The sequence below is a fragment of the Micromonospora sp. NPDC047756 genome (assembly GCF_055587245.1).
In genome coordinates, this window is the sequence record NZ_JBVJGQ010000009.1 from 1 (window position 1) to 56199 (window position 56199).

55 protein-coding genes and 2 tRNA genes (1 of these 57 only partly in view) are annotated in these 56199 nt (G+C 70.9%); 20 read left to right on the forward strand and 37 right to left on the reverse strand.

Features of this window, described 5'->3' with window-relative positions; all coding sequences use genetic code 11:
- Window positions 1–627 precede the first annotated feature (627 nt).
- Entirely contained in the window at window positions 628–852 is a 225-nt protein-coding gene (locus ACZ6NZ_RS27620) for a hypothetical protein (protein WP_366612776.1), read from the forward strand.
- A 123-nt stretch (window positions 853–975) separates the two neighbouring features.
- Here ACZ6NZ_RS27620 and ACZ6NZ_RS27625 read toward each other — a convergent pair whose 3' ends face one another.
- The 6 genes from ACZ6NZ_RS27625 to ACZ6NZ_RS27650 form a co-directional block, all read right to left on the reverse strand.
- Entirely contained in the window at window positions 976–1773 is a 798-nt protein-coding gene (locus ACZ6NZ_RS27625) for a carbon-nitrogen hydrolase family protein (RefSeq protein WP_465860917.1), read from the reverse strand.
- Window positions 1774–1915: 142 nt separating this feature from the next.
- On the reverse strand, window positions 1916–3211 hold the full coding sequence (gene clpX, locus ACZ6NZ_RS27630; protein WP_355010117.1) for an ATP-dependent Clp protease ATP-binding subunit ClpX: 1296 nt from the start codon (window positions 3209–3211) through the stop codon (window positions 1916–1918).
- A gap of 210 nt (window positions 3212–3421) precedes the next feature.
- Window positions 3422–4084 carry an ATP-dependent Clp protease proteolytic subunit gene (locus ACZ6NZ_RS27635; RefSeq protein WP_465860918.1) on the reverse strand — a complete coding sequence of 221 codons (663 nt, stop codon included), beginning with the start codon at window positions 4082–4084 and terminating at the stop codon, window positions 3422–3424.
- A 10-nt stretch (window positions 4085–4094) separates the two neighbouring features.
- Window positions 4095–4736 carry an ATP-dependent Clp protease proteolytic subunit gene (locus tag ACZ6NZ_RS27640; RefSeq protein ID WP_007464111.1) on the reverse strand — a complete coding sequence of 214 codons (642 nt, stop codon included), beginning with the start codon at window positions 4734–4736 and terminating at the stop codon, window positions 4095–4097.
- A 244-nt stretch (window positions 4737–4980) separates the two neighbouring features.
- Window positions 4981–6327 (reverse strand): trigger factor, encoded by a 1347-nt coding sequence (tig, locus tag ACZ6NZ_RS27645; RefSeq protein ID WP_366612774.1) that lies wholly within the window; start codon window positions 6325–6327, stop codon window positions 4981–4983.
- 138 nt (window positions 6328–6465) lie between these two features.
- A tRNA-Pro gene (locus ACZ6NZ_RS27650) sits at window positions 6466–6539 on the reverse strand.
- 301 nt (window positions 6540–6840) lie between these two features.
- Here ACZ6NZ_RS27650 and ACZ6NZ_RS27655 point away from each other — a divergent pair.
- Window positions 6841–6914, forward strand: a tRNA-Gly gene (locus ACZ6NZ_RS27655).
- 70 nt (window positions 6915–6984) lie between these two features.
- Here ACZ6NZ_RS27655 and ACZ6NZ_RS27660 read toward each other — a convergent pair.
- Together ACZ6NZ_RS27660 and ACZ6NZ_RS27665 are read right to left on the reverse strand one after the other, a co-directional pair.
- A complete protein-coding gene (locus ACZ6NZ_RS27660) occupies window positions 6985–7815 on the reverse strand; it encodes a hypothetical protein (RefSeq protein WP_366612773.1) in 831 nt (276 codons plus the stop codon).
- The gene (locus ACZ6NZ_RS27665; RefSeq protein ID WP_366612772.1) at window positions 7812–8321 is read right to left on the reverse strand and encodes a SigE family RNA polymerase sigma factor; all 510 of its coding nucleotides are present in this window, start codon (window positions 8319–8321) and stop codon (window positions 7812–7814) included. Before ACZ6NZ_RS27665 ends, ACZ6NZ_RS27660 begins: the two co-directional genes overlap by 4 nt.
- A 206-nt stretch (window positions 8322–8527) precedes the next feature.
- Here ACZ6NZ_RS27665 and ACZ6NZ_RS27670 point away from each other — a divergent pair, with 206 nt between their 5' ends.
- The 3 genes from ACZ6NZ_RS27670 (at window position 8528) to ACZ6NZ_RS27680 (ending at window position 12206) form a co-directional block, all read left to right on the forward strand.
- Window positions 8528–10678, forward strand: a complete 2151-nt coding sequence (locus ACZ6NZ_RS27670) for a M14 family zinc carboxypeptidase (protein ID WP_465860919.1) — start codon at window positions 8528–8530, stop codon at window positions 10676–10678.
- A 146-nt stretch (window positions 10679–10824) separates the two neighbouring features.
- Window positions 10825–11019 (forward strand): hypothetical protein, encoded by a 195-nt coding sequence (locus ACZ6NZ_RS27675; protein WP_366612770.1) that lies wholly within the window; start codon window positions 10825–10827, stop codon window positions 11017–11019.
- Between the two features lie 86 nt (window positions 11020–11105).
- A complete protein-coding gene (locus ACZ6NZ_RS27680; protein ID WP_465860920.1) occupies window positions 11106–12206 on the forward strand; it encodes an aKG-HExxH-type peptide beta-hydroxylase in 1101 nt (366 codons plus the stop codon).
- A 22-nt stretch (window positions 12207–12228) separates the two neighbouring features.
- Here ACZ6NZ_RS27680 and fxsT read toward each other — a convergent pair whose 3' ends face one another.
- From fxsT to ACZ6NZ_RS27695, 3 genes are read right to left on the reverse strand one after another with little or no spacing between them, the layout of a single operon-like run.
- Window positions 12229–15429, reverse strand: coding sequence for an FxSxx-COOH system tetratricopeptide repeat protein (fxsT, locus tag ACZ6NZ_RS27685; RefSeq protein WP_465860921.1), 3201 nt, complete (start codon window positions 15427–15429; stop codon window positions 12229–12231).
- On the reverse strand, window positions 15426–16400 hold the full coding sequence (locus ACZ6NZ_RS27690; RefSeq protein WP_465860922.1) for a trypsin-like peptidase domain-containing protein: 975 nt from the start codon (window positions 16398–16400) through the stop codon (window positions 15426–15428). The genes fxsT and ACZ6NZ_RS27690 overlap by 4 nt, the downstream gene beginning before the upstream one ends.
- A gap of 57 nt (window positions 16401–16457) precedes the next feature.
- A complete protein-coding gene (locus tag ACZ6NZ_RS27695; RefSeq protein WP_465860923.1) occupies window positions 16458–16889 on the reverse strand; it encodes a CU044_2847 family protein in 432 nt (143 codons plus the stop codon).
- Window positions 16890–16959: 70 nt separating this feature from the next.
- Here ACZ6NZ_RS27695 and ACZ6NZ_RS27700 point away from each other — a divergent pair, with 70 nt between their 5' ends.
- A complete protein-coding gene (locus ACZ6NZ_RS27700) occupies window positions 16960–17724 on the forward strand; it encodes a class I SAM-dependent methyltransferase (RefSeq protein ID WP_366612765.1) in 765 nt (254 codons plus the stop codon).
- A 153-nt stretch (window positions 17725–17877) separates the two neighbouring features.
- On the opposite strand, the gene ACZ6NZ_RS27705 is transcribed toward ACZ6NZ_RS27700, so the two are convergent.
- Window positions 17878–18423 carry a hypothetical protein gene (locus tag ACZ6NZ_RS27705; protein WP_366612764.1) on the reverse strand — a complete coding sequence of 182 codons (546 nt, stop codon included), beginning with the start codon at window positions 18421–18423 and terminating at the stop codon, window positions 17878–17880.
- A gap of 138 nt (window positions 18424–18561) precedes the next feature.
- On the opposite strand from ACZ6NZ_RS27705, the gene ACZ6NZ_RS27710 reads away from it, so the two are divergent.
- The gene (locus ACZ6NZ_RS27710) at window positions 18562–18903 is read left to right on the forward strand and encodes a hypothetical protein (protein ID WP_465860924.1); all 342 of its coding nucleotides are present in this window, start codon (window positions 18562–18564) and stop codon (window positions 18901–18903) included.
- Between the two features lie 11 nt (window positions 18904–18914).
- Here ACZ6NZ_RS27710 and ACZ6NZ_RS27715 read toward each other — a convergent pair whose 3' ends face one another.
- The 4 genes from ACZ6NZ_RS27715 to ACZ6NZ_RS27730 form a co-directional block, all read right to left on the reverse strand.
- Window positions 18915–19382, reverse strand: a complete 468-nt coding sequence (locus ACZ6NZ_RS27715) for a ribose-5-phosphate isomerase (protein WP_366612762.1) — start codon at window positions 19380–19382, stop codon at window positions 18915–18917.
- Between the two features lie 87 nt (window positions 19383–19469).
- Window positions 19470–20669, reverse strand: a complete 1200-nt coding sequence (locus ACZ6NZ_RS27720) for a DUF1015 family protein (protein WP_366612761.1) — start codon at window positions 20667–20669, stop codon at window positions 19470–19472.
- An 89-nt stretch (window positions 20670–20758) separates the two neighbouring features.
- Window positions 20759–21274, reverse strand: a complete 516-nt coding sequence (locus ACZ6NZ_RS27725; protein ID WP_465860925.1) for a hypothetical protein — start codon at window positions 21272–21274, stop codon at window positions 20759–20761.
- 182 nt (window positions 21275–21456) lie between these two features.
- Window positions 21457–22083: a mycothiol-dependent nitroreductase Rv2466c family protein gene (locus tag ACZ6NZ_RS27730; protein ID WP_465860926.1), complete on the reverse strand. Its 627-nt coding sequence runs from the start codon at window positions 22081–22083 to the stop codon at window positions 21457–21459.
- Window positions 22084–22304: 221 nt separating this feature from the next.
- On the opposite strand from ACZ6NZ_RS27730, the gene pepN reads away from it, so the two are divergent.
- Together pepN and ACZ6NZ_RS27740 are read left to right on the forward strand one after the other, a co-directional pair.
- Window positions 22305–24854, forward strand: a complete 2550-nt coding sequence (gene pepN / locus ACZ6NZ_RS27735; protein WP_465860927.1) for an aminopeptidase N — start codon at window positions 22305–22307, stop codon at window positions 24852–24854.
- A gap of 160 nt (window positions 24855–25014) precedes the next feature.
- Complete coding sequence (locus ACZ6NZ_RS27740; protein ID WP_465860928.1) at window positions 25015–25320, forward strand: Uma2 family endonuclease; 306 nt, start codon at window positions 25015–25017, stop codon at window positions 25318–25320.
- 68 nt (window positions 25321–25388) lie between these two features.
- Here the strand turns inward: ACZ6NZ_RS27740 and ACZ6NZ_RS27745 are convergent, their stop codons facing one another.
- The 14 genes from ACZ6NZ_RS27745 to ACZ6NZ_RS27810 all read right to left on the reverse strand — a co-directional run bounded on the left by ACZ6NZ_RS27745 (window position 25389) and on the right by ACZ6NZ_RS27810 (window position 38383).
- Window positions 25389–25796 carry a DUF5130 family protein gene (locus ACZ6NZ_RS27745; RefSeq protein WP_124856680.1) on the reverse strand — a complete coding sequence of 136 codons (408 nt, stop codon included), beginning with the start codon at window positions 25794–25796 and terminating at the stop codon, window positions 25389–25391.
- Window positions 25783–26103, reverse strand: a complete 321-nt coding sequence (gene ctaJ / locus ACZ6NZ_RS27750; RefSeq protein WP_443673278.1) for an aa3-type cytochrome oxidase subunit CtaJ — start codon at window positions 26101–26103, stop codon at window positions 25783–25785. The genes ACZ6NZ_RS27745 and ctaJ overlap by 14 nt, the downstream gene beginning before the upstream one ends.
- A 51-nt stretch (window positions 26104–26154) precedes the next feature.
- Window positions 26155–27618, reverse strand: coding sequence for an amidase (locus ACZ6NZ_RS27755; RefSeq protein WP_465860929.1), 1464 nt, complete (start codon window positions 27616–27618; stop codon window positions 26155–26157).
- A gap of 179 nt (window positions 27619–27797) precedes the next feature.
- A complete protein-coding gene (locus ACZ6NZ_RS27760) occupies window positions 27798–28799 on the reverse strand; it encodes an amidohydrolase family protein (protein ID WP_465860930.1) in 1002 nt (333 codons plus the stop codon).
- On the reverse strand, window positions 28799–29323 hold the full coding sequence (locus ACZ6NZ_RS27765) for a 3-hydroxyanthranilate 3,4-dioxygenase (RefSeq protein WP_357205430.1): 525 nt from the start codon (window positions 29321–29323) through the stop codon (window positions 28799–28801). Before ACZ6NZ_RS27765 ends, ACZ6NZ_RS27760 begins: the two co-directional genes overlap by 1 nt.
- Window positions 29320–29742 (reverse strand): RidA family protein, encoded by a 423-nt coding sequence (locus tag ACZ6NZ_RS27770; RefSeq protein ID WP_238658963.1) that lies wholly within the window; start codon window positions 29740–29742, stop codon window positions 29320–29322. The genes ACZ6NZ_RS27765 and ACZ6NZ_RS27770 overlap by 4 nt, the downstream gene beginning before the upstream one ends.
- The gene (locus ACZ6NZ_RS27775; RefSeq protein WP_366612752.1) at window positions 29739–30512 is read right to left on the reverse strand and encodes a 2-keto-4-pentenoate hydratase; all 774 of its coding nucleotides are present in this window, start codon (window positions 30510–30512) and stop codon (window positions 29739–29741) included. Before ACZ6NZ_RS27775 ends, ACZ6NZ_RS27770 begins: the two co-directional genes overlap by 4 nt.
- Complete coding sequence (dmpG, locus tag ACZ6NZ_RS27780) at window positions 30509–31573, reverse strand: 4-hydroxy-2-oxovalerate aldolase (RefSeq protein WP_366612751.1); 1065 nt, start codon at window positions 31571–31573, stop codon at window positions 30509–30511. The genes ACZ6NZ_RS27775 and dmpG overlap by 4 nt, the downstream gene beginning before the upstream one ends.
- Window positions 31570–32505, reverse strand: a complete 936-nt coding sequence (locus ACZ6NZ_RS27785) for an acetaldehyde dehydrogenase (acetylating) (protein WP_465860931.1) — start codon at window positions 32503–32505, stop codon at window positions 31570–31572. The genes dmpG and ACZ6NZ_RS27785 overlap by 4 nt, the downstream gene beginning before the upstream one ends.
- On the reverse strand, window positions 32502–33299 hold the full coding sequence (locus tag ACZ6NZ_RS27790) for a 2-keto-4-pentenoate hydratase (RefSeq protein WP_465860932.1): 798 nt from the start codon (window positions 33297–33299) through the stop codon (window positions 32502–32504). Before ACZ6NZ_RS27790 ends, ACZ6NZ_RS27785 begins: the two co-directional genes overlap by 4 nt.
- 20 nt (window positions 33300–33319) lie before the next feature.
- The gene (locus ACZ6NZ_RS27795; RefSeq protein WP_465861123.1) at window positions 33320–34801 is read right to left on the reverse strand and encodes a 2-hydroxymuconic semialdehyde dehydrogenase; all 1482 of its coding nucleotides are present in this window, start codon (window positions 34799–34801) and stop codon (window positions 33320–33322) included.
- Between the two features lie 23 nt (window positions 34802–34824).
- Entirely contained in the window at window positions 34825–36162 is a 1338-nt protein-coding gene (locus ACZ6NZ_RS27800; protein WP_465860933.1) for an FAD-dependent oxidoreductase, read from the reverse strand.
- On the reverse strand, window positions 36159–37466 hold the full coding sequence (gene kynU / locus ACZ6NZ_RS27805; RefSeq protein WP_465860934.1) for a kynureninase: 1308 nt from the start codon (window positions 37464–37466) through the stop codon (window positions 36159–36161). The genes ACZ6NZ_RS27800 and kynU overlap by 4 nt, the downstream gene beginning before the upstream one ends.
- A gap of 14 nt (window positions 37467–37480) precedes the next feature.
- Window positions 37481–38383, reverse strand: a complete 903-nt coding sequence (locus ACZ6NZ_RS27810; protein WP_465861124.1) for a tryptophan 2,3-dioxygenase — start codon at window positions 38381–38383, stop codon at window positions 37481–37483.
- Between the two features lie 148 nt (window positions 38384–38531).
- On the opposite strand from ACZ6NZ_RS27810, the gene ACZ6NZ_RS27815 reads away from it, so the two are divergent.
- The 3 genes from ACZ6NZ_RS27815 (at window position 38532) to ACZ6NZ_RS27825 (ending at window position 40600) form a co-directional block, all read left to right on the forward strand.
- A complete protein-coding gene (locus ACZ6NZ_RS27815) occupies window positions 38532–38981 on the forward strand; it encodes an Lrp/AsnC family transcriptional regulator (protein ID WP_465860935.1) in 450 nt (149 codons plus the stop codon).
- 242 nt (window positions 38982–39223) lie between these two features.
- A complete protein-coding gene (locus ACZ6NZ_RS27820; protein WP_366612745.1) occupies window positions 39224–39748 on the forward strand; it encodes a hypothetical protein in 525 nt (174 codons plus the stop codon).
- Window positions 39749–39760: 12 nt separating this feature from the next.
- Window positions 39761–40600: a class F sortase gene (locus tag ACZ6NZ_RS27825; protein WP_465860936.1), complete on the forward strand. Its 840-nt coding sequence runs from the start codon at window positions 39761–39763 to the stop codon at window positions 40598–40600.
- On the opposite strand, the gene ACZ6NZ_RS27830 is transcribed toward ACZ6NZ_RS27825, so the two are convergent.
- Window positions 40543–41316, reverse strand: coding sequence for a MerR family transcriptional regulator (locus ACZ6NZ_RS27830; RefSeq protein WP_465860937.1), 774 nt, complete (start codon window positions 41314–41316; stop codon window positions 40543–40545). The two genes, ACZ6NZ_RS27825 and ACZ6NZ_RS27830, sit on opposite strands and share 58 nt — an antisense overlap.
- A gap of 54 nt (window positions 41317–41370) precedes the next feature.
- Between ACZ6NZ_RS27830 and ACZ6NZ_RS27835 the strand changes: the two genes are divergently transcribed.
- Window positions 41371–42951 carry a DUF6194 family protein gene (locus ACZ6NZ_RS27835; protein WP_465860938.1) on the forward strand — a complete coding sequence of 527 codons (1581 nt, stop codon included), beginning with the start codon at window positions 41371–41373 and terminating at the stop codon, window positions 42949–42951.
- 15 nt (window positions 42952–42966) lie between these two features.
- On the opposite strand, the gene ACZ6NZ_RS27840 is transcribed toward ACZ6NZ_RS27835, so the two are convergent.
- Window positions 42967–43503: an HNH endonuclease gene (locus ACZ6NZ_RS27840; RefSeq protein WP_030333470.1), complete on the reverse strand. Its 537-nt coding sequence runs from the start codon at window positions 43501–43503 to the stop codon at window positions 42967–42969.
- Window positions 43504–43882: 379 nt separating this feature from the next.
- Entirely contained in the window at window positions 43883–44437 is a 555-nt protein-coding gene (locus ACZ6NZ_RS27845; RefSeq protein WP_465860939.1) for a hypothetical protein, read from the reverse strand.
- A gap of 75 nt (window positions 44438–44512) precedes the next feature.
- On the opposite strand from ACZ6NZ_RS27845, the gene ACZ6NZ_RS27850 reads away from it, so the two are divergent.
- The 3 genes from ACZ6NZ_RS27850 to ACZ6NZ_RS27860 all read left to right on the forward strand — a co-directional run bounded on the left by ACZ6NZ_RS27850 (window position 44513) and on the right by ACZ6NZ_RS27860 (window position 47743).
- Window positions 44513–45571: a mechanosensitive ion channel family protein gene (locus tag ACZ6NZ_RS27850; protein ID WP_465860940.1), complete on the forward strand. Its 1059-nt coding sequence runs from the start codon at window positions 44513–44515 to the stop codon at window positions 45569–45571.
- A 233-nt stretch (window positions 45572–45804) separates the two neighbouring features.
- Entirely contained in the window at window positions 45805–47190 is a 1386-nt protein-coding gene (locus tag ACZ6NZ_RS27855) for an MFS transporter (protein WP_465860941.1), read from the forward strand.
- Window positions 47191–47314: 124 nt separating this feature from the next.
- On the forward strand, window positions 47315–47743 hold the full coding sequence (locus tag ACZ6NZ_RS27860; RefSeq protein ID WP_366612736.1) for a globin: 429 nt from the start codon (window positions 47315–47317) through the stop codon (window positions 47741–47743).
- A gap of 21 nt (window positions 47744–47764) precedes the next feature.
- Here ACZ6NZ_RS27860 and ACZ6NZ_RS27865 read toward each other — a convergent pair whose 3' ends face one another.
- From ACZ6NZ_RS27865 to ettA, 4 genes are all read right to left on the reverse strand, one after another.
- On the reverse strand, window positions 47765–48349 hold the full coding sequence (locus ACZ6NZ_RS27865; RefSeq protein ID WP_357356583.1) for a type III secretion system chaperone family protein: 585 nt from the start codon (window positions 48347–48349) through the stop codon (window positions 47765–47767).
- 131 nt (window positions 48350–48480) lie between these two features.
- Complete coding sequence (locus ACZ6NZ_RS27870; protein ID WP_465860942.1) at window positions 48481–49218, reverse strand: DUF8185 domain-containing protein; 738 nt, start codon at window positions 49216–49218, stop codon at window positions 48481–48483.
- The gene (locus ACZ6NZ_RS27875) at window positions 49215–49661 is read right to left on the reverse strand and encodes an acyl-CoA thioesterase (RefSeq protein WP_112584127.1); all 447 of its coding nucleotides are present in this window, start codon (window positions 49659–49661) and stop codon (window positions 49215–49217) included. The genes ACZ6NZ_RS27870 and ACZ6NZ_RS27875 overlap by 4 nt, the downstream gene beginning before the upstream one ends.
- Before the next feature lie 12 nt (window positions 49662–49673).
- Entirely contained in the window at window positions 49674–51350 is a 1677-nt protein-coding gene (gene ettA, locus ACZ6NZ_RS27880) for an energy-dependent translational throttle protein EttA (RefSeq protein WP_465860943.1), read from the reverse strand.
- Window positions 51351–51560: 210 nt separating this feature from the next.
- Here ettA and ACZ6NZ_RS27885 point away from each other — a divergent pair, with 210 nt between their 5' ends.
- The 4 genes from ACZ6NZ_RS27885 to otsB form a co-directional block, all read left to right on the forward strand.
- Window positions 51561–51845: a hypothetical protein gene (locus ACZ6NZ_RS27885; protein ID WP_366612733.1), complete on the forward strand. Its 285-nt coding sequence runs from the start codon at window positions 51561–51563 to the stop codon at window positions 51843–51845.
- The gene (locus ACZ6NZ_RS27890) at window positions 51838–52227 is read left to right on the forward strand and encodes a PIN domain-containing protein (protein WP_366612732.1); all 390 of its coding nucleotides are present in this window, start codon (window positions 51838–51840) and stop codon (window positions 52225–52227) included. The genes ACZ6NZ_RS27885 and ACZ6NZ_RS27890 overlap by 8 nt, the downstream gene beginning before the upstream one ends.
- Before the next feature lie 143 nt (window positions 52228–52370).
- On the forward strand, window positions 52371–53771 hold the full coding sequence (locus tag ACZ6NZ_RS27895; protein WP_030333449.1) for an alpha,alpha-trehalose-phosphate synthase (UDP-forming): 1401 nt from the start codon (window positions 52371–52373) through the stop codon (window positions 53769–53771).
- 41 nt (window positions 53772–53812) lie between these two features.
- Window positions 53813–56199, forward strand: partial view of a trehalose-phosphatase gene (gene otsB, locus ACZ6NZ_RS27900; RefSeq protein ID WP_366612781.1) — the 5' portion only. The gene runs 178 nt beyond the window's last position; the window shows 2387 of its 2565 coding nt (coding positions 1–2387); it begins with the start codon at window positions 53813–53815; the stop codon falls past the right edge of the window.

Here is a 56199-nt window from a genome sequence, read left to right on the forward strand (position 1 = left end):
TGGCTTTACAAGCACCCTGTTGAGTTCTCAAAGAACAACCACACACCGATCAAAGCACCACACTCAATGGCACCCATCACGGGGCTTCCTTACCGCTCCGCACCCCGCGCTTTCAGCGCCAGGCACTTTTACTACGTTACCCGCTCGTTCCCACCCTGTCAAACCGATATTTCGCGGTTCGTCATGCTTCATCCGATAACGCGGATAGTCTTGCTTGCTCGAGTCCACGATGACGCACGTCGTTACCGACGTTCGTTTCTGTCGTGGGAAGCCGCAGACCGGCCGATCGCCGCTTCGCGGCTCTCCGCCCGGCTCCTGCCGGCTTCGAAACTCTACCCGGTCGGCTTCGCGTTCGCAACCCCGTTTCCGGAGTGTTCCGCACCGCCCGATCCTCAGTCTCGCTCGGCGTTGCCGCCACGAGCCTGGCGCCCGTTCTCGGCCGGTTTGTCCGGCCTCCCCCGTGCAGAGAGAAAGTTACGCGGACGGCCCGGAGAAGGCAAATCAGGGTTCATCACTGGTTCGGACGAGGAGCCGCCCGCCGGTTCCTGGCGCCGCAGAGCTGCCAGCAACCTCGACTCCCGGCACAGCCGAGGACGCGGGCCACCTCGACGTGCCAGAGTGTCAATCATGGATGAGTCCGGGCAGGGCACCAGGGTGTTCGCCGAGCAGGCGCTGCTCGGTCTCATCGGGCCGTTCTGGCAGGTGGTGATCGGCACGGTCGTGCTGGTCGTGCTGGTGCTCTCGGTGGGACGGCTGGCCCGACGGGGCAGGTCCCGGATGACCACGGCGCTGCTGGTCACCGCCGCGGCGATCGCCGGGTTCGCGGTGATCGGCGTCCTGCTGGAGGGTTGAGGTTCGACGCCGACGGTTGGCCCGCCGCACAGTTCGACGCTGACGGTTGGCCCGCCGCGCGGTTCGACGCCGACGGGTTGGCCCGTCGCGCAGCTCACCGCCGCGGTTGGCCGGGCTGGTGCCTCAGAGCCGACGGTTGGCCAGGCTGGGCAGCTCGGCGCGGATCGTGTCGAGCCGCTCCAGGTCCAGGTCGACGACGGAGACCCCCGGGCCGTCCGGCACCTGGCCGAGGACCGTCCCCCACGGGTCGACCACCATGCTGCGCCCGAAGCAGGTGCGACCTGGCTCGTGGTCGCCGGTCTGACCGGCCGCCGCCACGAAACACTGGTTCTCGATCGCCCTGGCCCGCAGCAGGACCTCCCAGTGATCCCGGCCGGTGTGCATCATGAACGCGGCCGGAACCACGAGCAGTTGAGCGCCACCATCGGACGCGAGCAGCCGGTAGAGCTCCGGGAAGCGCAGGTCGTAGCAGATCGACAGGCCGACCCGTAGCCCCTCGATGTCGACCACCACGGGTTGGGCCCCGGGCGCGACACTCGCCGACTCCCGGTAGGAGACCCGACCGGGGATCTCCACGTCGTACAGGTGGATCTTGCGATAGCTCGCGGCCAGAGTGCCGGAGCGGTCGAAGACCAGCGAGGTGTTCCAGGTGTGGTCCGGGTCCGGGCCCGCCTCGTGGAACGAACCGGCCACCAACCAGATCCCGAGCCGCCTGGCCACCCCGGCGAAGAAGCTGCCCACCTCCCCGTCGACCGGCTCCGGTTCGGGCAGCCCAGCGGCAGGGCCCAGGTAGTCGACGTACTCCGGAAGGACGGCAAGATCCGCGCCGCCGGCGGCGGCGCGCTCCAGCAGGGCCTCCGCCGCCGCCAGATTCGCCTTACGGTCGTCCCGGGCGTTCAGCTGGCAGACGGCGACACGCATGAGCACAGGGTACGGCTGGAGGCCGTTCACGGACAGCGCCACGGCCGGACCGGCATCGGGGCGCGGTCACCGACGACGAGTGGTGCCGAACACGATCCCGCCGGCCGCTCAGGATCGAACGGCCGGCGGGACGCGGAAAGGATCAGGCGGACTTGTCTTCGCGGTCGCGCCGAGCCCGACGCCCGGTGAACTCACGCGGCACGATGGTCGGGTTGACGTTCTCCAGGACAACCTCGCGCGTGATCAGCACGCGGGCGGCGTCGGGGTTGCTCGGCACCTCGTACATCGCGGAGAGCAGAACCTCCTCGATGATGGCCCGCAGACCACGGGCACCGGTGCCCCGGAGCATCGCCTGATCGGCGATGGCCTCGAGCGCCGGCTCGTCGAACTCGAGCTCGACACCGTCCAGCTCGAACAGACGCTGGTATTGCCGGACCAGGGCGTTGCGCGGCTCGGTGAGGATCCGAACGAGGGCGCTGCGGTCCAGGCTGCGAACGTTGGTGATGACCGGCAGCCGGCCGACGAACTCGGGGATCAACCCGAACTTGAGCATGTCTTCCGGCATGACCTGGCTGAAGATGTCGTCGGTCGACCGCTCCGAGACCGACCGGAGCCGGGCGCCGAAACCGGTGCCACCCTGCCCGGTGCGGGACTCGATGATCTGGTCGAGGCCGGCGAACGCCCCACCACAGATGAACAGCACGTTCGTGGTGTCGATCTGGATGAACTCCTGGTGTGGGTGCTTACGGCCACCCTGCGGCGGCACGTTGGCCACCGTGCCCTCGAGCATCTTGAGCAGGGCCTGCTGCACGCCCTCACCGGAGACGTCCCGGGTGATCGACGGATTTTCCGACTTGCGGGCGATCTTGTCGACCTCGTCGATGTAGATGATGCCGGTCTCGGCCCGCTTGATGTCGTAGTCGGCGGCCTGGATCAGCTTGAGGAGGATGTTTTCCACGTCCTCGCCCACGTAGCCCGCCTCGGTCAGCGCGGTGGCGTCGGCGATGGCGAACGGGACGTTCAACATCCGGGCGAGGGTCTGCGCCAGGTGGGTCTTACCGCACCCCGTCGGGCCGAGCAGCAGGATGTTGGACTTGGCAAGCTCGACGGCGTCACTGCCGGAGCCCGGCGCACCGGCCGCCTCGGCCTGGATCCGCTTGTAGTGGTTGTAGACCGCTACGGCGAGCGCCTTCTTGGCCTGATCCTGACCCACGACGTAGGTGTCGAGGAACTGGCAGATCTCCATCGGCTTGGGAAGCTCTTCCCACTTCACCTCGCCGGACTCGGCCAACTCCTCTTCGATGATCTCGTTGCAGAGATCGATGCACTCGTCGCAGATGTAGACCCCTGGGCCCGCGATGAGCTTCTTGACCTGCTTCTGCGACTTGCCGCAGAAGGAGCATTTCAGTAGGTCGCCGCCGTCACCGATCCGTGCCACCTACGTTCTCCCTGCACTCATCGGCCGGAGACCCGGCCCTGACCTGCGGACGTTGCGCGCCGCCCGGTTTGGTTCGCGCCGCCGGCCCAGCCGGCGAAGCGGTACGGACCCGACGTTACCCGCTGGCGGGGCATTCTCCGACCCCCAAAACGGGTGTGTCAGAGGTCGGCCGGGAACGAAAGCCCCGGCCAACCTCTGACCCGGTACGGCTCAGCGAGCGGCGTTGGCCGCCAGCAAACCCTTCTTGCGGCTGGTCAGAATCGTGTCGACCAGCCCGTACTCCTTGGACTCCGCGGCCGTCATGATCTTGTCACGGTCGATGTCCTTGCGAACCTGCTCGATCGGGCGGTTGCAGTGGCGGGACAGCATGTCCTCCAGCTGCGTCCGCATCCGCAGGATCTCCCGGGCCTGGATCTCGATGTCCGAGCCCTGCCCGTAGCCGCCCTCGGTGGCCGGCTGGTGGATGATGATCCGCGAGTTCGGCAGGGCCATCCGCTTACCCGGAGTGCCCGCCGAGAGCAGCACCGCCGCCGCGCTCGCCGCCTGCCCGAGGCAGACCGTCGAGATGTCCGGACGGACGTACTGCATGGTGTCGTAGATCGCCGTCATGGCGGTGAACGAACCACCCGGCGAGTTGATGTACATGATGATGTCGCGGTCCGGGTCGGTGCCCTCGAGCGTCAGCAGCTGGGCCATCACGTCGTTGGCCGACGCGTCGTCCACCTGGACGCCGAGGAAGATGATCCGGTCCTCGAAGAGCTTGTTGTACGGGTTCGACTCCTTGACCCCGTACGACGTGCGCTCGACGAACGACGGCAGCACGTAGCGGTTGTGCACGGCCGCGAACTGGGGCGGCAGGCTCAGATCGGTCATCGTCAGCTCCTCAGCTCAGGGTCCCGGCGCCATCCGGGACCTGTGCGGCCCCGATGATCACCTTGTCGATGAAGCCGTAGTCCATGGCCTCCTGGGCGGTGAACCAACGGTCCCGGTCCGAGTCGGCCTCGATCTGCGACTGGCTCTGGCCGGTGTGGTGCGCGACCCGCTCCTGGAACATCCGCTTCGTGTAGAGCATCTGCTCCGCCTGGATGGCGATGTCGGACGCCGTGCCGCCCAGACCACCGGACGGCTGGTGCATCATGATCCGTGCGTGGGGCAGGGCGTACCGCTTGCCCTTGGTGCCCGCGCAGAGCAGCAGCTGACCCATCGAGGCAGCCATGCCCATCGCCACGGTCGACACGTCGTTGTCGATGAACTGCATGGTGTCGTAGATCGCCATGCCGGAGTAGACCGAGCCACCCGGCGAGTTGATCCACAGGTTGATGTCGCGGTCCGGGTCCTCCGCGGCGAGCAGCAGCAGCTGCGCGCAGATGCGGTTGGCGACCTGGTCGGTCACCTCACTGCCCAGGAAGATGATGCGTTCCTTGAGCAACCGGTTGTAGACCGAGTCGTCGAGGTTGCCAATGGAGTCGCCACCGCGCGCGTCAATCGCCCGGAGCGACTTCTTGGGGATGTGCATGTCGGTCATGGCAGCCCTTCGCTCTCCGTACCGTCTTTCCCGACACTAACCGCTGTGCGGGGCGGCAGAGTCCCGGTCGGGGCAGTGTTCGCTCTCAGCGCAGCTGTGTCGGGCGCACCCGCGGCGCGGGCTTCCGGGCGTACCCGGCAGTGCTTGCTGCCCGGGACCGGGCAGTGCCTGCTGCCCGGGCGGACCCGGGAGGGAAACGGCCGCCGCCCGCCGCTGAGCGGTGGACGGCGGCCGCACCCGACGATCAGTGCTGGTGGTTGTGCTCGGCCTCGTTGGCGGCGCGCAGCGCGTCGAGGGTGATGCCGTTGCCGGCCGAGTCCTTGATCGTGATCTTCTCCATGACGGCCGCGAGCGCCTTGCCCCGCCGCACGTCGCCGAAGACCGCGGCGGCCGCGCCGGAGCGCACCAGCTGGTCGTAGTACTGCTGCGGGGCCATCCCGGCGCGCTGCGCCCGGTGCACGATCTCGTGCCCGAACTCGTCGTCGGAGACCTGCACGTCCTCGGCGTCGGCCAGCGTGTCCAGCAGGAGCTGGACCTTGACGCCCTCGGTCGCCGCCTCGGTCAGCTCGGCGTCGATCTGCTCCTCGGTCTTGTCCTCGGCCGCGAGGTACTCCTCCATCGAGGCGCCGATCCGCTCGAGCTGGTCGATCATCGCCTGCTTGCGGCTCTCGACCTCCTCGCGCACGACACCCTCCGGGGCGGGGATCTCGGCGGCCTCGACCAGCTCGGCCAGAGCCTTGTCCCGAGCGGCGTAGATCTGCTCGACCTGCTTGCCCTGGGTGACCCGGTTGCGCAGGTCTCCGCGCAGCTCCTCGATCGTGTCGAACTCGCTCGCCATCTGGGCGAACTCGTCGTTCAGCTCCGGCAGCTCCTTCTCCTTGACCGTGCGCACGGTCACCGCCACGTCCGCGTCACGACCGGCGAAGTCGCCGCCGACCAGCTGGGTGGTGAAGGTGGTGTCGTCACCGGCGGCGAGGCCGACCACGGCCTCGTCCAGGCCCGGCAGGAGCTGCTTGCTGCCCACCTCGTGGGAGATGTTGCTGGCCTGACCACCCGGCACGTCCTCGCCGTCGACGGTGGCGTTCAGGTCGATCTGGACGTAGTCGCCCTCGGCGGCGGCCCGCTCGACGGTCTTGAGGGTCGCGAAACGCTCCCGCAGGTTCTTCACCTGCTCGTCGATCTCGCTCTCGTCGATCTGCAGCTCGTCGACGGTCACCTCGATGGTGCTCGCGTCCGGGATGGTGATCTCCGGGCGGACGTCGACCTCGGCCGTGAAGTTCAGCGAGTCACCGTCGTTGAACTCGGTGATCTCGACCTCCGGGCGCCCCAGCGTCTTCAGGTCGTGCTCGCGGACGGCGGCGAGGATGTTCTCCGGGATGGCCTCCTGGACCGCCTCGTTGAGGACGGTGCCCCGGCCCACCCGCTGGTCGATCACCGCGGTCGGCACCTTGCCCCGGCGGAAGCCCGGAACCTGGACCTGCGAACCGATCTCCCGGTACGCCTTCTTGAGGCTCGGCTCGAGCTCGACGAACGGCACCTCGATGGCGAGCCGCACGCGCGTCGGGCTCAGAGTCTCGACGGTGCTCTTCACAGGCGTACTCCTTGACGGATCTCAGTTGAGTCTGGGCGTGATTCAGCCCATCGAGTGTAGGCGAGCCGGCCTGACGCTCCGGCATCGCCCGGGAGCCGCACTGGGCGGCACCCGGGGCGGCCCGGCCGCGGACGACAGTCGGGGTGGCGGGATTTGAACCCACGGCCCCTCGCTCCCAAAGCGAGTGCGCTACCAAGCTGCGCCACACCCCGTGGCGACGTGCAGTCTATGCCGTCGCCACGCCTCAGTCGGTGCCGGGGCATCCCCCACCCGGACACATCACCCGAAAATTACCATTAGCCCCCACTCCCGTACCACCAAGATCCGCACAACGTCACGGATGTGATGGTCTCCCCGCACGGCGAGGCCACTACATCCCGGACGTCGCGCGGATCTTGGGTCGCGGTGCCGCCGGGTCGCGGACGACGCGACGCCGCCAGGCGGTGACGCGGTTACGCGTCGGGCAACAGCATTGGGTACGCTAGGGGCGCGTCCGGTTTCGGCGGGATGCACGCGGGCGTAGCTCAATGGTAGAGCTTCAGTCTTCCAAACTGACTACGCGAGTTCGATTCTCGTCGCCCGCTCCAACGCACGAAGGCCCAGGTGGCCCGCACGGTGGCGGCACCTGGGCCCACTCGGCGAGGCCGAGTCGCCGTGTCACTTCAGGTGGAACCGCTCGTCTGCCGCGAGGGCCGCCAACTGCGGCACGGAGAACGGCAGCTTCGTCAACCCCGGCCGGCTCTCGTCCAGCCGCGCGCCCTGCGCCACGAAGACCACCACGCCGTCCGGGTGCCGGTACGCCGACCACTGGTCGAGCCGATCGTCGCGACTCGGTCGGACCACCACGCCGACCCGCACGGCGCCGACGGTCTCGACCTGACACTCGCCCCGCATGCTCCAGAACTTCTGGGCCAGGTCGCACGGCTCGGTCGGCAACGGGTTGCCGGCAGCGTGCACCTCGACGATCACGCGCCCGGTGCCCCCACCCTGGGCCACCGCCACCGAGGACGAATAGCTCCACACGTCGACGCCGTCCACCTTGTCCTCGAACTGCGCCTGGTGGGTCCGCAGCGTCCGCTCCTCGGCGGACCGGTTCGGCGGGTCCTCCGGCGTGCTGTAGCCGGACGGCACGACCGAGACGGCCTCGGTGAGCAGGTGAGCCCCCTGGTCGTACCTGGATCCGGCCCGCGCGGTCCGGTCCTCCTGCGGTTGCCCGTCCGGCCCGGTCGGCCACGGTTGCTTGGTGTCCGGAGAAGCCGGTGGCCCCTGCCCCGCCGGCTGGTAGACGTGGCCGTCCGGGGTGGCCACGGCCGCGAAGCCGGTGACGGCCAGCACGACAGCCGCCGAACCGAGGGACGCCCACAGCGCCCGTCGGCGGAAGTGCGTCCGCCGTGCCGCGCCGAGCGCGGCTGTCGTACTCAATGGTGGTGGTGGTGTTGTCTCCGCCATCTCGCTGCGCAGCATCTCGCGCAACTCCTGCTCGTTCATCGCTCCCCCATCTCGATCCCGCTGTAGGTGGGTGTCAGGAGGCCGCGCAAGGTCTCGAGCCCGCGTGCCGCCTGGCTCTTCACCGTCCCTGGAGAACACTCCAGCAACGCCGCGACGTCCTCGATCGACAGGTCCTCCCAGTACCGGAGAACCAGCACGGCCCGCTGACGCGGCGCCACCCGGGCCAGCGCCTGCAGCAGCACCAGCCGGCTCTCCGGCGAGTCGGACGGGGCCACCTGTTCGGTGTCCTCGCCACCCACCCGTTCCCGCCGCCACCAGCCGCGGCGGCGCTCGTCGAGGAAGGTCCGGATCAGGATCCGGCGCACGTAGCTGTCGAGCACCTCGTGCCGCGAGATCCGGTTCCAGACCCGGTAGAGCTTGACGAACGTGGTCTGGACCAGGTCCTCGGCACGGTGCCAGTCACCGCACAGCAGGTACGCGGTGCCGCGCATGGCACCGGACCGTGCCGCGAAGTACTCGGCGAACGCCTCGTCGCGATCGCTCATTCAGGCCTCCGATCCCCGTTTCGAGGTAGTCACGCGGGGTCTGGCTCAGCGGGTTGCTCCGGAACTCGCGCAGATGTCACCGGGATCAACGCCGAACGACGTCCGAGGGCTACCGGCGTGGCCAACGGCGTCGACCTTCTTGACAGGTGTCGATCTGTGCACTGGTGTAAGGACCAGACACATCGACGTCCGTCACAGGAGGGCACATGATCGTCCGACGACGGTGGACAGCTGCCGCCACCACAGTGATCCTGTTCAGCGCAGTGTTGTCCCATCCGGCTTCCGGCGGGGCGGCACCCGCCACCCCGGCCGCCCCGATCTCCCTGAGCGCCACCGAAACCGCTGTGGTCCGAGTTCAGCTCCGCGACCAGGCCCAGCTGGACCGGCTCGTCGCCACCGGCGCGGACCTGGCCAACCGGCCCCGGACGCGGGACGGCCGGATCCTCGCCGACCTGGTGCTCAACGGCACGCAGCTCGGCGAACTGACCGCGCAGGGCGCGACGGCCGTGCAGATCGTGCAACGTGCCGGGGACGGCGACCGGCACTACACCGACAGCGTCCGCGCGGCTCAGGCCCGCACCGCCGCCGGGCTGCGCGCTCCGGCCGCGGGTCAGCGGTCCACCGCCGGCGCCGCTGCCGTGGACACCCTCCAGGTGCAGCAGGCGTACTGGTGGACCACGACCGGACAGACCTTCCTGCAGGCCCAGGTGGCCACCACCGCCACCGACGACCCGGACGTGGAGATCACCGTCAGTTGGCGTACGGCGGACGGCGGCACCGGCTCGTTCCCGCTCTACCGGTTCGAGGACTCCGGCGAGTACCAGTACCACTACGCGCTCCCCCAGCCGGTGCCGAGCCGGCCGGTTCAGCTGAGCGCCACCTCCAGCCTCGGCGGGGTCAGCCGGGCGATCACCCCGACGCTCTGGCCGAACGCGTCCCCGCCGCCACTGCCGGCCGGCTACCAGAAGGACTTCATCGACGCGTACCTGACACCGGTGGACATCCAGGCGCGGATCAAGCGGCTGGCCCGCCAGTACCGGGACCTGGTGGACGTGATCGACCTGCCGAACAGGACCCAGGGATACCGACGCACCGCGGCCGGCTACCTGGGCGACCCGGCGGTGGCCGCCCTGGTCGTCGAGTCGGTCCGCTTCGGCGACCAGAACATGAACGGCGTACAGGTGCGGACCGTCGACCCGGGCCGGGCGAACCGCCCACTGACCGTCGGCTACCGCGACCGCGTCCTCACCGTGTCACTGGCCACCGACACCGCCGGCAGGACGGTGAGCACCACCGACGAGGTCGCGGCGGCGATCAACGCCTGGCAGCCGGACCGGTTCCGGGCCACCGTCGAGGACGGCTCGGCCGGGCTGCCGATGCCCGTCGCCGGCCCCACCCGACTCGACGACGGCCTCCAGGGCACCGAGGTGCCGGCACGGCCGTGGACGGTGCAGGCGCTGCGCCTCGGCGTACATCGGGACGGCTCCCGGGTCGGGGTGCTCGCGTACTCCCAGGAACACGCCCGGGAGTGGGCCACCCCGCTGGTGACGCTGGAGTTCGCCGAGCGGATGCTGGCCAACGCCCGGACCGACCCGGCCACCCGTGAGCTGCTGGAGCAGGTCGACATCTTCGTCATTCCGGTGGTCAACCCGGACGGCGCGAACTACTCGTTCAACGATTTCAACTTCCAGCGCAAGAACCTCGTCAACCACTGCACCGGTGCGGCCCGCGACCCGAAGAACCGCACCTCGTGGGGCGTCGACCTGAATCGCAACTACACCGTCGGGTCGTACTTCGACGGCTACGTGGGCGCCAGCGCCAACTGCCTGTCCGGCACCTACGCGGGCACCGCCGAGCTGTCCGAGGCGGAGAGCGCCAACGTGATCGCGCTCGCCCAGGACCACCCGAACATCAGGTTCGCGATGAACGTGCACTCCTACGGCGGGTACTTCATGTGGCCGCCGGGGGCGTACCGGGCCGACGGCAGGGTCACCCTGCCGCGGCCGTCGATCGACGAGTCGACGTTGTTCCTCGACAGCGCCCGGCGGATCGTCGGCGCCATCGCCCAGGAGCGCGGCACCGTCACCTGGCCGTCGCAGACCGGACCGGTCGCCGACGTGCTCTACTCCGCCGCCGGCAACTCGGCCGACCAGCTCTACTACGAGCTGGGCATCTTCGCCTGGGACTTCGAGGTCGGCAACGACCGGTGGAACCCGGCGACCAACCAGTGGGAGGGCGTCGGCTTCCAGCCGCCGTTCGACGAGGCGCACGGCGAATCCCAGGAGTACGCCGGCGGGCTGGTGGAGATGGTCCGGGTGGCCCGCGACTACGCCGCCGCCGAAGCCGCCGCCGGCTGACCCGCGGATCCCGTACCGCCGACGGCAGCAGCCGGCGGCGGTACGGCCCGGGGCGCGCGACTCGCGGTGACGGACGGTAAGCCGATGGTGATCACAGACGTTGACGTGTTTTCATGTCAGCACGCCTGCGCCGACCCGGGACATCGATGACTGAGCAACCCACACCTGATCACCTCGTTGTGGTCGACGTGTTGACGCAGGGTCTGAGCCACCTGCTACGCGACGAGGATCCGGAACTGGCCCGATGGATCGAGGAACTGGTCGCGACACTGAAGAGTCCCCGGCAGACGACGCTGACCGGCTGGAACAGCTTCCTCGACCCCGGCGCCGACTCCAGCTGACCCGCTCGGAGTTCACCCGCCTGGCCGACGGCGGGGCTGGCCCGGCTGCCGTCCGCGCTCTGCGGCGCGCGGAACGCAACCGAACGATGCTCGTCCTCAAGAGCCTCGCCAACACCGACGACGCCCTGGCGGCGTCGGCGCACCTGCTCGGCCACGCCCACCGCCTCGACCCCGCCGCCGCGAACGTGCTGCTCGACCATCCGTGGCTGGCCGTCTGGGCGATCGATCGGGTCCGGCACGGTGCCACCGACCGGCCCGACTACCTTCCGTTCGCGGCGCTCGCGGCGGCCGCCCTCAGCGGACGGTCGGACGCGGCGGTGCAGGTCACGCCGCGCGCGGGCCTGGTGCCGGTGCCGGGCCTCGGGGTGCTGCGTCGACGCGGTGGCAGCACGACGGTGACGCCGGCCGACCTGTCCGGGCGTCGGTGGACGCCCACCCGCTGGTGGCGCTTCACCGAGCAGTCGGTCACCCTCGACCTCCGCGTCGACGACCTGGACCCCTACCGCGACTGCTTCGGCCTGCCGGTCGCCGCCCGGCTCTCCGCCGCGCAGGCCGCGGAGCTGGAACGGTCCGTCGGGCACGCCTGGCACCTGCTCGTCGGGTACGCCCCGACGCACGCCGCCGAGGTGGCCGCCGGGATCAACACCTTCGTACCGTTGGCCGACGGCAGCGAGCGCGGGCACAGTGTCACGCACGCCGACGCCTTCGGGGCGTTGGCCGCCGACGCCAACCTCGGCCCGGTGGATCTGGCCGTGACGATGGTGCACGAGCTGCAACACAGCAAACTCAACGCTGTCCTCGGCCTGGTCCGGCTGCACGACCCCGCCGACCCGCAGCGGTACTTCGCGCCCTGGCGTCCTGACCCGCGTCCGATCGGCGGGCTGCTGCACGGCACCTACGCGTTCACCGCCGTCGCCGAGGTGTGGGCCGCGCTGCGCGCCCATCCGGAGCTGGCGGCCCAGGCCACCGCACGGTTCGCTGTGGTGCGCGCACAGGTGGAACGCGCCCTGGTCGAGCTCGCCCGGGCCGGAAGTCTCACCTCGGCCGGGCGGCTCTGGGCAGATCGCCTGGCCGAACGGATCGGCCGGCTGGCCGCCGTGCCGGTCCCGGCGTCCGCCGACGCCGCCGGGCGGTGGGAGGTGGCGGAGGCCGAGCGCGCCCGCCGACCGACGATCCCCACCGGATGAACGGCCGCCACCGGTCGGTGCGTCAGGTCAGCCCGACGGTCTCGATGTCGCACTCGATGCGCCGTTGACCGCGCGCGGCATCCACCTCCGGGTGGTCCGGCCCGAACAACGCCTCCAGCGCCGCGGCGGCCTCGTCGAGCAGCTCGCGGCCCCGAGCCTCCTCGCCGACCTCGATCAGGTCGACCGACGCGTTGACCGCACAGTAGAGCGTGTACGGATGCCCCGGCCCGCGCAGGCGACGCGAGTCCTCCAGGATCGCCTCGGAGAGCACCTGCGCCTGCTCCAGCCGGTGTGACCGGACCAGGTTGATCGCCTGCGCGGAGCGCGCGCTCAGCAGGTACGGGTGGGTGGGCGGCAACGATTCGCCCATCGCCTCCAGGGTGGCCGCACCCAACTCCCGCGCCTCCCGGTCGAAGTTGCGGGCCCGCAGGATCACCCCGAGATTGACCGCAGCGCAGAGCGTGACCGGATGCCGCTCCCCGAAGACGGCTCGGAAGGTGGCGTGCCCCTGGGAGGCCAGGGCGTACGCCTGCGTCGCGTCGCCCGCCGCGCGCATGGCGTTGGCGCAGGTCATGCCCGCCTCAGCGGCCAGCACGTGATCGGTCCCGAAGCGGCGGGTCACCAGCCGGTAGTTGGCCGCGCCCTCGGTCACGGCGTCGTCGAGCCGCCCGGTCTTGCGCAGGCAGGCGATGTGGATGCAGGTGGCGCGCAGCACGGTGAGGTGCTCCGCGCCCAGCAGCGACCGTTGCACCGGCAGGGAGCTGTCCAGCAGTGCCAGCGCGTCGGCGTACCGGCCCAGGAGGTAGAGGTCGCGCGCCTGGGCCTCCTGCGCCAGCACCAGTGAATAGGTGCCGTCCTCCGCGGCCGCGCCGGCGTGCCGCGCCACTTCGAGGTTGAGGTCGTACGCCCCTTCGAAGTCACCGCTGAGGCGAAGGTTGATCGCCATCGAGTTCATCACCCGCAGGGTGCTCGGATGCCCGTCGCCGAGCACCCGGCGGTGCACGTCGAGGTTGCGCCGGTCCAGCTCGGCCGCCGCCGCGAAGTCGCCGAGACGCCGCAGGTCCGCGCCGACGCTGTTCGCCGCGCCCAGTGTGTACTCGTGTTCCTCACCGAGGCTCGTCCGCATCCGTTCCAGCGCTTCGAGGCCGAACGTGGCCGCGCGCGGGTCGGCGAGCAGCCGCAGGGCGTCCGCGTACCGTCGCATGGCCAGCAGGGTCAGCGGATCGCCGCTGCGCTCACCGTCTGGACCGGGCTGGTCCCAGGCGGCCAGGATCTCCTCGGCGAAGTCCCGACAGCCTTCGAAGTCACCCAGGTTGTAGATGTAGCGCAGCTGGTCCATCGCCGTCCGCCGGGCGTCGATGTCACCGTGGATCAGACCGGCGACGCGGACGTGTGGCGCGATGTCGGCGTGGCGGGGCCAGGTGCTCCGGTCGTCCGGGAAGCCCGGGTTGGCGGCGGCCAGCAGCCGGCGGGCGTTCGTCAGCGGGCTCTCGTCGCCCTGCTCGGCGAGCCCCTCCCGGATGACCGCCTGCACCAGTCGGTGCACCTGTACGTGCCGGCTGGCATTGTCCGCCTTCGCGAGCCCGAGCGACGCCAGTTGCCGGATGGCCCGGGCGATGTCGTTGCGCTCCTGGAGGCTGGTGCGCAGCGGTTCCTCCAGCCCGGCGCGGCGCCCCTCCCAGAGCAGGCGCATCGGAACCGGGTCGGGGCTGAGGAAGGCGAGTAGCTGGATCAGCTGCGCGGCGGCCGGGTTCTGCTCGCGTACCGCGGCCAGCGCCATCGACACCACGGTCAACACGGTGCCCCGGTACTGCCGGGGTTGCCCCTCGCCCAGCAGCTCCCGAGCGTGTTCCTTGAGGTCGACGAGGTATTCGTCGACCGACGACAGCATGGTGAGCAGCCAACTGACGGCCTGTTCCAGGGCGAGCGGCAGGTCGCCGAGCTCGGCGGCGAGCCGGCGGGCGTCGTCGGGGCTGGTCGCGGGACGCCGCTTGAGCAGCAGTTCCACGCTCTCGGCTCGGGTGAACACGTCCACGTCCAGCGTCAGGGCGCTCGCCGACCAGGCCATGTTCCGTGAGGTGACGAGGACGTGGCCGCGTTCGCCGACGAGGTTCGACGAGGGCATGAGCGGGGCCAGCTCGTGCGGGTCGTCGGCGTTGTCGTAGACCAGCAGCCAACTGAGCGAACTCGTCGACAGCGAGTCGAGGACCGTCCGCACGGTCTGCTCCAGGCTGGCGCTCGCGGCCAGGCCGAGCCGCTCGCCGAGGGCCGCGATCGAGGTACGCAGCGCGGTGAGATCCTCCGCGGCCATCCACCAGATCAGCTGGTAACGGTCCGCGTACCGGTAGGCGAACTCGACAGCGAGCTGGGTCTTGCCGACCCCACCGACACCGCGCAGCGCCGCTTCCGGCAGCACCGAGGCCCGGTGCTGTGACGACAGCAGTTCGTCGAGCGCGACGAGCTGCTTCTCCCGGCCGGTGAAGTACAGGTTGCGCGGTGGGACGCCGCCCCGGATGAGATTTCGGGATCGCTGGGGCGTCGTCTCCTCGATGATGATCGTCCTGCGCATGTCGGAATCAGGTTCCTCTCCACCGGCCTCGGCCGGTGCCGCCTGGTGCGGGGATCGTAGCGACGTCCAGTGCGTCTTCGCAGCCACGCGCATATCGTCGAGATCGGCGGTGGTGAGCCGAAGGACCGCCGCCGCCTCCCGCAACCACTGCTCGAGCGGCTTGCTGTCCGACTCGATGCCGGCGAGCACCAGGCCCGCCAGCGCCACGACGCCCGGGACCCGCCAGTCACCCACCGGTTGCCAGCCGACGGCCTTCACCAGCTCGGGCAGGTCCTCGGACGACAGCGGATGATCCGAGACCGCCGCGACGGCCCCGGTCAGCACCTCGGGCGGGACGTCCGTGAGCAACTGCGCGAAAAGCCAGGAGAGGTAGATCTGCTGGGCGGAGGTGACCGCTCTGGCGCCCGGGTGGATGTTGGCGATGACCTGCAACAGCGTCGACACGCCCCGGGGCTCCTCGGCGCAGGCGCGCACGATGCGGTAGACGTCGTACCGCACCTCGGAGTGCCGGGGCACCGACAGTGCCTTGCGCAGCTCCCCCTCGACCTCGTCGAGATAGAGCGAACGGGTGCTCACGTCATTGATCGAACTCATCGAGAGCAGTGCGTCGCAGATGGCTTGCACCTGGGCGCTCGGCATCCGGGGCGTCGTCACCGATTGTCCTCCGTACCCGTCAGCAGACCGAGGCTCTCGGCAAGGTCACGGAAGGCCCGCAGTGGCGTACTCGCCGGCCCTTCCGTCAACAGCAGGACGCGATAGAGAGCCGCGATCCCGTCCTCGTATTCTAAGCCCGTCCGAATCAGGCCGAACATGTCGAGACCCAATGGCCCGAATGGATTCACCATCCGACTGATGTGCGGCGGCAGCGACTGAATGACCAATTGACGGCTGTCGGGGTGCCGGAGTACCGGGATGTCCTCCAGCAGTCGGGCCAGCGCCATCTTCTGCGCGAATGACAGCGGCGCGGGCGCCGGTCGGGGCCTCGCCCGGGCGCCGGCCGCCAGCGGGCCGGGCGGCAACAGGCCAGGCGGCAACAGGTCGGGCGGTAGCAGGGCACGCCACTGCCCGACCGGCGACATCCAGCCGACCAACTGCTGGCCGACGCTCGCGCGAGCCAGCACCATGCCCACCACCGCGCCGTCCGGCGCGTACACCCCGGAACCGCTGAATCCCCTGTCGATTCCGGCCGTGGCGGCGGAAATCCGGTCGAGTTGACGCCATCCGGTGCCGGCGTCGACCGGACCCACGGCCCGCGCCAGCACCATGACGGACGCCGGGGTGTTGGCCGGAAAACCTACGATCCGCACGTCGAACTCGTCGTCGCCGCGATCGGCCAGGGTGGCGGGGGCGGACGGAAGCGGTGTGGTGCAGCGCAGCAGCGCCAGGTCGCCGTCGCCGGCCGGGCCGACACCCCGGGACCAGGTCACCTCGGCGGCGGCCCGGGTGCCGGGGTGGCTCGGTGTGTCGACGAGCACCCCGGGCGGGCCGGCCCCGGTGCCGTCATCGACGACATGCCAGCAGGTCAGCACCAGGTCAGTGGTCAACTGGATGCCCGCGCCGACGACCGACGAGTGGTGGCCGCCGAGTATCCGCACCCGGCCGGCGAGCGACCGGGTGCCGGTCATCCGTCCTCCGCCAGCCACTCGGTCAGGGCGGCCGGCGGCCGGCGGCCGGCGCTGCGCTCAGTCATGCGCGGCGTTCTCCTGCGCGCCGGCCCCGTCCTCACCCGGCGACGGCAGCGCGGGGACGGGCGAGGTCCAGATGAGCTTGACCTTGAGGTGGCCCTGCGCGCTGGTGCGAGCGACGACGGCACCAGCCTCCGCGGTGAGGGTGACGCCGATCTCGACCTCCACCTGATCGGGGCGCACCGCCACCCCACGGACCACGCCCAGCGCCGCGTCGAGCGCGGGTTTGATGTGGGCCAGTGCCGTTTCCAGCGTCTCCCGGGCCGGGCGGATCCGATCGAGCAGACCGACCCTTTCCAGATCGGTGCCAGCGTGTTCCTCGACGAGGAGGACGCCCTGATCGGTTTCGAAACGAAGGAGATCCGCCACGTGACAAATTCTCGCCGAAAGATCGTTCGGAATTGGTGTCAGATCACTGACAGGAGTCATTGCATGCACCCTGCGCCGACACGGGACACATCCGCTTGCCATCACCACTGCCGCCTGTCAACCTGACGCAATGCAGGACACGGCGACCTTCGAGGATCTGCTCCGAGAAGGCGTCGACGCGTCCGTGGACGGTTGGGACTTCTCCTGGTTCGACGGTCGCGCGACGGAACGGCGGCCGTCCTGGGGATATCTGAGACTCATGACAGCCCAAATGAGGGTGGCCCGCGCCGCACTGGACATCCAGACCGGCGGCGGCGAGGTGCTCTCCGAGGTGCCGGCATTTCCCCCGTTGACCGTGGCCACCGAACACTGGCCGCCCAATCTCCGCCTGGCCCGACGCGCGCTCGAACCCCGCGGCGTGCGGGTGGTCGACGTTGCCGAGGACGCTCCGTTCCCGTTTCCCGACGAGACGTTCGACCTGGTGGTGAGCCGGCATCCCAACGTCGTGCTCTGGGACGAGATCGCACGGGTGCTCACCCCCGGCGGACGGTACCTTGCCCAGCAGATCGGCCCCGGCTCCAACCGGGAACTGGCCCAGTTCCTCACCGGTCCCCGCGAGATCAGTGACGAACGCAGCCCGGCCCGCGCCGCCGCCGACGCGCGAGCCGCCGGCCTTGTCATCGACGAGCTGCGGCACGAGGCGTTGCCGACCACCTTCAACGACGTGGCAGCGGTGGTGCACTTCCTCCGCAAAGTCATCTGGACGGTGCCGGACTTCTCCGTGGAGCGCTACCGGGCCCGGCTCGCCGATCTGCACGACCACATCCGTCGCCATGGTCCGTTCGTGGCCCACGCCCAGCGCGTCCTGGTCCGGGCGCACAAGCCCCAGCACTGAGCGGACGGCCCCAAGCCCACGAAGGAGTACCGGTCGGAGCGGCCGGCCACGGATGAACCGCGGCCGGCCGGGTAAGTAGCGACCTTGCCTGGTGGGGAGACGACCGGGTGCACGGGTGGGCGGTCCTGGACCGGCCCGCCCGTGCACGCCCAGTCAGTTCGAGGAGATCCAGTTCCAGGCCGAGACGACCCACTCGGTCTGCTGGAGCCACGCCACCCCGAGGCCGACGAGGAACACCGCCGTCGCCAGGTGCGCACCTCTGGCGCTGCGCCGGACCCGGCCCAGCTGCCGCTCCAGCACCACCCGGCCGACCAGCCGGAACAGGGCGAACAGGCCGGCCGCCACCAGCAGGCTGAGCACCAGCACCAACAGCGGGCCGCTCAGGTCACCCTGACCGGACAGCGCCCAGATCCCCCAACACACGAACGCGAAGAGGCCTGCCGCAGCGCTCCACTCACCGCCGCGCCGCAGCTGAGCCATCCGCGAGCTGAGCGAGCGACGGGGCACCGGACCACCGGGCCAACCGGTGCCGGTCGGCTCCTGCTCGACCACCGGGAACGGTTCCGTGCGCGGGGTGCGTGGCTCACCAACCGGAGCGACCCCCCGGCGGAACCCGTCACGCTGCGGCGGCACCCCGACGCCGGCCTGCGGTGGCACCTCCACGGTCCGCTCCGCCCACGGCTGCGTCTGGTCTGCCATCTCGTCCTCCCCCTGACCGACGGCAACAGCACCGCCTTGATTCGAGGGTAGCCAGCCGGCAAATCGGTCGCAGACCCCGGCCGGGCGCGCGGCCCCGCGACGATGCCGGATCCCACCCGGCCAGGGTACGGTCGGCTGATGGGTGACCCCGACCGACGACGGCGACGGCTGCGCCACCACGTCGAGACCGAGACGGCCAGACCGGGCGCGGACGGCCCGACGGTCAGCACGCCGGGCGTGCACGACGGGGACGAGCCGCCGCCGCGACGCAGGAGCACGGGCGGCGACGAGCGCGACGGCGAGCGGGGGCTGCGCGGGTTGGTCGGTTCCGGCTCGTCCCAGGTGGGACTCAGCGCGGCGCTACGGGCCCGGGACGCGGCCCGCCCCACCGACGACGACCTGGCCGAGGCGGAAGCCCGGGTGGTGGTCGTCCGGCGAAACTGGGTGCCCCGCGAGGAGTTGCCCCGCTCGCCGCGCTGAGCGCCGCACGGTCAGGGCAGGTCGGGCAGCTTCCGGGTCCGCTCGTACTCGGCCACCTGGGTGATCCGACGAGCGTGCCGCTCGTTGCCGGAGAACGGCGTGTTCAGGAACGCCTCGACGATGCCGGTCGCCTCGTCCAGCGTGTGCTGGCGGGCACCGATGGCGACCACGTTGGCGTCGTTGTGCTGGCGGGCCAGCTGAGCGGTCTCGACGCTCCAGGCCAGGGCGGCGCGGACGCCGGCGACCTTGTTCGCGGCGATCTGCTCACCGTTGCCGGAGCCACCGATGACCACTCCGAGGCCCGTCTCGTCGGCCACCACCTGGTCGCCCGTGTGCAGGCAGAACGTGGGGTAGTCGTCGTCCGGGTCGTAGCTGTGCGGGCCGACGTCGACCACGTCGTAGCCCTGCATGGCCAGGTGGCTGGCCAGGTGCACCTTCAACTCGAAACCGGCGTGATCGGATCCCAGGTAGACGCGCATACCGGGCAGTCTGTCAGGCCGCGCTCGGGGACGTCACAGGGGCGGCGTCCCCGAGCCGGGTTCGTCACACGGTCGTGGGGATGAGGCTCAACGCGGCAGCTCGGCGACGACCAGGCCGCCGCGCGCCTTCGGGGTGAACCAGGTGCTCTTGCGGGGCATCTTCTCCCTGGCCAGGTTGACTGCGACGAAGTCCGCCACGGTCACCGGCGCGATCAGGATGGCCAACTCGGCCCGGCCGGCGTCGACCTCACCGGTGAGCCAGCTCGCCGGGTAGTCGCCGCCGACGTAGGTGATGCGCTTGTCGCCCGGGTCCAGACCGAGCGCGTCGCGCAGCACCAGCCGCTCGACCAGAGCGTGGTCCAGGTTTTCCAGGCGGGCGGAGGCGGTGGCGGGCAGGCGCACCGCGTACCCCTGGCCGTCGAGGCGGAGGTGCACGGTGCCGCCGGCCGCCGGGACCTCGACCGGGCCGTCGATCGGCTCGACCTCGGCGCCCGCGGCCCGCAGCCGGTCGAGCAGCTCGGCCGGGGTGGTGGTCAGCTCGCTGACCAGCCGGTTGTACGGCTGGATGGCCACCGACGCGGGGGTGGTGATCACGGCCAGGAAGCGCGGCAGCCCGCCGGTCTGGGCGGCCAGGCTGCGGTGGTTGCCGTCCGCGACGACCAGGTCCCCGCCACCGGCGAGGGCCGTGAGCGTGGCCTGCTCCGGGCCGGGGCCGAGCAGCCAGATGGCGTGCGTGCGCCCCGCCTGGTCGGTGTCCGTCGCGGCGGGCGCGCCGGCCGTGTCGGTCGCCGCCGCGAGCGCGGCGTGCAGGTCGTCGCCACGCCCGGTCTGGAGCAGGAGTACGGGTGAGAGCAGGTGCCCCAGTGCGTCGGCCAGCGCCACCCGCTCACGCACCTTGGCGATGAAGACGTCCTCGTTGCGGATGACCAGGCCCGGCTCGTCCGCCCGGGTGGAGATCTGGTCGGTGTCCACCATCGCGAACAGCCCGTACGCCGGCTCCTCGCCGGGGGCGCTGATCCGGTAGAGCACCACCACCTGCTCGGCGGGGGTGTAACTGCCGTCGGCCTTGGCCTCGGCGAGGCGGGCCACCGCGTCCGGCAGCGCGTCGAGGAACGACGTGCCCAGGCTCTGCGGGGCGCGATGCGGCATCTCGATGCCGAGAGCGCTGTGCGGGTTCGACTCGATGATCGCGGTGATCTCCGCGTCGTCGGCGAACTCGTCGTAGTTTTGCGCGCCGGTGCCGCCAGTGGTGACCCAGGCCCGGGTGATCGGATGCACGACCGTCATGCCCACTGACGCTACCGGCGGCGGTGTCGTCGCCGACGGGGACCCGCGGTGCGTCCACCAGATGAAAGCGCCCGGTGGGGCCCGGCTGGTCAGCCGGCGCGGTCGGAGGTGCCCCGGCGGTGCTTACCCGCGCTCACCGGCCCATTGTTGCCACGCCGACCGGTCCCGATCGGCCCGGTGTTCAGGGCGCGGCGGGGCGACGCGGGCGGCCCCGGCACGGGGCGGTCGGGAGGAGGCGTGGGAACGGGCCGAGGGTTCAGCGGCGGCGTCGGCACCGGACGAGGAGGAGCCGGTGCCGGCGGCGCAGGAGCCGGTTCGGCCGGTGCCGCCCCCGACGGCACCAGCGCCGGCACGCTGGTCGGCACCGCGTCGACGGACGACGACAGTGGGTCGACCGCCCTGGGCGGGGTGAGCCGGGAGGTCACCGGGACCCGCGCCACACCCACCACGATGGGCGGCGCGAGGAGATCCACCAGGTGGGCGGGCAGGTCCGGGCGGACCGTCGGCCAGCGGGAGTCGTCAACGGACCAGTAGTCAGCACCGGGAGTCTCGATCACCCCCTGCCGGGTCAGCTGTTCGTCACCGGACGCACGGTGCTTGGCCATCGGGATTTGCCTCCACGAACTGCGGCGTGCGGCCCCTTCGGGTCGCTGCGGCGGACACCGAGGGAAACGACGCCGCCCGCCTCCCGGTGACGCCACGACCCACCGCCGACCTCGCCAGCGGACGAGAAACGCCCCCGTCCGCGCGCCTGACGGGGCACGGACGGGGGCGCGGAGGTCGTCGCTCAGTCGAAGATCGGGCTCTGCTCGCGGGTGCGCTTGAGCTCGTAGAAGCCCGGGGTGCCGGCGACCAGCAGCACGCCGTCCCACAGCCGGCCGGCGGCCTCCCCCTTCGGAGCCGGGGTGATCACCGGGCCGAAGAACGCGACCGGGGTGCCGTCCGGGCCGGGCGCGTGCACGACCGGAGTGCCGACGTCCTGCCCGACCGGGCGCATGCCGGCCTCGTGGCTGGCCCGCAGCGCCTCGTCGTAGTCGGTGCTGTCGGCGGCCGCGGCCAGTGCCGGGTCGAGGCCGACCTCGGTCAGGGCGGCCACGTACAGCTCCGGACCCCGCTCCTGCTTCTGCAGGTGGATCCGGGTGCCGAGCGCGGTGTAGAGCGGGCGCAGCACGTCGTTGCCGTGCAGCTGCTCGGCGGCGATGCAGACCCGCACCGGGCCCCACGCGGTCTTTAGGAACTCCTTGTAGTCCTCGGGCAGCTCGTCCCGGCCGTCGTTGAGCACGGCCAGGCTCATCACGTGGAAGCGGATGTCCACCTCCCGGATCTGCTCGACCTCGAGCAGCCAGCGAGAGGTGATCCAGGCCCACGGGCAGGCCGGGTCGAACCACATGTCGGCGGTGACACGTTCGGTCACGGTGAGATCCCTTCGCGACGGGTGGCGCCGACAGGTCGGCGTCTGAGGAGAATCTTCACCCCGCAGCGCATCGACCGGCACCCGAATGAGAGCGTGACCTCGGCCACCGCGGGCTGCCCGTACATGGAAGACTCGAATCGGGCCAGCCGTCACGAGCGGTAGGCGGACGGGCGCCGCCGGGCGTACGGCGACATGTGGGATGGAGACGAACAGTGCCGGGAGTGCGCAACCTGACGCAGGTCGAGGCGACCGAGCGGGCACGCCTGCTCAACGTGACGGGGTATGACATCAGTCTGGACCTGTCCAGCGCCGTGCTGGCGGCCGACGGCCGCACGTTCAGGTCGACCACCGAGGTCCGGTTCCGCTGCTCCGAACCGGGCGCGAGCACCTTCATCGAGCTGGCCGCCGAGTCGGTGCGGTCCGCCACGCTGAACGGCACGCCCGTCGACCTCTCCGACTGGTCCGCCGAGAAGGGCCTGACCCTGTCCGGGTTGGACAGCGACAACGTCCTGGTGGTCGACGCCGACTTCAACTACTCGAACAGCGGTCAGGGTCTACACCGGACGGTCGACCCGGTGGACGGCGAGACGTACCTCTACAGCCAGTTCGAGACGGCCGACGCGCAGCGGGTGTACGCCTGCTTCGACCAGCCCGACCTGAAGAGCGTCTACACCTGGCACGTCACCGTGCCGGCGCACTGGCGGGCGGTCTCCAACATGCCGGTGCAGCGGGAGGAGCCGGCGGGTGAGGCGCTCAAGACGCTGCACTTCACCGAGTCGCCCCGGATGAGCACCTACATCACGGCGATGTGCGCCGGGCCGTACCACGAGGTGCGCGACGCACACGACGGCATCGACCTGGGGGTGTTCTGCCGGGCGTCGATGGCCCAGTACCTGGACTCCGACGACCTGTTCCTGATCACCAAGCAGGGCTTCGACTTCTTCCACGAGAAGTTCGACGTGCGCTACCCGCTGCCGAAGTACGACCAGCTCTGGGTGCCCGACTTCAACGCCGGTGCGATGGAGAACTTCGGCTGCGTGACGCACGCCGAGTCGCACTACCTGTTCCGCTCGCAGGTCACGGACTTCGAGTACGAGCAGCGGGCCAACACGATCCTGCACGAACTGGCCCACATGTGGTTCGGTGACCTGGTCACCATGCGCTGGTGGAACGACCTGTGGCTGAACGAGTCGTTCGCCGAGTGGGCAAGCCACTGGTGCAACACCAACGCGACCCGGTTCAGCGAGGCGTGGACGACCTTCCTGTCCATCCGGAAGAACTGGGGCTACCGGCAGGACCAGCTCTCCTCCACCCACCCGGTCTACACCGAGATGCCGGACATGGAGGCCGTGGAGGTCAACTTCGACGGCATCACCTACGCCAAGGGCGCGAGCGTGCTCAAGCAGCTCGTCGCGTACGTGGGCGAGGAGCCGTTCGTGGCCGGGCTGCGGGCCTACTTCGGCAAGCACGCCTGGGGCAACGCCACCTTCGACGACCTACTCACCGAGCTGGAGGCAGCATCCGGGCGGGAGCTGCGCAAGTTCGCCGCGCAGTGGTTGGAGACCGCGCAGGTCAACACGCTGCGTCCGGAGGTGACCATCGGGGCCGACGGCACGTACGAGCAGGTGCTGGTGCGGCAGGAGGCCCCGGCGGCGTACCCGACGCTGCGGACCCACCGGATCGGCGTGGGCCTGTACGACCTGACCGACGGGCGGTTGGTCCGTCGGGAACGGTACGAGGTGGACGTGACCGGCGAGCACACCGATCTCGCCGCGCTGCGTGGCGTCCGGGCCGCCGACGTGTTGCTGCTCAACGACGACGACCTCAGCTACACCAAGCTGCGCCTCGACGAGCGCTCGATGGCGACGGTGGTGCAGCACATCGGTGGCTTCGACTCGTCGCTGGCCCGCGCGCTCTGCTGGACCGCCGCGTGGGACATGATCCGCGACGCCGAACTGTCCGCCCGCGACTACGTGGCGCTGACGCTGAGCGGGCTGCCCGCGGAGACCGACATCAACCTGGTCACCGCCACGCTGCGGCAGGCGACCACCGCGCTCACCCTGTACGCCGACCCGGCCTGGGCACCGACCGGCTGGGCCGACCTGGCCCGTACCGCCCGCGACGCGCTCGCCGCCGCCGAGCCCGGCAGCGGGTTCCAGCTGGCCTGGGCCCGCGCGTTCACCTCGGCGGTCCGCTCCGCGGAAGACCTGGCCACGCTGCGCGGTTGGCTGGACGGCGCCGGTGTGCCGGCCGGGCTGACCGTCGACACCGAGCTGCGTTGGTCGGTCCTCGCCGCGCTGGTGGCCAACGGCGCCGCCGGGACCGCGGAGATCGAGGCGGAGCTGAGCAGCGACCGCACGGCCAGTGGCGAGCGGGAAGCCGCGTACGCGCACGCGTTGATGCCGACGGCCGAGAACAAGGCCGCCGTGTGGGCCCTGCTCACCGGCCCGGACTCGCTGCCCAACTGGCGGCACCGGGCGCTGTTGCAGGGGTTCGCCCACCCGGCGCAGGTGGAGCTGGTCGGCCCGTACCGGGAGCGGTACTTCGCGGCGGTCGGGCAGGTGTGGGCCACCCGGGACAGCGAGCCGGCGCAGGAGTTCGCCCAGCTGGCGTACCCGACCTACCTGGTGCAGGACGACACGGTCGCGGCCACCGACGCGTGGCTGGCCGGTGACGGGCACCCCGCCCCGCTGCGTCGACTGGTCGCCGAGGGCCGCGACGGTGTGGTGCGGGCGCTGAAGGCCCGCGCGAAGGACGCGCAGAGCGCCTGAGCATCGAATACGCGGCCCGGGGCCGGCGTGGGTGTGACTCCGCGCCGGCCTCGGGCATTATCGTGACAGGAGGAGGTGGACGTGATGGCACAGCCGACCTACGAGTGGCGGCCCCCCGCGCGCGCGTGGCGCGAGCAGGACCTATCCGACCTGCCTCACGGTGCTGAAGCCGACAGCCCCCGCCGACGGCACCTGGGTCGAAGCAGAGGATGTGGCGCTCGTCGTCGAGGTGGAATCACCGGGTAGCCGTCGGCATGACCGGTTCACCAAGCCAGCGCTCTACGCCGAGGCCGGCATCCCCGCCTACTGGCGCGTAGAACGTGGCGATTTCGGTCCGGTGATCTACCGGTACGAGTTGGTGAAGGGGGTGCACTACAACCTGCTCGGCACGGTCGGCCCCGACGATGTAGTGCAGATCGACGAGCCGTGGCCGATGCGCCTCGATCCCTCGGCCTGGCCCCGCTGAAGCAAGCCCAGACACACCGAAGCCCGGCCCGCTGCGAGCGGGCCGGGCTTCGTCGTACGAGGAAGGGCTCAGCCCTTGCCGGCGTGGCTGGCGAGCTGGTCGAGGCCGTTGATGATGCCGCCGGCCAGGTCACCGCCGCTGAACGCGCCGACCATGGAGAGCGCGGCCAGCTTGGCGTACGTGTCGGGGATGCGCTTGCGGGCGTACCGCCCAGTGATGATCTCCAGCTGGCGCTGGTTGGGCGACACCGCGATCAGCACCGACTTGTCGGGCTCGGCGAGCTGACGGTGCAGCCGCTGGGCGTGCTCACGGATCGGCTCGTCGAGACCACCGACGAAGACCGAGAACACCAGACCGGTGCCCTTGTCGGCCAGGCGCAACGCCTCGTCGATGCGCAGCAGCTGGCGGGTCGAGAACGGCCCGTCGAGCACCTCGGGCGGATTTTCCGACCCGGCCTGCTTCTCACCAACGGTCACTTGCGCCTCCGGTTCCACCGGCCGGCGCCTCGACGCTGGCCTGCTCAAGCTTGTGGCTGGTCAACGCGGGCGCCTGCGCCCCCGCCGTCAGCGCGGTGCCGGCCGAGTCGGCCAGCTGCTCCGGACGGCCCAGGAACCAGACCGGAGTGAAGTCGAAGGGCCGGCCCGGGCGGTAGCGCTTGGCGCCACCGCCACCGCCGGTGGCACCACCGTGGCTACCGGCGTACGACAGGCCGGCGATGACCAGCACCGCGGCCAACGGGATGCCGACGAAGACCAGCAACGTCTCGGTAACAGACAATCCCAACGCCCCCAGGCGGAAGAAGGACGACAGTGAAAAACCGGGTCGGATGGACGATCACGCTGCCGACCGCCCGACTCCGTCACCATTCACGTTAGCGGAGTCGACGGCCCGCCAGATTGCGGGGTGCCGATCCCATCCGTCACTGCAGTTCTCCAGTTGCGCAGCGGTAGCGATGAGCCGCGCGTCGTCGCCGTACCGGCCGGTGAGCAGCACCCCGACGGGCAGTCCGTCGGTCGTGGTACCCACTGGCAGGGATACGGAAGGATCGCCGGTGACGTTGAAGATGGCGCAGTAGGGCGAGAACCGGCGTTGCCGGTCGAAGTCGGCGGCCGGGTCCGCGTCGGCGGTGAACCAGCCGACGGGTGCCTGCGGGGTGGCCAGGGTGGGACAGAGCAGCAGGTCGTATCCGGCGGTGCGGCGGGCCCCGAGGCGCACCTGCGCCTGCAACTCCCCGAGGGTGGCGGTCAGGGTGCCGGCGGAGAGTTCAGCGCCCCGGGCCCGGAGCAACCTGGTCAACGGCAGCAGTTCCGCCTCCCGCTGCGGTGGCACCGGGGCGAGCGCCAGCACGTACCAGAGGGTCTCGAACAGCGGCCACGCCGCCGGCCCGAGCGGCGGCGGCACCTCGACCACCTCGTGGCCGGCCGCCGTGAGGAGCGCGGCGGCCCGGTCCACGGCGGCCACGCAGTCGGAATGCACCGGTTCGTCGGCGAGCATCGGCGTGGTGAACCGGCCGATCCGCAGCGGGCCGGACTCGGCCCGGCGCGCGACGGCCAGGTAGCCGCCGGGCGGCGCGGACGGCGGCAGGTAGGGCTCGCCGGGGACGGGAACGGCCATGACGTCGAGCAGCGCGGCGACGTCGGTGACCGTCCGCCCGAGCGGGCCGGCGGTGGGCAGGCCGAACGCGCCGGAGCCGACCGGCCCGCCGGAGACGAGGCCCCGACTGGGCTTGTAGCCGACCAGGCCGCAGAGCGACGCCGGGATGCGCAGCGACCCGCCGCCGTCGGATCCCTGGGCGACCGGGACCAGCCCGGCCGCGACCGCCGCCGCCGCGCCGCCGCTGGACCCACCCGCTGTGTACGCCAGCTGCCACGGGTTGCGGGCCGGCGGCGCGACCCGGCCCTCGGAGTAGAGCGAACAGCCCAGCTCGGAGGTGGTCGTCTTGCCCAGGCTGACCAGACCGGCGGCCTTCATGAAGCGGACCACGTCGGCGTCGACCGGCGGAACGAAGTCGACGAAGGCGGCCGAACCGAAGGTGGTGCGAACCCCGGCGGTGAGCGTCAGGTCCTTGATCGCGGTCGGCACGCCGTGCAGCGGACCGCGCTCCTCGTTCGGCACCGCGTCGGCGGCGCGCGCGGCCTGCCGGGCGAGCTCCGGTGTGACGGTGACGAACGCGCCGACGGTGTCGCCGAGCGCCGCGACCCGGCGCAGGGAATGCTCGACCAGGTCGACGCTGGACAGCTCGCCGCGGGTGATCGCGGCGGCCTGCTCCAACGCGGTCAGGTCGTGCGGCTCGGCCATTACGCCATCCTGCCGGCAGTCGGCCTTTCGCGCAGCCGACACGCGCCGGAGACCGGAAACGGACCAACCGGATGCTTACCGCACGCTCGACGTGTCGAGCCGCAGATCTTGGACAGTTTCCGTCACGCGCGAACGGAAAGTGTCCAAGATCTGCGCATGCCAGCGACGTGGGCCCGTGCTCAGCCGTGCAGGAAGCGCAGGGCGTTGGTGGACAGGACCTTGTCGCGCTGGGCGTCGGTGAGAAAGTCGGCCGCGTGCACCACCGCGCCGGCCGGCCGCTCACCCAGCGGGTACGGGTAGTCGCTGCCGACCAGCACCCGATCCTCCCCCAGGGTGTCGACCAGCAGCCGCAGGGCGGGCGGCGCGAAGACCACCGAGTCGACGCTGAACCGGTCGAGGTAGCTGCTGGGCGGGCCGGCGGACGCGCCGCGGACCAGGTCCCCACGGCGGTGCCAGGCGTTGTCGGCGCGGCCGAGCCAGAACGGGAAACTGCCGCCGCCGTGCGCGAAACAGATCCGCAGCGTCTCGGGCACCCGGTCGAAGACACCGCCGAGGATCATCGCCAGCACCGACAGGTGGGTCTCGGCGGGCATCCCGGTGAGCCAGCGGGCCATCCAACGGTCCAGTCGTGGCCCGCCCGGCATGTCCCACGGGTGGACGAAGACGGGTGCGCCCACCTCGGCGCAGTGCTGGAGGAAGGTGACCACACCGGCGTCGTCCAGGTCCCGGTCGCCGACGTGGTTGCCGATCTCCACGCCCACGTGCCCGGCGGCGAGGCTGCGGTCCAGCTCGGCACAGGCGGCGTCCGGGTCCTGGAGCGGCACCTGGCAGAACGGCACCAGTCGGTCGCCCCCGGCCGCGGTGACCTCCAGGGTCAGGTCGTTGAAGATCCGGGCGACCTTCACCGCCTGGTCGGCCGGGCGGTCGTAGCTGAAGAAGACCGGGGTGGGCGAGACCACCTGCACGGCCACGCCGTCGGCGTCCATGTCGGCCAGTCGGCGCGACGCGTCCCAGCACTCCGCGCCGACCGGGCGGAACTCCGTCTCCCCCACCATGATCATGGCGGCGCGCTCGGAGTCGACCCGCAACCACGGCCAGTCGGACCCGCCGCACGCCGCGCCAAGGTCCGGCCAACCCTTCGGTACGACGTGCGTGTGCACGTCGACCACGCCTGCGGGCATCAGCCCTTGCCCGGGTGCAGGGTGCCGCAGTTGGCACAGGTACGCGCCGACTCGTCGGCGTAGAACGCCTGGAACACCGGCGGCAGATCGGCGGCGATGTCGCGGACCTGCAACTCGACCTCGTGCACCTTGTCGCCGCACTCCGGGCAGTACCACTGGAACGTCTCCAGGGTGCCCTCCTCACGGACCCGCTCGACGACCATGCCGATCGACCCGGCCTCCGGCCGCTGCGGCGAGTGCGGGGTGTTGCGCGGCAACATCCACATCTGCCCCTCGCGCACGTGCACGGTACGCGGCCCTTCCGGGGTGACCAGGTTGATGTGCATGTTGCCCTTGACCTGGTAGAAGAACTCCTCGTACGGGTCCACGTGGAAATCGGTGCGCTGGTTGGGCCCACCCACCACCATCACGATGAAGTCGTCGCCGCCGGGGAACATCTCCTTGTTGCCCACCGGGGGCTTCAACAGGTGCTGGTTGTCGGCGATCCAGCCCGGAAAGCTGAACGGCTCGGCGATCTCACTCACGACTGACCTCCCGAGGGAAGAAGGGCCACGGCCTGGATTTCGATCAGCAGGTGCGGGTGCGGGAGCTGGTGCACCGCCACCGTCGTACGGGTCGGTCCGGAGGCGTCGAAGAACTCGGCCCACACCTCGTTGTAACCACCGAAGTCGTTCATGTTGACCAGGTAGGACGTCACCTGCACCAGGTCGGTGAGGTCCGCGCCGACCGAACGCAGCAGATCCCGCACGTTCTCGATGACGGCCCGCGTCTGCACCCGGATGTCGAGGTTGGTGGTGCCGAACCCGTCCACCTCGACGCCGGCGAAGGTGTTGTCCGCGCGCCGCGACGACGTACCGGAGACGAAGACGAACCCACCGGCGACCTTGACGTGCGGGAAGGCCCCCCGCGGGACGGCCTTCCCGGCCACCACCCGGGCGGTCACGACGACGCCCGCAGCGAGGCGGTGCCGAGCTTCTCGACGACGGCGCGGACGTGGGCGCCGGGACGCAACGGAACAGCGGCGGTGGCGGCACCGGCCAGGAAGACCCAACCGGACTCCAACCGCACTCCGTGCCGGCCCGCCAACCGGATGCCCTCGTCGAGCGCCCGGCGCGGATCACCGAGGATCGCCGCCGTCGAACCGACCTGCGCCACCCGCCCGTCGACCTCCAGCAGCACGCCCAGGTTGTCCAGCCCCGCCGGCACCGGCGACCACGGCCCGATCACGAAGGCGGCGGCCGAGGTGTTGTCCGCGACCACGTCGGGCAACGAGAAACGGAAGTCCGCGTACCGAGAGTCGATCAATTCGATGGCCGGGGCGACCGCGCGGACCGCCGTGGCGAAGTCGCCGACCGGCTCGCCCGGCTCGGGCAGCCGGTCCAGCAGGAAGGCCACCTCCGGCTCGACCCGGGGATGGATGTACGCGGCCGGGTCGACGGCACCGCCGTCGGGCACCCGCATCGCGTTGGTGAGCCGCCCCCAGATCACCTCGTCCACGCCGACCTGGGCCATCTTCGCCCTGCTGGTCAGCCCCATCTTCAGCCCGACCAACCGCTCACCGGCGTCCAGCCGGCGTTGCAGCAGCGCGGCCTGCACGGCGTACGCGGTGTCCACGTCGAGGCCGGTCTCGGCGGCGAGCTGCGGGATCGCAGTGGCCGTGTCGGCAGCCGTGCCCAGCTTCTCGGCGATCCCGACGATGTCCGGTCCGATCATGACTGTTGCTCCTTGTCGGCCAGGTCGAGGGCCACGTCCACGATCATGTCCTCCTGGCCGCCGACCATCCGGCGGCGGCCCAGCTCGACCAGGATCGACCGGACGTCCACGCCGTACTTCGTGGAGGCCCGCTCGGCGTGCCGCAGGAAGCTGGAGTAGACACCCGCGTACCCCAGGGAGAGGGTTTCCCGGTCCACCTGGACCGGCCGGTCCTGCAACGGGCGGACGATGTCGTCGGCGGCGTCCATCAACGCGAACACGTCGCAGCCGTGCTTCCAGCCGTGCAGCTCGGCGACCGCGACGAAGACCTCCAGCGGCGCGTTGCCGGCGCCCGCGCCCATGCCGGCGAGGGAGGCGTCCACGCGGACCGTCCGACCGTGCGCCGCGTCGGGACCGACCGGCGCGGACCCGGTGACCCGACCGTGCTCGACGGCGAGCACGCTGTTGGCCACCCCGAGTGACAGGTTGTGGTGCGCGTGGATGCCGATCTGCGTCTCCGGGGCGAGGACCTGCCGGTACGCGTCGACCCGCTGCGCCACGTCGGACATCAGCAGCCGACCGCCGGAGTCGGTGACGTAGACGCAGTGCGCCCCGTACGACTCCATCAGCTTGGCCTGCCCGGCCAACCCGGCCGGATCGAACATGTGCGACATCATCAGGAACCCGGCGACGTCCATGCCGTTCTCCCGGGCCCAGGAGATGTGCTGGGCGCTGATGTCCGCCTCGGTGCAGTGGGTGGCGATGCGCACGCTGGTCACCCCGAGCGCCTTCGCCGCCTTCAGGTCGGCGATCGTGCCGATCCCGGGCAGCAGCAGCGTGGTCAGCTTCGCCGTGGTCAGCACCTCGGCCGCCGCGGAGATCCACTCCGCGTCGCTGGCCGCGCCGTGGCCGTAGTTCACGCTGGAACCGGCGAGCCCGTCACCGTGCGCCACCTCGATCGCGGCCACCCCGGCGGCGTCCAGCGCGGCGGCGATGGTGCGTACCTGGTCGACTGTGTACTGGTGGGCGACGGCGTGCATGCCGTCGCGCAGCGTCACGTCCTGGATGTAAAGGTCGGTCATGGCGCGGCCACCTCCGAGGAACGCAGGGCGACCAGCCGCTCCGCGGTGCGCAGCGCGGCGGAGGTCATGATGTCCAGGTTCCCGGCGTACGCGGGCAGGTAGTGCCCGGCGCCGGAGACCTCCAGGAAGACCGACACCTGAAGAGCGGTGAGCCGCCGCCCGAGCGTCGGCAGGTACGCCTCGACCCGGTCGAACTGCACGTCCTGCTTGAGCCGGTAGCCGGGGACGTACTCCTGCACGGTCGCCACCATGTCCGCCACCGAGGCGGCGATCGCGTCGGTGTCGGCGTCGGCGTCCGGGCAGAGGCAGTAGACGGTGTCCCGCATCAGCAGCGGCGGGTCCGCCGGGTTCAGCACGATGATCGCCTTGCCTCGCTCGGCACCGCCCACCACCTCGATGGCGCGGGCCGTGGTCTCGGTGAACTCGTCGATGTTGGCCCGGGTTCCCGGCCCGGCGGACTTCGACGCGATCGAGGCGACGATCTCCCCGTACGCCACCGGGGTGACCCGGCGGACCGCGGCGACGATCGGCACGGTCGCCTGTCCGCCGCAGGTCACCATGTTGACGTTGGGCTGGTGCAGATGCTCGTCGAGGTTGACCGGCGGCACCACGTACGGGCCGATCGCGGCCGGGGTCAGGTCGACCACCGTCCGGCCGAGCCCGCGCAGCACCTCGTCATGGCGTCGGTGCGCGCCGGCCGAGGTGGCGTCGAACACCAACTCGACGTCGGCGAACTCGGGCAACGCGACGAGCCCGTCCACGCCGTCGGCGGTGGTGGCGACGCCGAGGCGGCGAGCACGCGCCAGGCCGTCGGAGGCCGGGTCGATGCCGGCCATCGCCACTACGCGCAGGCGGTCGCTCAGCCGCAACACCTTGATCATCAGGTCGGTACCGATGTTCCCGGAACCGAGCACCGCCACGTTGGTGGTCACTGGCCGCCCCTGTCGCTGAAGGATGTGCGCACCGAACCCAGCCCGGAGATCCGGGCCTCGTAAGCGGCGCCGGGGGTGACCGGCACCATCGGGCCGAGCGCGCCGGAGAGCACCACGTCCCCGGCACGCAGCGGGTCACCGGCGCGGGCGAGGGTGCCGGCCAGCCACAGCAGGGCGTGCAGCGGATTCCCCAGGCAGGCGGCGCCCGCACCCACCGAGACCGGCTCGCCGGCGTGCTCCAGCACCATCCCGCACAGTCGCAGGTCCACGTCGGCGAGCCGGCGCGGCGTGGTGCCGAGCACGAAGAGCCCGCTGGAGGCGTTGTCGGCGACCGTGTCCACGATGGAGATGTCCCAGGCGGCGATCCGGGAGTCGACGATCTCGATCGCCGGCAGCACGTGGTCGACCGCGCGGATCAGGTCGACGGTGGTGAGCTGCGGGTTCGGAAGGTCCCTGTCGAGCACGAACGCGATCTCCGCCTCGACCCGAGGCTGGAGCAGCCGGTCGATGGGCACCTCGACCCCGTCGCCGACGGCCATGGCGTCGGTCAACATGCCGAAATCCGGTTGGAACACCCCGAAGGTCTCCTGCACCGCCCGGGACGTCAGCCCGATCTTCGCGCCGACCCGGCGTTCGCCGCGGCCCTGCCAGGCCCGCGCCTGGAGTTGCTGCACGCGGTACGCGGCCTCGACGTCGCCCTCCGGCAGCAGCCGGCCCCGAAGCGGCGCGCACGGCTTGCCGGTGCTGCGGGCGTCGGTCAGCTCCCGGTTGGCGGCCTCGATGTCAGCTTCCATGCCCGCTCCCTCGCTACGGCTCACGACAGGTCCACGCAGACGTTCGTGAGTTCGGAGTAGAAGTTCAGCGAGTGCACGCCACCCTCGCGACCGATCCCGGACGCCTTCACCCCGCCGAACGGGGTACGCAGGTCCCGCAGGAACCAGGTGTTGACCCAGACGATGCCGGCGTCGAGCCGGGCGCCGGCTCGGTGCGCGACGCCCACGTCCCGGGTCCACACGGTCGCCGCCAGGCCGTACTCGGTGCCGTTGGCGAGGGCGTACGCCTCGTCCTCGGTGTCGAACGGCGCGACGTGCACCACCGGGCCGAAGATCTCCTCGCGGTTGGTGCGGGCGTCCGGACCGAGCCCGGTGAGCACCGTCGGCTGCACGTACGACCCGCCGTCGCGGGTGTCGCCGAAGGTGGGCGTACCGCCGCCGCTGAGCACCTCGGCGCCCTCGGACCGGGCCAGCTCGTACGCGCCGAGCACCTTCGCCCGGTGCTGGTGGGAGATCAGCGGCATGGTGGCGGTCGCCTCGTCGGTCGGCCAGCCGTACGCCAGCTCGCCGGCCCGCTTCGCCAGTCGGGCGGTGAACTCCTCGAAGACCGGCCGCTGCACGTAGATGCGCTCGGTGCAGAGGCACACCTGACCGCCGTTGGTGAAGCTGGACCGCACCGAGCCGGCCACCGCGGCGTCCAGGTCGGCGTCGGCGAAGACCAGGCCGGCGTTCTTGCCGCCCAGTTCGAAGCTCACCGCCTTCACCCCGTCGGCGGCGGCCCGCATGATCGCGCCGCCGGTGGCCGACTCGCCGGTGAAGGTGATCGCGTCGACGCCCGGGTGGCGGGTGAGGAACTCGCCCGCCGAGTCCGGCCCGAAGCCGTGCACCAGGTTGAACACACCGGCCGGGACGCCGGCGGCGGCCATCACCTCGGCGAGCACCGTCGCCGAGGCGGGAGTCTCCTCGCTGGGCTTGACCACGACGGCGTTGCCGCAGGCCAGCGCCGGAGCAACCTTCCAGGTGAGCAGCAGCAACGGCAGGTTCCACGGCACGATGACCGCGACCACGCCGACCGGCTTGCGCAGCGCGTAGTTGAGTGCCCGACCGCCGGTCGGGGTGACGGTGGTGAACGATTCGGTGGGGGCGGTCGCCACGATCTCCGCGAACGCGCGGAAGTTCGCCGCGCCGCGCGGGATGTCCAGGGTGCGGGCCTGGGCGATGGATTTGCCGGTGTCGGCGACCTCGGCGGTGACCAGGTCGTCGAAGCGGCGCTCCAGCTCGTCGGCGACGCGGCGCAGGACCTCGGCGCGCTCGCGCTCCCCCATCCGGCCCCACGGCCCGCGCAGCGCCGCACGGGCGGCGGCCACCGCATCGTCCACTGTCGACTGCGATGCCTCGTCGACCTCGAAGACCTGCTCCCCGGTGACCGGGCTGGCCTTGGCGAACGGGTTCCCGCCGTCGACGAACTCACCGGCGACGAAGTTGCGCAACCGCTGCGGACCACTCGGCGCGTGGCCGGCCATCAGCCGCGGATCCCAGGTGCCGGTCATGCGCGCCTCCCTCGACCCAGTGCCGCGCCGATCGCGCCGACCAGCAGCAGCGCGGCTCCGCCGACGACCGCCCCGAGCACCAGGTGCTGTTGGCGCACCCGGCGGCGCACCTCGGCGTACGGGGTGGTGGAGAACGACACCAGCTCGTACTGGGAAACGTACCGGCCGGGCAGAGCCCGTTCCAGCGCGTGCTCCACCCGCCGTCGGGCCTGGAAGACCGGGGAGGCGACCTTGTCGCGCATCTCCACGAAGTTGGTCAGCGCCATCGTCGCGATGGCCTCGGCGTTCTCCTGTCGACGCCGCTGGAACAGCGGCAGCGCGGTCAACCAGTCGTCGGCGCACTCGTCCAGGCAGCGGTCCAGCTCCACCACGTCCTCGAAGGCGCAGTTGGCGCCCTGGCCGTAGAACGGCACGATGGCGTGCGCCGCGTCGCCGAGCAGGGCGACCTTTCCGCTGACCTGCCACGGGGTGCAGCGCACGGTGCCGAGCACGCCCACCGGGTTGTGCTGGTAGTCGTCGACCAGGTTCGGGGCCAGCGCGACGACGTCCGGGTAGTGCTCGGTGAAGTGCCGTTCGATCTCCGCCGGGCTCATCAGCGAGGCGAAGCTGCCAGCACCGTCGTTGGGCCAGAACAGCGTGCAGGTGAAGGAGCGGTCCGGGTTCGGCAGCGCGATCATCATCGAGGTGCCGCGCGGCCAGATGTGCAGCGCGTCCTCCTCCAGGGCGAAGTCCCCGCCCAGCGGCGGGATCGTCAGCTCCTTGTAGCCGTAGTCGAGGAAGTCCACGCTCTCGTCGAGCAGCCCGTACGCCAGCAGTTGCCCCCGCACCGCGGAGCCGGCGCCGTCGGCGCCGAGCACGACCGACGCCTTCGCCGCGACCGGGCCCTGCGGGGTCTCGAAGCTCAGGGCACCGTCGGTCGGGTCGAGCCCGACGAGCCGGTGGTCGAAGACGACCCGCACTCCCGGCAGCGCGGCGGCCTCGTCCAACAGTGCGTTGTTCAGCGCGCCCCGGCTGATCGAGTTGATCGCCCGGTCGCCGGTCGCGCTGTACGACTGGAACTGCTGCCCGCCCTCGACCGGGTGGATCATCCGGCCGCGCATCGGCAGCGCGTCGGTCATCACCTGCTCGGCCAGCCCGATCCGGCGCAACGCGTCCAGGCCGCGCTCGGAGAGCGCCAGGTTGATCGAACGACCGCGTTCGGCGGTGCCGGCGCGCGGGTCGGAGCGGCGCTCGTAGAGGGCCACCGGGTAGCCACGCCGGGCCAGGAAGCAGGCGGCCAGACAGCCGGCCAGCCCGGCGCCGATGATCGCGATCTCGTCACGCCGCGCGGTCACGCAGTCACCCCCACCGTCGCGGCGAGCGCCGCGGCGGCCCGCCAGCAGTCGAGGTACGTGGAGTACAGCGGCACCGGGGCGAACCGCACGACGTCGGGTTCGCGGGCGTCGGCGATGACCCCGTGTTCGTACCGTAGGCGTTTGGTCAGCTCGGCGGCGCTGCCCGACCCGATGCGCACGGAGAGCTGGCAGCCCCGGCGGGCCGGGTCACGCGGGGTGACCACCCGCAGCGGCCGGCCGTCGGTCACCTCGTCGAGCAGTGACTCCAGCCAGCCGGTGAGGCGCTGGCTGCGCGCGCGCAGCGCGGTCATCCCCACCGCGTCGAACAGCTCCAGCGAGGTACGCACCGGGCCCATCGCGAAGATCGGTGGGTTGGAGATCTGCCAGGCCTCCACGGTGGCCGGTGGTCGGGACACCGGCGTCATCTCGAACCGGGTGGCCGCCGCCGTGCTCCACCACCCCTCGAACCGGGGCAGGGTCTCGTCGCCGAGGTGGCGCTCGTGCACGAAGACGCCAGCGAGGGCACCCGGGCCGGAGTTCAGGTACTTGTAGGAGCACCACGCGGCGAAGTCGACGTCCCAGTCGTGCAGGGCCAACGGCACGTTGCCGACCGCGTGGGCCAGGTCCCAACCGACCACCGCACCGGCAGCCCGGCCGGCAGCCGTGATCGCCGGGATGTCCAGCAGCTCACCGGTGAGGTAGTTGACCCCGCCGAGCAGCAGCAGCGCCACCCGGTCGCCCTCGGCGGCCAGGTAGTCGGTCACATCCTCGGTACGCAGGGCGTCCTCACCCGCGCGCGGACGCAACCGGACCACTGTGTCGTCCGGGTCCAGGCCGTGGAACCGGGCCTGGCTGCGCACGGCGTAGCTGTCCGAGGGGAACGCGGCGTCCTCGATGACGATGCGGGTGCGCGCGCCGGCCGGTCGGTAGAAACTCACCATCAGCAGGTGCAGGTTGACGGTGAGCGAGTTCATCACCACGGCCTCCGCGGGCCGGGCGCCGACCAGTCGCGCGGCCGGCCCGGTCAACAACTCGTGGTACGGCAGCCAGGGACGTTGCGCCTCCAGGTGCCCCTCCACACCGAGTCGCCCCCACGCGTCCAGGTCGGCCAGCAGTTCGTCGCGGGTGGCCCGAGGTTGCAGACCGAGCGAGTTGCCGGCCAGGTACGCCGACTCGGGGTGGTCGCCGCCGTCGGCCGGCGGCACGTGGAACAGGTGCCGGTGACCGGGATCGGCCTCGTCGAGGCGGTGCGCTTCGGCCTCGCCGCCGGCGAGGCGGTGCGCTTCGTGTTCTGGGGTTCGCATGTCTCGCTCTCCGGTCACATCGCGGTGCGGGCCGACCATAGCTCCGGGAAGACCACCCGGGCCATGCTGCGCTGCAACCACGCCAGGCCGGCGGAGCCTCCGCTGCCGACCTTGGCGCCCATCGTCCGCTGCACCGCCTTGACGTGGTTCCAGCGCCAGTCGCCGAACTCCTCGGCGACAGCGCTCAGCGCCTCGCCGAGCAGCCGCAGGTGATTGTCCGGGCTGGCGTCGTCGTAAATCCGCACCCAGGCCGCCTCCACCAACGGGTGCGGGTCGTGTTCGACGGCCACGTCCCGGTCGAGCAGGTCGGCGGGGAGGTCGAAGCCGCGCCGGGCGAGCAACGCGAGCACGTCGTCCCAGAGGCTCGGGGTGCTCAGCGCGCCGCTCAGCTCGGCATGCACCTCGACCTGCCGGCGGAACGGGCGGATCAGCGTCGGGTCACGCAGCCCGAGTAGGAACTCCAACTGCCGGTACATGGCCGACTGGAAGCCGGAGGCCTCACCGAGCAGATTGCGGAACCGGTTGAAGTCGGCCGGGCTCATCCAGCGCAGGCCCTGCCAGGCGGCGTTGAGCCCCTCCAGGTGCAGCTTGGCTCGGCCCAGCGGGGCCAACGCCTCCCAGATCTGGTCGGCGCGGATCAGCCGCTGGGTCTCGCGCAGCTCGTGGCAGGTCAACCCGAAGTACAGCTCCATGATCTGGCTGACCATCAGGAACGACATCTCGCCCGGGTCGCTGCTGAGCGGGTGCTGCATCTTGTGCAGAGCGCTGGCCTGCACGTACGCGTCGTACGGCACCATGTCGGCGAACTCCAGCGTCGGTTCACCACCGGTGCGCTCCGCCTGCGCGACACGCTGCCCGGGGGTCACCGGTCGCACCGTGGCACGGCGGTTCGGCGCCCGCCGCTCCGTCTGATCCACCATCTCTTCTCCCTCCCCCGGACTGGCCGACGTCATGATCTCGCGGTCGGATCGGCCTGCGGAATGCTGAATCAACGGCGTCCGCCGACTTCTCGTGGCGAACCAAAGGCAACTAGGCGAAGTCGGTTCACGAAAGTAAGGTCTGAGCGTGGACGACATGGACTGGGCGCTGCTGCGTGAGTTGCAGGCCGACGCGCGGCTCTCCTTCAGCGAGTTGTCCCGGCGGGTGCACCTGTCGCCACCGTCGGTCGCGGAGCGGGTCCGTCGGCTGGAGGAGGCCGGGATCGTCACCGGCTACCACGCCCACGTCGACCTGAGCCGCGCCGGCCGCACCGTGGTCGCGCTGATCCGGATGTCCTGCTACGGCGCGCGGTGCATCCTGCACGACCCGGCCGTGGCCGAGTGGCCGGAGATCCTGGAGATCCACCGGATCACCGGGGACGCGTGCAGCGTGCTGAAGGTGGCGGCCGGCTCGATCGGCGCGTTCGAGGGGGTCATCGACCGTCTCGCCCCGTACGGCCAACCATCGAGCACGATGGTCCTCTCCTCCCCCCTGAACTGGCACCCCGTCACCCCCCTCCCCCACCCACCCCGCTAACCCCCGCCCCCTCCCTCCCCCCTCCTCCCTCCCTCCCTCCCTCTCGCGTCGATCTTGCAGTTCCTGTTGCCGGTATGTCCTTTGTGCGGGCATTTGTCGGTGCAGAAAGTGCAAGATCGCGGGGGTGGGGGTCGGGGGTGGGGTGGGGTGGGGCGTGGGCGGGTTTGGCTTCGGGGTGGGGGGAAAGCAGCGCGCGTGCCCAGGGGAGGGTTCCGGCGGTCGTCGCCGGTTGGGGGGAAATCATGCAGGCAGTCCGCACGATCAACCGCGCGCTCTCGTCCGCACTGACACTGGTGGGGCTGGTCGGAGCGTTCGTCCTGTTGTCGGTCGCACCGGCGCGAGCCGGCGAGAACGTCTTCGTCGAGGTGACACCCAACAGCGTCCAGGCCGGCAGCCGGGTCAGCATCAAGGCGAGCTGCGACAACGACAACAACAACAGGCAGTCCAGCGTGCACTCCGACGCGTTCGGGTCCGTGACGTTGAGGCCCGACAAGGGCTTCCTCACCGCGCAGGCCAGCATTCCGCGCGACAAACCAGCCGATCAGTACCCGGTCGACCTGCGGTGTGACAACGGACAGACGTCGTCGACCACGCTGACCGTGCTGAACATGGCCTCACCCAGCAAGGGCCCGGCGACCGGTGGCGGTGGAATGGCCGGCGGGCGCGGGACCGGCTCACTGCTGGTCTTCGGTGGCGTGGCGTTGGTGGCCACCGCGATCGTGCTCGGGATGGCCGGTGGTCGACGTCGACCGGGAGCCGGCTCCTGAGCCGGATCACCCATGACCCGCAGATCCGCGCGGGCGCGGCCGGACCGCCGCGCCCGCCTCCGGGCCGGGCCGGCGCTGCGCGCGTCCGGCCGGCTGGTGGTCCGCGTCACCGAACGGCTGCGCCGGGTGGCCGGGCAGGCCGTTTCGGCGAGCGTCACCACCACCGATCCGGCCGCCCGTCCGCTGCCGCCGCGACGTCCGGCCGGGCCGTCGTCGACTCGCCACCGGTTCGTTACGAGCCCCGGGTTGCCGGTGCTGGCCATCGCCGCGCTGATGGTGCTGATCGTGGCGATGCTCGGCGTCGAGCAGGTGACCGGGATGAGCCTGCTGCCGGATCGGCTCAGCGCCGGACTGCGACCGCCGCCGAAGAAGTTTCCGGTGCTGCCGGCCAGCGACCCGACCAGCCTCGCCATCGACAAGATCGACGTACGGGCGCCCGTACACGACGTGGGCATCGCCCCGGACGGCACGATCGCCGTGCCGGACGCGGCCCGCGCCCAGGAGGCCGGCTGGTACGACCAGGGGCCCACCCCGGGCCAGTACGGTCCAGCCGTGATCGTCGGGCACGTCGACACCACCAGCGGGCCGGCCGTCTTCCACAAACTCCGCGAGCTGCGCTCCGGCGACGAGATCGAGGTCACCCGTACCGACCAGCGCGTGGCGGTCTTCGAGGTGAACTCGGTGGAGAAGTTCGACAAGGACCAACTGCCGGTGGACGACGTGTACGGCGACTTCAGCCGCCCGAGCCTCCGACTGATCACCTGCGGCGGCCAGTGGGTCGGCGGCGAGACCGGCTACGCGGACAACGTGGTGGTCTTCGCCTCACTGGTCAAGGCGCGTTCCGGCGGTTGACCGGCGTCGACGTACTCGGCGAGCCGGGCGGCCCCGGTGAGCATGGCCCGGCCTCGCTCGGTGAGCCGTTGCCGCCACTGACGCAGCGAGGCGGCGAGCGGCTCGGCACCGCCGGCGTCGCGCACTCGGCGCAGCACGCCCGCGATGTGGTCGAGCCGGTAGCCGCCGCGGCGCAACAGGTGGGCCAGTTCGGCGTCCCGGACGTCGTCGGGACGATAGAGCCGGTAGTGGGTGACCGGATCACGTACCGGTCGCAGCACCCCGGCCCGCTCCCATGTGCGCAGCGTGGCCGCCCGCAGATCGAGCCGGTGAGCCAGCACGCTGATCGGCACGGCTTTCTGGCCCTGCGGTTGCGGTCTCGTTCCGGTGAGCGTCACCACCGCCGCCTCGACCGCGTCCAGGGTCTCCCGATCGCGCTGGAGCAGCGTGTGCCCCTGGTCGATGGTGCGCAACGCCGTGTCGATCTCGCCCCGGTTGACGGCCCGCATGATCTCGCCGCTGGCCGCATAGCCGTGGCCCGGGATCAACGCAAGGTAGGCACACAGCGCCTTGACGTGCAGTTCGGTGAAGCGACGGTAACCGCTCGGCGTGCGCTGGGCCGGGGGCAGGACGCCGTCTCGTTCGTAGTTGCGCACGGCCTGCGCGGAGAGACCGTGGGCGCGCGCGAGGTCGACCGGCCGGCGTACCCCCGGGTTTGAAGGTTTTGTGGCTGTCACCGCGCTCCATCGCTCGTAAGTCTCAACCGCTGATTCAACGATACGGTTCATGGAATGCCACCTTTTCTCGACCTGCTGGCGGTTACCCCGGAGCTGCTCGGGTTCGGCGAACCGACCCACGGTGAGCCCGCCTTCCTCCAACTCCGCAACGAGGCCTTTCTGTCGCTGGCCGAGCACGGCTACCGCTCGATCGCCCTGGAGAGCGACCGGACGGCCGGGTTGATCGCCGACGAGTTCGTGCGGGGCGTCGCGGCCGTGACACTCGACCGGGCGCTCGCCGAAGGGTTCAGCCACGGGTTCGGGGCCGCCCCGGCCAACCGTGACCTCCTGCTGCGGATGCGGGAGTGGAACGCCCGGCGGCCCGTCGCCGAACGTCTGACATTCCACGGCTTCGACGCCCCGGTCGAGTTGGAGAGCGCCCCGAGCCCCCGCCACCACCTCACCCAGGTCTGCCAGTTCCTCGACCTGGACCGGGTCACCGAGATCGACGACCTGATCGGGGACGAGGCACGGTGGAGTGAGACGGCCGCGATCTGGGAACCGGGCCGATCGGTCGGGCGCTCCACCGACGCCCAGCGACTGCGGGTGCTCGCCGACGACCTGCTGACCGAGCTGTACCTGCGCGCGCCGTGGAGGTCGGCGGGCTGGCAGGCGGCGTTCGTGCACGCTACGGCTGCTGTGGCCTTGCTGCGTTACCACGCCGCGGCCGCCGCGCCACTGGGCCAGGAGGAACGCTTCGGCCGCCTGACCGGAGTCCGGGACGCGTTGATGGCCGAGAACCTGCTGGCGATCCGAGCGGTGGAGGCACACCGCGGGCCCACACTCGTCTTCGCGCACAACACGCACCTTCAGCGCCACCCGAGCGCCATGACGCTGGCCGACACGCAGGTGTCATGGGCCGGCGCCGGCGCGATCATCGCGTCGGTGCTGGGCGACCGGTACGCCGTGATCGCCGGCAGCCTCGGCGCGAGCCCGGCACTCGGCATCGGGCCGCCGGCCGCCGACACCTACGAGGGCCGACTCCAGCAGGAGAACACCCTTCCCCGGTACCTGTCGACGTCCGACATCGAAGCGGCCGAGCAGCGCACGCACGACCACCGCTACTTCCCGCTGGACCGGGCCACCATCGAAAGCGCCGACGCGGTCCTGCATGTGCCGACCGGTGTCGGCCCGGCCGTGCTCGCCGATCGGATCGCCGCGCTGCCCGACGTCGAGCAGCTCGTGGCGAGCGACGAGAACGGATCGCCCGAGGCGGCCTGGGGCGACCGGTTCTTCTTCGTCGGCCCGGACCGCCGCCAGCCGTTCGCCACCATCGTCGCGCAGGACGTCCCCGGCTTCGACGAGGCCGCACAGCTCGACCGCCCCGGCGTCTTCCGCCTCAACCTGGACCTGGGCCGGGCCGAGTTCGAGCGGCTGTTCGGCTTCCCGCCCAAGGCGTTCGAGGAGCACCGGCACGAGTTCGACTTCGCCCGGCTGGACAGCCTCGCACCGCACCCGGGCTACGCACAGTACGGCTTCGCCAGCATCGTCATGCCCGGTCCGCACCTGCTGCCCGAGGTGGACCGGCTGCTGACGGTCGCGTACGACCGTGCCGCGCGTCGCCGCGAGCGTGCGGCGCGGCGGACCGCCGGGTAGCGCGACCGACCGGAGTCAGGCGGCGGCCTCGGGCTCCCGCAGGTCCAGCCAGTCGGCCCAGCGGGGGTCGGGAGCGCGGTGGCCCAGCACCCGCCAGGCGGTGCCCTTCGGGGCGGCCGGCAACGCGTGTAACCGCCAGCCCATCTCGGCCGGGGTCTTGTCGCCCTTCGTGTGGTTGCACCGGGCACACGCGGCGACCACGTTCTCCCAGGCGTGCCGGCCACCCCGGCTGCGCGGAAAGACGTGGTCGATGGTCTCGGCCGGGCCCCGGCAGTAGGCGCACCGCCACCCGTCCCGGGCGAAGATCGCCCGACGGGACAGCCCGACATGCGTCCGGTACGGCACCCGGACGAAACGCGTCAGCCGGACCACGGACGGCACCGGGAGCGCGTCCCGGGCGCTGTGCAGGATGCCGTCACCGTCGGCGACGCAGACCGCCTTGGCGGAGAGGACGAGAATCGCGGCGCGACGCACCGACACGACACACAGCGGCTCGTAGGTGGCGTTGAGGACCAACGCGCCGGAGCCCACCGTGGGTCGTATGTCAGGCATCGCGCTCACCCTCCCGGTTCAGCGGCTGCTGGGGACCGCCGTCGACCGGGGCCGGGCACAGGGGCCCACACGGTCGACGCCGGGCCGATCACCGACGTCCGTTGCGCCAATAGTCCCTGATCGGACCCCGGATTGCACGTACTAATCCCGCATGGGGTATGAGGATCATCCGCAACCGGGCGGATCGTCATGCTGGCCCGGCCTGGGCACCTCGGTGATCCCTGCCGGGGCACGGTGGAGTCGAGGACGCCGTGTCAGCTGCTTCCGCTCAGCCAACGCTGCCAGCCGACACGGGTGATCCGCCGCTCGGGGCTCTCGGCCGCCTCGAGAACGAGTGTGGTGACGGGGCCCCTGGATCGTCGTGCGCCGCGCCGGGGTGTCACCGCACCAACAGGCGGTAGCCGATCGCAGCCGAGAAGAGCACGAACAGCGCGATCGGCACCCACCAGTCCGGAAATCGACTGCGGGTGTGGCGCGGGCCGTCGGCGGCCTGCCGCTCGGCGACGATCACACCGAGGCGGTCAACCAGATCCTGCCCCTTCGACCCCGCGGTGCTGTGCAGCGAGTCGGAGAGACCCCAGGCCCGGACCTTCCTGCCGGAGGCCAGGGTGAGGCGGACCGAGATGAGGTCGAGATCTATCGACGCCACGTCGCGGTAGGCGATGCGTTCGACGGTCAGCGGGTTGACCACCTCGAAGTGGTCGAGCCGGGCCGTCAGCGCTAGCCGGAAGCCGAGCCGGAAACAGAGCCAGCCCATGACCGCGAAGAAGCCCGCGGCGGCGACGTCGAACGGCAGCCCGGCCAGGCTCGGCTCGGACATCTCCTTCGGCACCGCCACCACGACGCCCAGCAGGAGCAGCCGTCCGATCCAGCGATCGGCGCTGCCGTAGAAGACCCGGTCCCGGCCCCTGCGCCCCATCGGGTCGATACGCACGCTCCACCTCTTCCGTCGCCGTGTCCGCCACGCCGGTCCGCCGGCCGGTGGGTCGGCGGCGGACGCTCGGGCTCCTTGCGGTACGAAGACATAGTGAGTGCCGCCAGCGTGACGCCCCTAGCCCTGTCCGACGCCGTCTCGGTGAGCTGCCAGGGCAGCACCTCCTGCGAGTGGATCTACCGGATCACCGGGTCGTCCTGGTTCGCCGAGGGAAGTTACTGGATCCTGCTCAAACCGCTTCGGGTGCTGCTCATCCTGGCCCTGGCGATGGTGGCCCGCTGGGCGCTGCACCGGACGATCAACCGGTTGGTCCGGACGACCACCGACGGCGCGGTGCCGACGATGCTCCGGCCGCTGCGCGAGCGGGTACCCACCGCCGCGGTCGACCCGGCAGAGTTCGTGCCCGAGCGGCGGAGGCAGCGGGCCGAGGCGATCGGGTCGGTGCTACGCAGCCTCACCACCGCGTTCGTCTTCGGCATCGCGCTGCTGATGATCCTGCGGGAGTTCAGTTTCGACCTGGCCCCGCTGCTGGCCAGCGCGGGGATCGCCGGTGTGGCGCTGGGCTTCGGCGCGCAGAGCCTGGTGAAGGACCTGATCGCCGGCCTCTTCATGCTGATCGAGGACCAGTACGGGGTGGGTGACAACGTCGACCTGGGCGAGGCGATGGGCGTGGTCGAGTCGGTCGGCCTGCGGGTCACCACGGTGCGCGACGGCCGCGGCGTGCTCTGGTACATCCGCAACGGCGAGATCATCCGGGTGGGCAACAAGAGCCAGGGTTGGGCCCTCGTGGTGGTGGACCTGCCGATCGGCTTCAACAGCACCGAGGAGGCCACAGCGGTGCTACGGACCGCGGCGGCCTCGGTCGCGGTGGACCCGGAGCTGTCACCGGAGATCGTGGAGGCGCCCGAGGTGCTGGGTGTCGAGCAGGTGACTGTGGACGGCGCTGTCATCCGCACCGTGGTGAAGACGACCGCTGACGGGCAGTTCGCGGTGGGCCGGGAACTGCGTCGGCGTCTCGCCGAGGCGTTGGAGAATTCGGGGATCACCGCGCAGATCGCGGCGGCCCGCATCTATCCCGGGCTGTCGACCCGGCCGTTGTCCGAGGGCGAGACGGGTCAGGGCGGCGCTACCTGACATCGCCGACATAGTCCGGCAATTCAGGGGTCGCGATCCGGCCGGCCCCTCGGGTATCGTCCGTTCGTTCAGTCGGGGAGGCGACGAACGACCCGTTCGACCTAGCTACTTGTCAGACGATCGGGCAGAATCCGGAGCACGCGTTACCACCGAAGCGTGATCACAACCTCGCTGATCCGTAGATCTGACGAGTGCTTCCGGCCGGGCTGCCACGAGCGGCCGAGCCGGGGCCGATGGAGGCGACGGTGCCTGACGAGCGACCTTCCGCGGAAGGCCCCGCCACATTTCGCGACGTCTTCGGCCAGCACGAGTTCCGGGCCGTGTTTGTGGCCGGCGCTCTCTCCTGGGTCGGCGACTACGTCGCGAAGGCCGCCGTCACCCTGCTCGTCTATCAGCAGACCCGGTCTGTGGCGCTCTCCGCGACTGCCTTCGCGGTCAGCTTCCTCCCCTGGCTGCTCGGTGGTCCCGTGCTCGCCGCACTCGCGGAGCGGTACCCGTTCCGACGGGTGATGGTGGCATGCGACCTCATCCGGATGGCGCTGATGCTGCTGATCGCCATTCCGGGCCTGCCGTACCAGGCGGTGCTGGTGCTCATCTTCGCCGCCACGCTTGCCAACCCGCCGAGTCAGGCGGCGAAGTCCGCGCTGATCCCGCAGTTGCTCACCGGGGACCGACTGGTGCTGGGGCTGTCGCTGAACGGCAGCGTCGGGCAGGCCGCCCAGGTCATCGGGTACGTCTTCGGCGCCGCTGTCGCCGCGGTCGACCCGGAGGCGGCGCTGCTGTTCAACGCGGTCACGTTCGGTCTCTCGGCGCTGCTGGTCCGCCTCGGGGTGCGCGACCGTCCGGCGGTGATGAACCCGGAGCACCGCAGCCACCTGCTGCGGGAGACTCGGCAGGGGTTCGGCATCGTGTTCCGCACACCGGTGCTGCGGGCCATCGCGGTGCTGGTGTTCAGCTCGATGCTCTTCTCGATCGTTCCCGAGGGTCTGGCCGCGGCCTGGGCCAACGAGGAGAGCCGCGGCGCGGTGAGCGCGGGCACCGCACAGGCGGCGATCATGGTGGCGAACCCGATCGGCTTCATCCTCGGTGGGTTGCTGGTGAGTCGCCTGTTCGGGCCGGCTCGCCGACTGAAGCTGATGCGGCCGCTCGCGGTGCTCGCCCCGTTGGTGCTCGTACCGGTGCTGCTCGACCCCCCGCCGCTGGTGGTGGCACTGCTCGCCGCGCTCTGCGGGTTCGCGGTCGCCGGCATGATGCCGATGGCCAACGGGTTGTTCGTCCAGGCGCTCCCCAACGGCTTCCGAGCCCGCGCCTTCGGGGTGATGGCCACCGGCATCCAGGTCATCCAGGGCCTCGCGGTTCTGGTCACCGGAATGCTCTCCGAACGGTTCCCCATTCCGGTCGTGGTGGGGGTCTGGAGCGCAGCCGGGGTGCTGCTGATGACGGTGGCCACGCTGCGGTGGCCGGACCGGCAGACGGTCGACGACGCCATCACAGCCGCGTCGTTGGCCAACGCCGATCCGCCGCCCTCCAGCCTCGGCGACCCCGCCGGCGACCGCCCGGTGGACGGCAGGTCCAACCCGCACACCGGTGACGGCCACCGCCGGCACGCTGTCACCTGACCCGTCGAACCCGACCGCCACCCGAGCCGGCCGAGTGCCCATATTCGGGCTTGTCGACCCGGCGTGATCCGACGCACGCCCTGCGGGTCGGGTCGACGCCGGACGCACCTGGCAGGATGGAACTGTGACTTCCGCAGGTGAATCCGACCGTTCCGGTGCGTCGATGACCCTCTTCGAAGCGGTCGGCGGCGAACCCACCTTCCGCAAGCTGGTCGACGAGTTCTACGCCGGGATCGCCACCGACCCCCTGCTGCGACCCATGTACCCGGAGGAGGACCTGGGCCCGGCCGCGGACCGGATGACCCTGTTCCTCATGCAGTACTGGGGTGGGCCGAACACGTACTCCGCTCAGCGGGGGCACCCTCGGCTGCGGATGCGCCACGCGCCGTTCCGGATCGGAGCGGCCGAACGGGACGCCTGGCTGCGCAACATGCGCCGCGCCGTGGACCGGCTCGACCTTGAGCCGGAGATCGCCGTCACCCTCTGGGACTACCTGGAGCGGGCCGCGTACTTCATGGTCAACGTCGAGGACGACCCGGCCAACGCCGGCTGACCCGCAGCACCCGCAGCGGCGTCAGAGCAGCGCGCCCTCGTCGTGCAGCCAGTCCACGAAGCTGGTGGCGACCGCCGCGCCGCAGTCGAGCATCTCGACCAGGAGCGCGTCGTGGGTGCCGGCGCCCAGGGGCACCTGAAGCTCGGCGTAGATCGGTAGCTGACCGCGCTCGGTCGGGTCACCGATGTACGCCTTGCAGAACCGGCGGGTGTGGTTCCACTCGTTGACCACCCGGTACGCCCGGTCGGCCCAGTCCGGCGGGACCGTGGCGTGCGGGCGTGCCCGCATGACCAGGATCTCGTCCTCCGGCCCTTCGAGGGTGACCAGCACCGCGTGCCGCTCCCACATCGCCAACAGGTTGCCGTCGCCGTCGGCCAGGTATCGCACGTCGAGCAGATCGAGCGCGTCGCAGACCCGGCGCAGACTCACCGGCTCGACGGTGGCGGGCATCTCGGTCAGCACGGGCCGCTCGTTGGACGGGCAGTCGTCCCCCGGCTGGCGAGGACTGGGCGGCCCGATCCGGACCGCGCTATCGACTGTGATCCCGCTTCGGGTTTCCGGTTCGCCGCCGTCGGCGGGACCGGGGCGCCATGACCACCACGGCATCGCTCGCGCACCTCACTCCCCAGCGGATCCAGTCGCCTACGGTGCGTTGGATCCGAGGATGGACGGTACCCGGACAGCCGGGTTGAAGCACCCCCCCAACGACCGCCCCTGACCAGAAGAATGACCCGGGATCATCCGTTCGGACGAGCGCCCAGGGGTGTCACGGCAAGATCCGTCGCCTTCTGCAACCACGCCGCTCCGTGTGGTCCCACCAGGCCCACCCAACGACCGGCCACCCGCACCTGAACGGCGTCCCCGCCCTCGCCGGCAGCCGAGCCCTGGGCGGCACCGAGGAAGCCCATCCGGACCACCCCCTGCACCAGCCGCTGCGGCACCTCGACCGGCTCGTCGGGCGCCCCGTCGGGGGTGATCAACACCGCCACGTGGTCGAGCAACGCGTCACGCAGGGCCCGCTGGCCCACGGCACGGCCGGCCACGCCCTGCTCGCTCGCCGTCCGCAGGGTGCCCGCCGCCGCGTCGGCGATCCGTCGCAGGTCGGCGGCGGGCAGCGTCTCCACCTGGCGGCTCCGCGCCGGCGGCAACGGCCACCGCCACTGGGCGTCCCGGCGGGTCGGCAGGGTCGCGCCGCTCCGCTCCAGCTCGGCCAGCAGCTCGGAAGCGGCCACAGTGACGTCCTCCGCGACGCCGTCAGCCGGCCCACCGGCAACGGTGCGGACCACCAGGACCTGCCACGGCAGCCGGGCCCACAGGGCGATCCGGCCCGGTGCGCCGGCCGGCCGCAGCCGGACCGGTGCGACCGGATCCAACCGGACCAGCCGGGCCAGGAAGGCGCCCGCGTCCGCCACCTGATCGACACCGTGGGTGGGCGCCGCCGTCCGGCCCGGCTCGGCGGTGCCCGGCCGGGTCACGCCACCCCGCCCTGCGGCGCGTACGTGAGCAGGAAGTCCCGCTCCTCGGTGGTGATCCGCCGGGGCACCTGACGGGTCAGGTCGAACGGCACCAGCACCGACCGGGCCCGGCTGGCCAGCACCTCACCGTCGTACAGCTCGTAGGCGACGGTGAACCGGGAGGCCCGGATCTCCTCCACCCACAGCTCGATCCGCACTGTGGGGGCGGCCTCCGCGGTGGCCCGGCCGAGCGCGTAGTCGACCGGGCGCAGGTAGTCGACCTCGTGCCGGCGGATCACCACCCCGTCGGCGAACGAGCCGACGCCCCAGGCCCGGCCGCCGGCGAACATCAACGCCACCCGCGCCTCCTCGTACAGGGTGAGGAAGCGCGAGTTGTTGACGTGGCCGTACGCGTCCAGGTCGGACCAGCGCAGGGTGCAGTGGTAGACGAAGCGGTCAGACACCTTCTCGGCCGGTCAGTCGCGGGTCAGCTTGCGGTAGGTCACCCGGTGCGGCCGGGCAGCCTCCGCGCCGAGGCGGTCGATCTTGTTCTTCTCGTACGCCTCGAAGTTGCCCTCGAACCAGAACCACTTGGACGGGTCCTGGTCGTCGCCCTCCCAGGCCAGGATGTGCGTGGCGACGCGGTCCAGGAACATCCGGTCGTGGGAGATGACCACGGCGCAGCCGGGGAACTCCAGCAGGGCGTTCTCCAGGCTGGACAGCGTCTCCACGTCCAGGTCGTTCGTCGGCTCGTCGAGCAGGATGACGTTGCCGCCGATCTTCAGGGTCAGCGCCAGGTTGAGCCGGTTGCGCTCGCCGCCGGAGAGCACCTTGGTCGGCTTCTGCTGGTCCGGGCCCTTGAAGCCGAACGCGGCGATGTACGCCCGCGACGGCATCTCGACCTTGCCCACCATCAGGTAGTCCAGCCCGTCGGAGACGACCTCCCAGACGGTCTTGTCGCCGTTGAGGCCCTCACGGTTCTGGTCGACGTACGACAGCGAGACGGTGGGGCCGACCCGGACCTCGCCGCCGGTCGGCTCCTCCAGCCCGACAATGGTCTTGAACAGCGTGGTCTTGCCGACGCCGTTGGGGCCGATGATGCCGACGATGCCGTTGCGCGGCAGCGAGAACGACAGGTTGTTGATCAGCAGCCGGTCGCCGAAGCCCTTGCTGAGGTTGTTCGCCTCGATCACCGTGCTGCCCAGGCGCGGGCCCGGCGGGATCTGGATCTCCTCGAAGTCCAGCTTGCGGGTCTTCTCCGCCTCGGTGGCCATCTCGTCGTACCGGTCGAGGCGGGCCTTGGACTTGGTCTGCCGGGCCTTGGCGTTGGAGCGGACCCACTCCAGCTCCTCGGTGAGGCGCTTCTTCATCTTGGCGTCGCGGCGACCCTCGACGGCCAGCCGGGCGGCCTTCTTCTCCAGGTAGGTGGAGTAGTTGCCCTCGTACGGGTACGTCCGGCCACGGTCCAGTTCGAGGATCCAGTTGGCCACGTTGTCGAGGAAGTACCGGTCGTGGGTGATCGCCATGACGGTGCCGGCGTACTTCGCCAGGTGCTGCTCCAGCCAGGAGACGCTCTCCGCGTCCAGGTGGTTGGTGGGCTCGTCGAGCAGCAGCAGGTCGGGCGCCTCCAGCAGCAGCTTGCAGAGGGCCACCCGGCGACGCTCACCACCGGAGAGCTGGGTCACGTCGGCGTCCGGCGGCGGGCAGCGCAGCGCGTCCATCGCCAGTTCGAGCTTGGAGTCGACGTCCCAGGCGTCGAGGTGGTCGAGCTCCTCCTGGAGCTTGCCCATCTCCTCCATCAGCTCGTCGGAGTAGTCGGTGGCCATCTGCTCGGCGATCTTGTTGAACCGCTCCAGCTTGGCCTTGGTCTCGGCGACCGCCTCCTCGACGTTGCCGAGCACGGTCTTGGCCTCGTTGAGCGGGGGCTCCTGGGCGAGCATGCCGACGGTGTAGCCGGGCATGAGCCGGGCCTCGCCGTTGCTCGGCTTGTCCAGCCCTGCCATGATCTTGAGGAGGCTGGACTTACCGGCGCCGTTCGGACCGAGCACACCGATCTTGGCTCCCGGCAGGAAGCTCAACGTGACGTTGTCGAGCACGACCTTGTCGCCGTGCGCCTTGCGCGCCTTTTCCAGGACGTAGATGTACTGGGCCACGGTGCGGGCTACCTCCGTCGGTTGCTGTCGCTGATCGGCGGCGCGGCGCGGGCTGCGAGGACCGCCCGCCGCCGCCGGCCGGGAGCCGGCCGCGCGCACGCCATCGTCAATCCTGACAGGTACGGCGCGCTTCGCCCACATCACCCCGCCCCAGGAGTACGTCGGCGAGCCTCCTTGCCGCAGCCGGTATGATTCACTACCGTCTTGAGTATGACCAAGAAGATCGCCATCAGCATCCCGGACGACGTCGCAGAACGGCTGGCCATCGAGCCCAACGTGTCCGCCTTCGTGACGGAGAGCATCCGCGAACGAATGGTCGGCGAACGAACCCGGCAGACCCTGGAGCAGATCGGGTTCAAGATCACCGATGAGGGCCTTGCGGAGGCCGGGCGCAAGTTGGATCAGGCTCGCCAGGCGATAACTCCTGAGTTGCGCGCCAAGGCCGCCGCCCTGCTCAATGAGGCATCGCGAGGACGGATGCAAGCCCGTGACTGACGCCGGACTCGTGCTCGACACAACCGCATTGCTGGCCTATTCCGACGGAGTGCCGGCTGTCGGCATCCAGATCGCCAAGGTCGCCTACCGCCGGGAGTCGGTGATCATTCCGGCCATGTGCCTAACGGCCGCGTATCGCCAGGTGTCCAACGACGGCTGGCCGCTGCTGGACATCGTCGCCGACCTGGAAGCTGTACTCGTCACGCCGGTCGATCACACCATGTGCCCCATCCTGGGCGGTTGGTCCCGCCTCCTGGGCAGCTTCGATCTCGCCCAGGTCGCGATCGAAGCGGCAGCCCGAGCGGTCGTACCGATCATGACGGATCGGCGGGAACTGCTCGGCGAGGTGCTGCCCAAGGAATGGCCGATCATCGACCTCTGACCAGCACGGTTGTCGACAAGATCACCTTTAGGGTTCGGCCGCACCGACGCGGGTAGGAGACTCCGGCACTAGGCACAAGACGCCGCAGCTACGCTCAGTACGCTCATCGCGGTGGACCCGTCAGTACCCGGAGGTGGCCGATCGTGACCGTCCGTAGCTCCTTTGTCGTAGTGGCGAACCGTCTGCCGGTCGACGAGGTGAGCACACCCGAGGGCCGGCAGTGGCGACGCAGCCCGGGCGGGCTGGTCACCGCGCTGCACCCCGTACTCGCCGAGCACAAGGGCACGTGGGTCGGCTGGGCCGGTGGCACCGGTGCGGCCCCCGAGCCGTTCGACCTGGAAGGGATCCGGCTGCACCCGGTCCCGCTCAGCGCCGAGGAGTTGGAGCGCTACTACGAGGGCCAGTCCAACGCGACGATCTGGCCGCTCTACCACGACGCGGTGGAGACACCCGCCTACAAGCGCCGGTGGCGGGAGGCGTACCGCCTGGTCAACGCCCGATTCGCGGAGGCCGCAGCCGACGTGGCGGCCGAGGGCGCGACGGTCTGGGTGCAGGACTACCAGCTCCAACTGGTGCCGGCGATGCTCCGTGAGCTCCGCCCGGACCTGCGGATCGGGTTCTTCCTGCACATCCCGTTCCCGCCGATCGAGCTGTTCATGCAGATGCCGTTCCGCACCGAGATCCTGCGCGGTCTGCTCGGCGCCGACCTGGTCGGTTTCCAGCAGCGGCTGGCCGCGCAGAACTTCGTCCGGCTGGCCCGGCACCTGCTCGGGCTGCGCTACGAGGGGCAGATGATCCAGGTCGACGGTCGGCAGGTGAAGGCGGGCGCCTTCCCCATCTCGATCGACACCCAGGAGATGGAGCGGATGGCCGCCGATCCGGCGATCCAGGCCCGGGCCAAGCAGATTCGCGCCGAGCTGGGCGACCCGAAGACGATCATCCTGGGCGTGGACCGGCTGGATTACACCAAGGGCATCGAGTTGCGGCTCAAGGCCTTCCGGGAACTGCTGGCTGACGGAAAGTTGACAGTCCCCGACGCGGTCATGGTTCAGGTCGCCACACCCAGCCGCGAGCGCGTGGAGCACTACCAGGCACTACGGGTGAAGGTGGAGCGCGAGGTCGGTCGGATCAACGGCGAGTTCGGCAGGGTCGGCGTGCCGGCGGTCCATTATCTCCATCAGTCGTACAGTCGCAGTGAGCTGGCAGCGATGTACGTTGCTGCCGACGTGATGATGGTGACCCCGCTGCGAGACGGAATGAACCTCGTGGCGAAGGAATACGTAGCATCACGTGCCGACCAGGGTGGCGCGCTCGTACTCAGTGAGTTCGCCGGTGCCGCCACCGAGCTTCGCCAGGCATTTTTGTGTAACCCGCACGACCCGGACGCGGTCAAGGACGCCCTCCTCCGGGCAGTGCACGTGGAGAAAACCGAGGCGCGCCGCCGGATGCGGACAATGCAACGTCACCTGCGTACCCACGACGTGGGCCACTGGGCCAAGTCTTTCCTCTCGGAACTCGGAGTTCCCGAGGCGGAGGCCGAGTGAACACGTCCGTCAACGATGGGGCGGCAGTCGCCACCGGGGTCATGGACCCTGAGTTGCGCTCCGCCATCGGCCGGATAGCCCGGGTCCCCCAACTCCTTGTCGCCTGCGACTACGACGGCACACTGGCGCCGATCGTGGAGGACCCGAGCACGGCCGTTCCACTACCCGAGTCGGTGGCCGCGGTCCGCGCGCTCGCCGCGCTACCGCAGACCACGGTGGCGGTGGTCTCCGGTCGGGCGCTGCGCGACCTGGCCGCCCTCTCGCGGCTGCCCAGCGAGGTGCACCTCGTCGGCAGCCACGGCTCCGAATTCGACATCGGCTTCGTCGAGCGACTCTCCCCCGAGCTGGTCGCCGTGCGGACCCAGGTCCGCAACGCCCTGCGTGAGATCGCCGCCCAGCACCCGGGCATCCGGCTGGAACGCAAACCGGCCAGCGTCGCGATGCACACCCGTGGGGTCGACCCGCAGATCGCCGCCGCCGCCATCGAGGCGGTCCGCAGCGGTCCGGCCACCTTCGACGGCGTCACGGTGACCCAGGGCAAAGAGGTCATCGAACTCTCCGTGGTGGCCACCCACAAGGGCACCGCGCTCGACCAGTTGCGGACCCAACTCGCCTCCAGCGCGGTGCTGTTCATCGGCGACGACATCACCGACGAGAACGGGTTCGGCCACCTGCACGGTCCCGACCTCGGCATCAAGATCGGTCCCGGCGACACCCAGGCCAGCTACCGGGTGGCCGACCCGCTGGAGGCCGCCCGCGCGCTGGCCCTGCTGCTGGAGACCCGGCGGCACTGGCTGTTCGGTGAGCGGGCGGTGCCGATCGAACGGCACTCCATGCTGGCCAACGGTCGTACCGTCGCTCTGCTCACCCCCGAGGCCAAGGTGAGCTGGCTCTGCCACCCCAAGCCGGATTCGGCGGCGATCTTCGCCGACCTGGTGGGTGGCAGCCCGGCCGGTCACTTCAGCGTCGCCCCGGAACGCGGGGGCATCCCGCTGGGCCAGCGCTACCGCTCCGGCACGATGACGGTGGAGACCCGGTGGTCCGGGCTCACCGTCACCGACTGGCTGGACAAGCCGGCTCGGGAGACCACCCCGGGCGACAGCCCGGCGATCCTCACCGGCGACTCGACCCTGGTCCGGGTGCTGACCGGCAGCGGCAAGGCCACCGTCGAGTTCGCGCCGAGGCCGGAGTTCGGCCAGGTGGCCGTCCAGTTGCAGCCGCTCGGCGACGGCCTGCTGGTGCTCGGCTCGAACGAACCGGTCGCTCTCTACGCCCCCGGCGTGCAGTGGGAGGTCAGCAACGACGGAGGCTACGAGACCGCCAAGGCGACCGTCGACCTCTCCGCCGCCGGTGGGCAGGTGGTGCTGGAGCTGCGTTTCGGCACACACAGCCTGGAGCACCACCGGGTGCCGATCCACGAGCGGCAGGCCGCGGCCGAGCAGCCGTGGAAGGACTGGGTGGCCTCGCTGCGGTTGCCGTCCACCTCCCGCGAACTGGTCGCGCGCAGCGCCCTCACCCTGCGCGGGCTCTGCCACGAGGCCACCGGCTCGATCCTCGCCGCGGCGACCACCTCGCTCCCCGAGGAGCTGGGCGGCGTCCGCAACTGGGACTACCGCTACTGCTGGCTGCGCGACGCGGCGCTGACCGCCCGCTCGCTCGTCGACCTGGGCTCCATCGAGGAGGCCGAGGCGTTCCTGCGCTGGGTGGACGGCTGCATCGAGCGCACCGGCGGCCACCCGGAGCGGCTGCACCCGCTCTACACGATCGACGGCTACGAGCTGGGCGCCGAGGCGGTCATCGACACGCTGCCCGGGTACGCCGGCTCCCGGCCGGTCCGGGTCGGCAACCTCGCCAACCACCAGTTGCAGCTGGACGTCTTCGGCCCGATCGCCGACCTGATCGCGGCCGTCGCCGACGCTCGCGGCTCGGTCCGCGACGACGAGTGGCGGGTCCTGGAGAACATGGTCGAGGCGGTCCGCCGCCGCTGGCACGAGCCCGACCACGGCATCTGGGAAGCCCGGCTGCCACCCCGGCACCACGTCTTCTCCAAGGTGATGTGCTGGATGACGGTCGACCGCGCGCTGCACGTGATGCGCGAGCACGGCGGCGAGGACCGAGCCGAGTGGAAGGACCTGCGCGACCGGATCGGCGCCAACGTGCTGGAGCACGGCTGGCACTCCGACGTCGAGGCGTACAGCGTGGCGTACGGGGACGAGGACATGGACGCCTCGTCGCTCTGGATCGGGCTCTCCGGCCTGCTCCCGGGCGACGACCCGCGCTTCCTGTCCACCGTCCTGCGGATCGAGGCGGACCTGCGCAGCGGCCCCGTCGTCTACCGCTACCACTGGGACGACGGCCTGCCCGGCCGTGAGGGTGGCTTCCACATCTGCACGGCGTGGCTGATCGAGGCGTACCTGCGCACCGGCCG

Excerpts from the sequence above, each read along its gene's own strand:
- ACZ6NZ_RS27715 (WP_366612762.1), bottom strand. The coding sequence starts at position 19,382 with ATGCGCGTCTACCTGGGATCCGATCACGCCGGTTTCGAGTTGAAGGTG.
- dmpG (WP_366612751.1), bottom strand. The coding sequence starts at position 31,573 with ATGACCGACCTTTACATCCAGGACGTGACGCTGCGCGACGGCATGCAC.
- ACZ6NZ_RS27840 (WP_030333470.1), bottom strand. The coding sequence starts at position 43,503 with ATGCCTGACATACGACCCACGGTGGGCTCCGGCGCGTTGGTCCTCAAC.
- ACZ6NZ_RS27695 (WP_465860923.1), bottom strand. The coding sequence starts at position 16,889 with ATGACTCCTGTCAGTGATCTGACACCAATTCCGAACGATCTTTCGGCG.
- ACZ6NZ_RS27665 (WP_366612772.1), bottom strand. The coding sequence starts at position 8,321 with ATGAGCGATCGCGACGAGGCGTTCGCCGAGTACTTCGCGGCACGGTCC.
- ACZ6NZ_RS27795 (WP_465861123.1), bottom strand. The coding sequence starts at position 34,801 with ATGGCCGGCCACGCGCCGAGTGGTCCGCAGCGGTTGCGCAACTTCGTC.
- ACZ6NZ_RS27640 (WP_007464111.1), bottom strand. The coding sequence starts at position 4,736 with ATGACCGACATGCACATCCCCAAGAAGTCGCTCCGGGCGATTGACGCG.
- ACZ6NZ_RS27855 (WP_465860941.1), top strand. The coding sequence starts at position 45,805 with ATGGAGGCGACGGTGCCTGACGAGCGACCTTCCGCGGAAGGCCCCGCC.
- ACZ6NZ_RS27865 (WP_357356583.1), bottom strand. The coding sequence starts at position 48,349 with ATGCCGTGGTGGTCATGGCGCCCCGGTCCCGCCGACGGCGGCGAACCG.
- ACZ6NZ_RS27790 (WP_465860932.1), bottom strand. The coding sequence starts at position 33,299 with ATGGAAGCTGACATCGAGGCCGCCAACCGGGAGCTGACCGACGCCCGC.
- ACZ6NZ_RS27820 (WP_366612745.1), top strand. The coding sequence starts at position 39,224 with ATGCAGGCAGTCCGCACGATCAACCGCGCGCTCTCGTCCGCACTGACA.
- ACZ6NZ_RS27700 (WP_366612765.1), top strand. The coding sequence starts at position 16,960 with ATGCAGGACACGGCGACCTTCGAGGATCTGCTCCGAGAAGGCGTCGAC.
- ACZ6NZ_RS27660 (WP_366612773.1), bottom strand. The coding sequence starts at position 7,815 with ATGAACGAGCAGGAGTTGCGCGAGATGCTGCGCAGCGAGATGGCGGAG.
- ACZ6NZ_RS27690 (WP_465860922.1), bottom strand. The coding sequence starts at position 16,400 with ATGACCGGCACCCGGTCGCTCGCCGGCCGGGTGCGGATACTCGGCGGC.
- kynU (WP_465860934.1), bottom strand. The coding sequence starts at position 37,466 with ATGCGAACCCCAGAACACGAAGCGCACCGCCTCGCCGGCGGCGAGGCC.
- ACZ6NZ_RS27835 (WP_465860938.1), top strand. The coding sequence starts at position 41,371 with ATGCCACCTTTTCTCGACCTGCTGGCGGTTACCCCGGAGCTGCTCGGG.
- ACZ6NZ_RS27675 (WP_366612770.1), top strand. The coding sequence starts at position 10,825 with ATGACTGAGCAACCCACACCTGATCACCTCGTTGTGGTCGACGTGTTG.
- ACZ6NZ_RS27670 (WP_465860919.1), top strand. The coding sequence starts at position 8,528 with ATGATCGTCCGACGACGGTGGACAGCTGCCGCCACCACAGTGATCCTG.
- ACZ6NZ_RS27705 (WP_366612764.1), bottom strand. The coding sequence starts at position 18,423 with ATGGCAGACCAGACGCAGCCGTGGGCGGAGCGGACCGTGGAGGTGCCA.
- ACZ6NZ_RS27885 (WP_366612733.1), top strand. The coding sequence starts at position 51,561 with ATGACCAAGAAGATCGCCATCAGCATCCCGGACGACGTCGCAGAACGG.
- ACZ6NZ_RS27620 (WP_366612776.1), top strand. The coding sequence starts at position 628 with ATGGATGAGTCCGGGCAGGGCACCAGGGTGTTCGCCGAGCAGGCGCTG.
- ACZ6NZ_RS27680 (WP_465860920.1), top strand. The coding sequence starts at position 11,106 with ATGCTCGTCCTCAAGAGCCTCGCCAACACCGACGACGCCCTGGCGGCG.
- ACZ6NZ_RS27825 (WP_465860936.1), top strand. The coding sequence starts at position 39,761 with ATGACCCGCAGATCCGCGCGGGCGCGGCCGGACCGCCGCGCCCGCCTC.
- ACZ6NZ_RS27720 (WP_366612761.1), bottom strand. The coding sequence starts at position 20,669 with ATGACGGTCGTGCATCCGATCACCCGGGCCTGGGTCACCACTGGCGGC.
- ACZ6NZ_RS27725 (WP_465860925.1), bottom strand. The coding sequence starts at position 21,274 with ATGGCCAAGCACCGTGCGTCCGGTGACGAACAGCTGACCCGGCAGGGG.
- ACZ6NZ_RS27755 (WP_465860929.1), bottom strand. The coding sequence starts at position 27,618 with ATGGCCGAGCCGCACGACCTGACCGCGTTGGAGCAGGCCGCCGCGATC.
- ACZ6NZ_RS27635 (WP_465860918.1), bottom strand. The coding sequence starts at position 4,084 with ATGACCGATCTGAGCCTGCCGCCCCAGTTCGCGGCCGTGCACAACCGC.
- ACZ6NZ_RS27625 (WP_465860917.1), bottom strand. The coding sequence starts at position 1,773 with ATGCGTGTCGCCGTCTGCCAGCTGAACGCCCGGGACGACCGTAAGGCG.
- ACZ6NZ_RS27710 (WP_465860924.1), top strand. The coding sequence starts at position 18,562 with ATGGGTGACCCCGACCGACGACGGCGACGGCTGCGCCACCACGTCGAG.
- ACZ6NZ_RS27760 (WP_465860930.1), bottom strand. The coding sequence starts at position 28,799 with ATGCCCGCAGGCGTGGTCGACGTGCACACGCACGTCGTACCGAAGGGT.
- ACZ6NZ_RS27775 (WP_366612752.1), bottom strand. The coding sequence starts at position 30,512 with ATGATCGGACCGGACATCGTCGGGATCGCCGAGAAGCTGGGCACGGCT.